At 68.0% G+C, this 51804-nt stretch carries 65 protein-coding genes and 1 tRNA gene (1 of these 66 only partly in view); 39 read left to right on the top strand and 27 right to left on the bottom strand.

All coding sequences use genetic code 11. The annotated features are described in order from the left end of the window. Positions 1-15: the beginning of a D-cysteate sulfo-lyase gene (locus N8I71_RS10030; RefSeq protein ID WP_262877840.1), read on the bottom strand. It extends 987 nt beyond the left edge of the window; 15 of the gene's 1002 nt are visible here — the first part of the coding sequence; the start codon lies at positions 13-15; its stop codon lies off the left edge, out of view. Between the two features lie 95 nt (positions 16-110). After that, positions 111-311, bottom strand: coding sequence for a hypothetical protein (locus tag N8I71_RS10025; RefSeq protein WP_262877839.1), 201 nt, complete (start codon positions 309-311; stop codon positions 111-113). A 364-nt stretch (positions 312-675) separates the two neighbouring features. Between N8I71_RS10025 and N8I71_RS10020 the strand changes: the two genes are divergently transcribed. Next, the gene (locus N8I71_RS10020) at positions 676-993 is read left to right on the top strand and encodes a hypothetical protein (protein ID WP_262877838.1); all 318 of its coding nucleotides are present in this window, start codon (positions 676-678) and stop codon (positions 991-993) included. Here the strand turns inward: N8I71_RS10020 and N8I71_RS10015 are convergent. Then, positions 990-1424, bottom strand: a complete 435-nt coding sequence (locus tag N8I71_RS10015) for a low molecular weight protein-tyrosine-phosphatase (protein ID WP_262877837.1) — start codon at positions 1422-1424, stop codon at positions 990-992. The two genes, N8I71_RS10020 and N8I71_RS10015, sit on opposite strands and share 4 nt — an antisense overlap. A 26-nt stretch (positions 1425-1450) precedes the next feature. Here N8I71_RS10015 and N8I71_RS10010 point away from each other — a divergent pair, with 26 nt between their 5' ends. Both N8I71_RS10010 and N8I71_RS10005 read left to right on the top strand, forming a co-directional pair. After that, positions 1451-2005 (top strand): hypothetical protein, encoded by a 555-nt coding sequence (locus N8I71_RS10010; RefSeq protein ID WP_262877836.1) that lies wholly within the window; start codon positions 1451-1453, stop codon positions 2003-2005. Beyond that, the gene (locus tag N8I71_RS10005; protein ID WP_262877835.1) at positions 2002-2697 is read left to right on the top strand and encodes an NAD-dependent deacylase; all 696 of its coding nucleotides are present in this window, start codon (positions 2002-2004) and stop codon (positions 2695-2697) included. The genes N8I71_RS10010 and N8I71_RS10005 overlap by 4 nt, the downstream gene beginning before the upstream one ends. 118 nt (positions 2698-2815) lie before the next feature. Here the strand turns inward: N8I71_RS10005 and N8I71_RS10000 are convergent, their stop codons facing one another. From N8I71_RS10000 to rpmB, 3 genes are all read right to left on the bottom strand, one after another. Next, complete coding sequence (locus N8I71_RS10000; RefSeq protein WP_262877834.1) at positions 2816-3298, bottom strand: copper chaperone PCu(A)C; 483 nt, start codon at positions 3296-3298, stop codon at positions 2816-2818. 45 nt (positions 3299-3343) lie between these two features. Beyond that, on the bottom strand, positions 3344-3709 hold the full coding sequence (locus tag N8I71_RS09995) for a hypothetical protein (RefSeq protein WP_262877833.1): 366 nt from the start codon (positions 3707-3709) through the stop codon (positions 3344-3346). A gap of 130 nt (positions 3710-3839) precedes the next feature. Then, a complete protein-coding gene (rpmB, locus tag N8I71_RS09990; protein WP_262877832.1) occupies positions 3840-4130 on the bottom strand; it encodes a 50S ribosomal protein L28 in 291 nt (96 codons plus the stop codon). A gap of 206 nt (positions 4131-4336) precedes the next feature. On the opposite strand from rpmB, the gene N8I71_RS09985 reads away from it, so the two are divergent. The 4 genes from N8I71_RS09985 to ribD all read left to right on the top strand — a co-directional run bounded on the left by N8I71_RS09985 (position 4337) and on the right by ribD (position 7151). Continuing rightward, positions 4337-4996 carry a DUF2161 family putative PD-(D/E)XK-type phosphodiesterase gene (locus N8I71_RS09985; RefSeq protein ID WP_262877831.1) on the top strand — a complete coding sequence of 220 codons (660 nt, stop codon included), beginning with the start codon at positions 4337-4339 and terminating at the stop codon, positions 4994-4996. Further along, positions 4986-5408 (top strand): secondary thiamine-phosphate synthase enzyme YjbQ, encoded by a 423-nt coding sequence (locus N8I71_RS09980; RefSeq protein ID WP_262877830.1) that lies wholly within the window; start codon positions 4986-4988, stop codon positions 5406-5408. Before N8I71_RS09985 ends, N8I71_RS09980 begins: the two co-directional genes overlap by 11 nt. 159 nt (positions 5409-5567) lie before the next feature. Then, on the top strand, positions 5568-6035 hold the full coding sequence (gene nrdR / locus N8I71_RS09975) for a transcriptional regulator NrdR (RefSeq protein WP_262877829.1): 468 nt from the start codon (positions 5568-5570) through the stop codon (positions 6033-6035). Between the two features lie 3 nt (positions 6036-6038). Further along, entirely contained in the window at positions 6039-7151 is a 1113-nt protein-coding gene (gene ribD, locus N8I71_RS09970; protein ID WP_262877828.1) for a bifunctional diaminohydroxyphosphoribosylaminopyrimidine deaminase/5-amino-6-(5-phosphoribosylamino)uracil reductase RibD, read from the top strand. Positions 7152-7231: 80 nt separating this feature from the next. Here the strand turns inward: ribD and N8I71_RS09965 are convergent, their stop codons facing one another. The 3 genes from N8I71_RS09965 to N8I71_RS09955 form a co-directional block, all read right to left on the bottom strand. Next, on the bottom strand, positions 7232-9349 hold the full coding sequence (locus N8I71_RS09965; protein WP_262877827.1) for a capsular polysaccharide biosynthesis protein: 2118 nt from the start codon (positions 9347-9349) through the stop codon (positions 7232-7234). Between the two features lie 24 nt (positions 9350-9373). After that, the gene (locus tag N8I71_RS09960) at positions 9374-10519 is read right to left on the bottom strand and encodes a polysaccharide biosynthesis/export family protein (protein ID WP_262877826.1); all 1146 of its coding nucleotides are present in this window, start codon (positions 10517-10519) and stop codon (positions 9374-9376) included. Between the two features lie 89 nt (positions 10520-10608). After that, positions 10609-11901, bottom strand: a complete 1293-nt coding sequence (locus tag N8I71_RS09955) for a capsule biosynthesis protein (RefSeq protein ID WP_262877825.1) — start codon at positions 11899-11901, stop codon at positions 10609-10611. Positions 11902-12075: 174 nt separating this feature from the next. Between N8I71_RS09955 and N8I71_RS09950 the strand changes: the two genes are divergently transcribed. From N8I71_RS09950 to nusB, 5 genes are all read left to right on the top strand, one after another. Continuing rightward, positions 12076-12669 (top strand): riboflavin synthase, encoded by a 594-nt coding sequence (locus N8I71_RS09950; RefSeq protein WP_262877824.1) that lies wholly within the window; start codon positions 12076-12078, stop codon positions 12667-12669. 106 nt (positions 12670-12775) lie between these two features. Further along, entirely contained in the window at positions 12776-13345 is a 570-nt protein-coding gene (locus N8I71_RS09945) for a hypothetical protein (protein WP_262877823.1), read from the top strand. A gap of 68 nt (positions 13346-13413) precedes the next feature. Further along, positions 13414-14544 carry a 3,4-dihydroxy-2-butanone-4-phosphate synthase gene (gene ribB, locus N8I71_RS09940; RefSeq protein ID WP_262877822.1) on the top strand — a complete coding sequence of 377 codons (1131 nt, stop codon included), beginning with the start codon at positions 13414-13416 and terminating at the stop codon, positions 14542-14544. Beyond that, the gene (locus N8I71_RS09935; protein WP_262877821.1) at positions 14544-15104 is read left to right on the top strand and encodes a 6,7-dimethyl-8-ribityllumazine synthase; all 561 of its coding nucleotides are present in this window, start codon (positions 14544-14546) and stop codon (positions 15102-15104) included. Before ribB ends, N8I71_RS09935 begins: the two co-directional genes overlap by 1 nt. After that, positions 15101-15601 (top strand): transcription antitermination factor NusB, encoded by a 501-nt coding sequence (gene nusB / locus N8I71_RS09930; RefSeq protein ID WP_262877820.1) that lies wholly within the window; start codon positions 15101-15103, stop codon positions 15599-15601. The genes N8I71_RS09935 and nusB overlap by 4 nt, the downstream gene beginning before the upstream one ends. Here the strand turns inward: nusB and N8I71_RS09925 are convergent. Next, positions 15565-16050, bottom strand: a complete 486-nt coding sequence (locus N8I71_RS09925) for an SRPBCC family protein (RefSeq protein ID WP_262877819.1) — start codon at positions 16048-16050, stop codon at positions 15565-15567. The two genes, nusB and N8I71_RS09925, sit on opposite strands and share 37 nt — an antisense overlap. Before the next feature lie 192 nt (positions 16051-16242). On the opposite strand from N8I71_RS09925, the gene N8I71_RS09920 reads away from it, so the two are divergent. From N8I71_RS09920 to N8I71_RS09910, 3 genes are all read left to right on the top strand, one after another. Then, a complete protein-coding gene (locus N8I71_RS09920; RefSeq protein ID WP_262877818.1) occupies positions 16243-17163 on the top strand; it encodes a calcium/sodium antiporter in 921 nt (306 codons plus the stop codon). 103 nt (positions 17164-17266) lie between these two features. Further along, positions 17267-17587, top strand: coding sequence for a hypothetical protein (locus N8I71_RS09915; protein WP_262877817.1), 321 nt, complete (start codon positions 17267-17269; stop codon positions 17585-17587). Positions 17588-17926: 339 nt separating this feature from the next. Further along, positions 17927-18376, top strand: coding sequence for an MmcB family DNA repair protein (locus N8I71_RS09910; RefSeq protein WP_262877816.1), 450 nt, complete (start codon positions 17927-17929; stop codon positions 18374-18376). On the opposite strand, the gene N8I71_RS09905 is transcribed toward N8I71_RS09910, so the two are convergent. Further along, positions 18343-19530 carry a cation:proton antiporter gene (locus N8I71_RS09905; RefSeq protein ID WP_262877815.1) on the bottom strand — a complete coding sequence of 396 codons (1188 nt, stop codon included), beginning with the start codon at positions 19528-19530 and terminating at the stop codon, positions 18343-18345. The two genes, N8I71_RS09910 and N8I71_RS09905, sit on opposite strands and share 34 nt — an antisense overlap. 82 nt (positions 19531-19612) lie before the next feature. Beyond that, entirely contained in the window at positions 19613-19807 is a 195-nt protein-coding gene (locus N8I71_RS09900; RefSeq protein ID WP_262877814.1) for a DUF6324 family protein, read from the bottom strand. A 39-nt stretch (positions 19808-19846) separates the two neighbouring features. Here N8I71_RS09900 and N8I71_RS09895 point away from each other — a divergent pair, with 39 nt between their 5' ends. Beyond that, a complete protein-coding gene (locus tag N8I71_RS09895) occupies positions 19847-20344 on the top strand; it encodes a GNAT family N-acetyltransferase (RefSeq protein WP_262877813.1) in 498 nt (165 codons plus the stop codon). Positions 20345-20479: 135 nt separating this feature from the next. Next, positions 20480-20556, top strand: a tRNA-His gene (locus N8I71_RS09890). A 4-nt stretch (positions 20557-20560) separates the two neighbouring features. On the opposite strand, the gene N8I71_RS09885 is transcribed toward N8I71_RS09890, so the two are convergent. After that, positions 20561-20881, bottom strand: a complete 321-nt coding sequence (locus N8I71_RS09885) for a DUF6476 family protein (RefSeq protein WP_262877812.1) — start codon at positions 20879-20881, stop codon at positions 20561-20563. Between N8I71_RS09885 and N8I71_RS09880 the strand changes: the two genes are divergently transcribed. The 8 genes from N8I71_RS09880 (at position 20880) to bfr (ending at position 25968) form a co-directional block, all read left to right on the top strand. Beyond that, positions 20880-21908 (top strand): RluA family pseudouridine synthase, encoded by a 1029-nt coding sequence (locus N8I71_RS09880; RefSeq protein ID WP_262877811.1) that lies wholly within the window; start codon positions 20880-20882, stop codon positions 21906-21908. The genes N8I71_RS09885 and N8I71_RS09880 overlap by 2 nt on opposite strands. Positions 21909-22079: 171 nt before the next feature. Continuing rightward, the gene (gene rpoH, locus N8I71_RS09875; RefSeq protein ID WP_262877810.1) at positions 22080-22976 is read left to right on the top strand and encodes an RNA polymerase sigma factor RpoH; all 897 of its coding nucleotides are present in this window, start codon (positions 22080-22082) and stop codon (positions 22974-22976) included. Positions 22977-23093: 117 nt separating this feature from the next. Further along, the gene (locus N8I71_RS09870) at positions 23094-24071 is read left to right on the top strand and encodes a Gfo/Idh/MocA family protein (RefSeq protein WP_262877809.1); all 978 of its coding nucleotides are present in this window, start codon (positions 23094-23096) and stop codon (positions 24069-24071) included. Positions 24072-24106: 35 nt separating this feature from the next. Then, a complete protein-coding gene (locus tag N8I71_RS09865) occupies positions 24107-24415 on the top strand; it encodes a DUF4389 domain-containing protein (protein WP_262877808.1) in 309 nt (102 codons plus the stop codon). A 57-nt stretch (positions 24416-24472) separates the two neighbouring features. Continuing rightward, positions 24473-24718, top strand: coding sequence for a CDGSH iron-sulfur domain-containing protein (locus N8I71_RS09860; RefSeq protein ID WP_262877807.1), 246 nt, complete (start codon positions 24473-24475; stop codon positions 24716-24718). An 80-nt stretch (positions 24719-24798) separates the two neighbouring features. Further along, entirely contained in the window at positions 24799-25068 is a 270-nt protein-coding gene (locus N8I71_RS09855) for a DksA/TraR family C4-type zinc finger protein (RefSeq protein ID WP_262877806.1), read from the top strand. A gap of 173 nt (positions 25069-25241) precedes the next feature. After that, positions 25242-25493, top strand: coding sequence for a (2Fe-2S)-binding protein (locus tag N8I71_RS09850; RefSeq protein WP_262877968.1), 252 nt, complete (start codon positions 25242-25244; stop codon positions 25491-25493). Continuing rightward, complete coding sequence (bfr, locus tag N8I71_RS09845) at positions 25483-25968, top strand: bacterioferritin (protein WP_262877805.1); 486 nt, start codon at positions 25483-25485, stop codon at positions 25966-25968. The genes N8I71_RS09850 and bfr overlap by 11 nt, the downstream gene beginning before the upstream one ends. A 127-nt stretch (positions 25969-26095) precedes the next feature. Here bfr and N8I71_RS09840 read toward each other — a convergent pair whose 3' ends face one another. After that, positions 26096-26911, bottom strand: coding sequence for a hypothetical protein (locus tag N8I71_RS09840; protein WP_262877804.1), 816 nt, complete (start codon positions 26909-26911; stop codon positions 26096-26098). Positions 26912-27144: 233 nt separating this feature from the next. Beyond that, a complete protein-coding gene (locus N8I71_RS09835; RefSeq protein WP_262877803.1) occupies positions 27145-28977 on the bottom strand; it encodes a M3 family oligoendopeptidase in 1833 nt (610 codons plus the stop codon). A 349-nt stretch (positions 28978-29326) separates the two neighbouring features. Here N8I71_RS09835 and N8I71_RS09830 point away from each other — a divergent pair, with 349 nt between their 5' ends. After that, on the top strand, positions 29327-29860 hold the full coding sequence (locus N8I71_RS09830) for a TetR/AcrR family transcriptional regulator (protein WP_262877802.1): 534 nt from the start codon (positions 29327-29329) through the stop codon (positions 29858-29860). A gap of 84 nt (positions 29861-29944) precedes the next feature. Here the strand turns inward: N8I71_RS09830 and N8I71_RS09825 are convergent, their stop codons facing one another. The 5 genes from N8I71_RS09825 to N8I71_RS09805 form a co-directional block, all read right to left on the bottom strand. Continuing rightward, positions 29945-30277, bottom strand: a complete 333-nt coding sequence (locus N8I71_RS09825) for a hypothetical protein (protein ID WP_262877801.1) — start codon at positions 30275-30277, stop codon at positions 29945-29947. A gap of 66 nt (positions 30278-30343) precedes the next feature. Further along, positions 30344-31375, bottom strand: a complete 1032-nt coding sequence (locus tag N8I71_RS09820) for an endonuclease/exonuclease/phosphatase family protein (RefSeq protein ID WP_262877967.1) — start codon at positions 31373-31375, stop codon at positions 30344-30346. 5 nt (positions 31376-31380) lie between these two features. Continuing rightward, positions 31381-32079 carry a J domain-containing protein gene (locus N8I71_RS09815; RefSeq protein ID WP_262877800.1) on the bottom strand — a complete coding sequence of 233 codons (699 nt, stop codon included), beginning with the start codon at positions 32077-32079 and terminating at the stop codon, positions 31381-31383. A gap of 73 nt (positions 32080-32152) precedes the next feature. Continuing rightward, a complete protein-coding gene (locus tag N8I71_RS09810) occupies positions 32153-32632 on the bottom strand; it encodes a GNAT family N-acetyltransferase (RefSeq protein WP_262877799.1) in 480 nt (159 codons plus the stop codon). Beyond that, positions 32629-33243: a VOC family protein gene (locus tag N8I71_RS09805; RefSeq protein WP_262877798.1), complete on the bottom strand. Its 615-nt coding sequence runs from the start codon at positions 33241-33243 to the stop codon at positions 32629-32631. Before N8I71_RS09805 ends, N8I71_RS09810 begins: the two co-directional genes overlap by 4 nt. 116 nt (positions 33244-33359) lie before the next feature. On the opposite strand from N8I71_RS09805, the gene N8I71_RS09800 reads away from it, so the two are divergent. From N8I71_RS09800 to N8I71_RS09780, 5 genes are all read left to right on the top strand, one after another. Beyond that, on the top strand, positions 33360-33929 hold the full coding sequence (locus tag N8I71_RS09800) for a 5-formyltetrahydrofolate cyclo-ligase (RefSeq protein ID WP_262877797.1): 570 nt from the start codon (positions 33360-33362) through the stop codon (positions 33927-33929). 45 nt (positions 33930-33974) lie between these two features. Continuing rightward, positions 33975-34787 carry a TIGR00282 family metallophosphoesterase gene (locus N8I71_RS09795; RefSeq protein WP_262877796.1) on the top strand — a complete coding sequence of 271 codons (813 nt, stop codon included), beginning with the start codon at positions 33975-33977 and terminating at the stop codon, positions 34785-34787. Continuing rightward, positions 34784-35689 (top strand): DMT family transporter, encoded by a 906-nt coding sequence (locus N8I71_RS09790; protein ID WP_262877795.1) that lies wholly within the window; start codon positions 34784-34786, stop codon positions 35687-35689. The genes N8I71_RS09795 and N8I71_RS09790 overlap by 4 nt, the downstream gene beginning before the upstream one ends. Before the next feature lie 92 nt (positions 35690-35781). Beyond that, on the top strand, positions 35782-37563 hold the full coding sequence (locus N8I71_RS09785; RefSeq protein WP_262877794.1) for an SLC13 family permease: 1782 nt from the start codon (positions 35782-35784) through the stop codon (positions 37561-37563). A gap of 31 nt (positions 37564-37594) precedes the next feature. Then, a complete protein-coding gene (locus N8I71_RS09780) occupies positions 37595-38020 on the top strand; it encodes a hypothetical protein (protein WP_262877793.1) in 426 nt (141 codons plus the stop codon). A gap of 12 nt (positions 38021-38032) precedes the next feature. Here N8I71_RS09780 and N8I71_RS09775 read toward each other — a convergent pair whose 3' ends face one another. Both N8I71_RS09775 and N8I71_RS09770 read right to left on the bottom strand, forming a co-directional pair. Further along, positions 38033-39805, bottom strand: a complete 1773-nt coding sequence (locus tag N8I71_RS09775; RefSeq protein WP_262877792.1) for an SLC13 family permease — start codon at positions 39803-39805, stop codon at positions 38033-38035. Between the two features lie 109 nt (positions 39806-39914). Continuing rightward, positions 39915-40403, bottom strand: coding sequence for a hypothetical protein (locus tag N8I71_RS09770; protein ID WP_262877791.1), 489 nt, complete (start codon positions 40401-40403; stop codon positions 39915-39917). A gap of 149 nt (positions 40404-40552) precedes the next feature. Between N8I71_RS09770 and N8I71_RS09765 the strand changes: the two genes are divergently transcribed. Continuing rightward, positions 40553-41299, top strand: a complete 747-nt coding sequence (locus N8I71_RS09765; protein ID WP_262877790.1) for a YebC/PmpR family DNA-binding transcriptional regulator — start codon at positions 40553-40555, stop codon at positions 41297-41299. A gap of 10 nt (positions 41300-41309) precedes the next feature. Here N8I71_RS09765 and N8I71_RS09760 read toward each other — a convergent pair whose 3' ends face one another. After that, complete coding sequence (locus N8I71_RS09760) at positions 41310-42191, bottom strand: ArgP/LysG family DNA-binding transcriptional regulator (protein ID WP_262877789.1); 882 nt, start codon at positions 42189-42191, stop codon at positions 41310-41312. Positions 42192-42281: 90 nt separating this feature from the next. Between N8I71_RS09760 and N8I71_RS09755 the strand changes: the two genes are divergently transcribed. The 4 genes from N8I71_RS09755 (at position 42282) to N8I71_RS09740 (ending at position 45072) form a co-directional block, all read left to right on the top strand. Further along, the gene (locus N8I71_RS09755; RefSeq protein WP_262877788.1) at positions 42282-42887 is read left to right on the top strand and encodes a LysE/ArgO family amino acid transporter; all 606 of its coding nucleotides are present in this window, start codon (positions 42282-42284) and stop codon (positions 42885-42887) included. Positions 42888-42929: 42 nt separating this feature from the next. After that, entirely contained in the window at positions 42930-43916 is a 987-nt protein-coding gene (locus N8I71_RS09750) for a DMT family transporter (protein WP_262877787.1), read from the top strand. A 122-nt stretch (positions 43917-44038) separates the two neighbouring features. Next, the gene (locus tag N8I71_RS09745; protein WP_262877786.1) at positions 44039-44731 is read left to right on the top strand and encodes an HAD family hydrolase; all 693 of its coding nucleotides are present in this window, start codon (positions 44039-44041) and stop codon (positions 44729-44731) included. 101 nt (positions 44732-44832) lie between these two features. Continuing rightward, the gene (locus N8I71_RS09740) at positions 44833-45072 is read left to right on the top strand and encodes a YdcH family protein (protein ID WP_262877785.1); all 240 of its coding nucleotides are present in this window, start codon (positions 44833-44835) and stop codon (positions 45070-45072) included. 148 nt (positions 45073-45220) lie between these two features. Here the strand turns inward: N8I71_RS09740 and N8I71_RS09735 are convergent, their stop codons facing one another. From N8I71_RS09735 to N8I71_RS09720, 4 genes are all read right to left on the bottom strand, one after another. After that, positions 45221-45685 (bottom strand): CoxG family protein, encoded by a 465-nt coding sequence (locus tag N8I71_RS09735; RefSeq protein ID WP_262877784.1) that lies wholly within the window; start codon positions 45683-45685, stop codon positions 45221-45223. Between the two features lie 77 nt (positions 45686-45762). Continuing rightward, complete coding sequence (locus N8I71_RS09730) at positions 45763-47157, bottom strand: helix-turn-helix domain-containing protein (RefSeq protein WP_262877783.1); 1395 nt, start codon at positions 47155-47157, stop codon at positions 45763-45765. A gap of 101 nt (positions 47158-47258) precedes the next feature. Beyond that, positions 47259-48473 carry a multidrug effflux MFS transporter gene (locus tag N8I71_RS09725; RefSeq protein WP_262877782.1) on the bottom strand — a complete coding sequence of 405 codons (1215 nt, stop codon included), beginning with the start codon at positions 48471-48473 and terminating at the stop codon, positions 47259-47261. A gap of 93 nt (positions 48474-48566) precedes the next feature. Further along, a complete protein-coding gene (locus N8I71_RS09720) occupies positions 48567-48920 on the bottom strand; it encodes a DMT family protein (protein ID WP_262877781.1) in 354 nt (117 codons plus the stop codon). A 260-nt stretch (positions 48921-49180) separates the two neighbouring features. On the opposite strand from N8I71_RS09720, the gene N8I71_RS09715 reads away from it, so the two are divergent. The 3 genes from N8I71_RS09715 (at position 49181) to N8I71_RS09705 (ending at position 51646) form a co-directional block, all read left to right on the top strand. Then, positions 49181-50713: an acyl-CoA carboxylase subunit beta gene (locus N8I71_RS09715; protein WP_262877780.1), complete on the top strand. Its 1533-nt coding sequence runs from the start codon at positions 49181-49183 to the stop codon at positions 50711-50713. Positions 50714-50777: 64 nt separating this feature from the next. Then, the gene (locus N8I71_RS09710) at positions 50778-51188 is read left to right on the top strand and encodes a RidA family protein (RefSeq protein WP_262877779.1); all 411 of its coding nucleotides are present in this window, start codon (positions 50778-50780) and stop codon (positions 51186-51188) included. 2 nt (positions 51189-51190) lie between these two features. After that, positions 51191-51646 carry a DUF6497 family protein gene (locus tag N8I71_RS09705; protein ID WP_262877778.1) on the top strand — a complete coding sequence of 152 codons (456 nt, stop codon included), beginning with the start codon at positions 51191-51193 and terminating at the stop codon, positions 51644-51646. The last annotated feature ends 158 nt before the right edge of the window (positions 51647-51804 follow it).

Below are 51804 nucleotides of genomic sequence, written 5' to 3'. Positions count from 1 at the left end.
ACGGGCGAGGTTCATGGCACGGGGCTCCCTGTCTGTCCCGGCATCTTCGGGGCAGGGAGCGTGCGTGTCCAGCGGTCAGCCGGGTCGACGGACAGGCTTGTCCGAGTGGCTCAGAAATTGCCCCGGAAAACGGTGCGTGTCTCCGCCTGCTCGGCCAGGGCCCGCACAAGCGAAAGACCGTCTTCGGTCACTTCGCCGTCCTCGGTCAGCCAGTTGCGATGCCGCGCGGTGACTTCCGGCGGCTGCAGATGGGCGCGCCCGACATGGGCGGCAAAGGCTAGGATGGCGCTGCGGGCGTCCGGTCCGGTCACGGTCGGTCTCCTTCCGGGTCAGGGGGGCACGACCCCTTTGCCAAGTGGACATAGCGCGCCGTTGCGGCGTTCAAGGTCTCGGCGCGGGGCCCGATCGGGTCCGTCGCTCGGCCTGGGCGGGGAAAAGACTGCCCCGGGCTGTGCGTTCCCTCCGCCTAGTGCTGGGGATGGTTCCGGCGGCTGCCGGGATTTCGGGGACGACTTGATCTTGGCAATCGTCCGGGCCGCCGGTTGCTCGCGCAGGGTCAGCCTGTCGGCCCCGTCTATCGGAAACCTTGATTGAAACCGTTGCGTCAGGCATTCTGTGGCCGTGACGCGGGCATGAGACTCGCGCACCCGAGCAGTTTTCGTCGAGGCACATCCCATGCTCAAGATCCGTTTCCTGGCTACCGGCCTGATCGCAGCCCTTGCGGTCGGCGTGTTTGCGCCTGCCGCTTTCGCCAACCCGATCGAACGCGCCTGCCTGCAGTCCGACCGCCCCGGCGCCACCCGCCAGCTTTGCCGCTGCATCGGCGAGGCGGCCAACATGACGCTGTCGCCCACGGACATGCGCGAAGGTGCGCGGTTCTTCCGCGATCCCGGCCGGGCGCAGGAGATCCAGCTTTCCGACACGCGCCGCAACGACGCGTTCTGGAGCCGCTGGCAGCAGTTCGGCCGCACCGCCGAAGAGCTCTGCAGCTAACCCAGCCGCTTCGCCCAGACCGCAGCGGCGCGTTCGATGAGGTCGAGCGCGCCGTCGAAGTCGCGCGTGTAGTAGGGGTCGGGCACGTCACCGCCTCCGAGTGGCTCGAGGAACAGGGCCAGCTGCGCGGTGCTGCCCGGATCGAGGTCGCGCAGGTCCGCGAGATTCTGGCAGTCCATGGCGAGGATCAGGTCGAACTGTCCGAAATCGGAGGGACTCACCTGTCGGGCGCGCTGTGCCGAAAGGTCGTATCCCCGCGCCGCCGCCGCCCGGATCGCCGGTCCGTAGGGCGGCTCGCCCACATGCCAGCCGCCGGTGCCCGCGCTGTCGATCTCCACGCCCGGAAGATGGGCGCCGAGAACCGCCTCCGCCGTGGGCGAGCGGCAGATGTTCCCTAGACAGACGCAGAGGATGCGGGTGGGATGGGCCATCAGCCGATCTCCCGGAGACTGAAACGATGCGCGCCCTGCTTATCCTCCTCCTCGCCGGCCTTCCAGCCCTGGCCCCGGCGCAGTCGCTGCCCGAGGGCGAGCATCTTCTTGCGCCGGTTCCGCAGGGCTTCGTCCTGGGGCACGAGGGCGAGGATGCGACGGGCCTGTTGCAGGAATTCGTCCCGGCGGGCGAGAGGGTCGAGGACTGGTCGCAGATGATGACCGTCCGCGTCCTGCGCCAGATCGGCGGCACGCACCCGGTCGCCTGGCACAACAACCTCGTGGAGCTGCTCCTTCAGGTCTGTCCCACCGCCACCGCGCAGGAGGTTGCGGGCGGGGAGGAACAGGGAACTCCGTTCCACCTCATCCTCGTCGGCTGCCCGGCGAGCCCCGCCACCGGCGGCGAGGAATGGTTCCTGTCGAAGGCGATGGGCGGGCGCGACGCGCTTTACAACGTTCAGGGCGCCTGGCGCGGTCCCGCGACCGAGGCGCTGGTCACGGCCTGGGCGGGCCACCTTCGGACCGTCCTCGTCTGTGACACGCGCCGGGCGGACGCACCTTGCCCCGGCACCGGGCCATGAGCCGGATCGTCGTCCTGACAGGCGCGGGCGTGTCGGCCGAAAGCGGCCTCGGCACCTTCCGCGACAAGGGCGGGCTCTGGACCCGCTACGACCTGTCGGAGGTCGCGACGCCCGAGGGGTTCGCCCGCAATCCCCGCCTCGTCCACGACTTCTACAACGCCCGTCGCGCCAATGCACTCGACGCCAGTCCGAACGCGGCGCATGTCGCGCTGGCTCGATTGGCCGACCGGTATACGGGCGGCGTGACGCTGGTGACCCAGAACATCGACGACCTGCACGAACGCGGCGGGGCGCGGGACGTGATCCACATGCATGGAGAGATCACCCGCGCCCTGTGTGCCGTCTGCGAGACGCGCTGGGATGCGCCGCGGGTCATGGACCCGGCCGACACCTGCCCGGCCTGCGGCGCGCGGGCGACGCGGCCCGACATCGTCTGGTTCGGCGAGATGCCCTATCACATGGAGCGGATCGTGGCGGCGATCGAGGCCGCGGAGCTTTTCGTGGCGATCGGCACGTCGGGGGAGGTCTACCCGGCGGCGGGCTTCGTCGACATCGCCGCCGCCTCGGGGGCCGAGACGCTGGAGATCAACCTCGAGCCGACGCCGGTTCCGGGCCGCTTCGACCGGGTCATCGCGGGCCCCGCAACGCAGGCGGTGCCGGACTGGGTAGAGACGCTTCTGCGCGAGGTCTGATCGAAGGCGGCGCGCCTGAGATGGAACAGGTGGCGCGCCGCCGACGCACCCCGGTCGGGCCGGGGCGGTACCGGAGGGGCGGCTCAGGGACGAAGGCCGCCCTCCGGGTCGCCGAGGGTCAGCCGTCGGTCTGGCCGTGCCGCATCTGCATGCCGCCGCCCATCTCCTCGGGCATCCGCTCGTTGTCGACGGGGATGGTCACGGTCATGTCGCCCGCTCCCTCGAAGCTCAGCGTCACCTCGATCTCGTCGCCCTGTTCAAGCGCGCGGGTCAACCCGAGGAACATGACATGCATGCCGCCCCGCTGAAGCGAGATCGTCTCGCCCGCGGGAACGGCGAAGCCTTCCTCGACCTCGACCATCCGCATGACCTCGCCGTCCATGATGTGGGTGTGAAGTTCCACCCGTTCGGCGACATCCGAAGCCGCGGCGACGAGGCGGTCGTCCGTCTCGCCGGCATTCGTGATCTGCATGAAGGCGGCACCCGACCGGGCCATCGCCCCGGCGGCGCGGGCATAGGGGTCCTCGACGCGCATCTCGGCGGCCGCGGCAAGGGGAACAAGGGCGCAAACGCCCGCAAGCAGTACGTTTTTCAGGGACATGTCTCTCTCCGTGTGTCCGTGATCTCTGGGAATGGTGGCGTGGGGTCAGGCCGCGACAGGCGGGCTGCGTCCCATGCCACCCAGGCGCCAGAGTTCGGCGGCGGAGGCGATGTGCGGGGTGTGATGAAGGCGCGTCTCGCATAGCGCGACGGCCTGCGGCGCCGGGGTCTCGGGCGCCAGCGCCAGGCCGCCGAGCGTGCAGTCGAGGCAGGGCACATCGCGCGCCTCGACCGGGTCGCCTCCCGAATCGAACAGGGGCAATCCGTCGGCGGCCAGCACGATGTTGAAGGTGCCGGTGCCGCAGATGATGCCGTCGGCGGCCATGGACCCGCGTGCCGAGGCCGCGCCGATGCCCGTGACGGTCATCAACGCTGCGAGGACGACGAGAAGAAGGGCGCGCAGTCGTATCATCGTTTCGACAGATAAGACTTCGCTCCGGCACATACGCTGCGGCAAATGGGCCGCGCAGCGTCTTCCGCCACAACGCGGAACGCCCCGCGGGCGGAGCCGGCGGGGCGTCTAATTCGCATCGTGCGAGGGATCAGGCCTGTGCGGCCTGCGCCTTCTCGATGTCGCGCTTGATCTTCAGTGCCTTCGGCGACAGCTCGGCGTCCTTGGCACGCGCGAGGTAGGCGTCGAGGCCACCGCGATGATCGACCGAGCGCAGCGCGGCGTTGGAGATCCGCAGCTTGAAGCGGCGGTCCAGCACGTCGGACCCCAGCGTCACCTCGGTCAGGTTCGGCAGGAAACGGCGCCTGGTCTTGTTGTTGGCGTGGCTGACATTGTTGCCCACCATCGGCCCCTTGCCGGTCAGTTCGCAGACACGCGACATGATCTTGTCCTCGTCTTTGCGGCACCGACGCGCCCATGCGTCCGCTGCCGGAAACCAAAAGGGCGCGGAGGAAGGCTCCACGCCCGGAAATCTGCGCGGGGGATACGGTCCGGCCGGGGTGGTGTCAAGGCGGGAATCGTCCCGCGCGTTTGCCCGCGCGGCCGTTTGCAGGCAGAGTGCGGGCAAAAGAACCGGCAAGGCACGGCATGGGCAGTCAGATCAGCGAGACGGCGCTTTACCCGCCCGTCAAGACCTTCCTCGAATCCCTCGGCTACGAGGTGAAGGCCGAGATCGGCCCCGCCGATGTCATGGCCGTGCGCGACGGCGCGCCCCCCCTGATCGTGGAGCTCAAGACCACCTTCTCGCTGGCGCTGTTCCATCAGGGTGTCGCGCGGTTATCGGTTGCGGACCATGTCTACCTCGCCGTGCCGCGCGGTCGGGGGCGGCGGTTCCAGCGTGCATTGTCCGAGAACGTGAAACTCGCGCGCAGGCTTGGCCTCGGGCTTCTGACGATCCGGCTTGAGACGGGCCTCGTGGAGGTGCACTGCGATCCGGGGCCCTATGCGCCGCGCAAATCGGCGCGGGCGTCGGCCATGCTGCTGGGTGAGTTCGCGCGGCGTCGGGGCGACCCGAACCTCGGCGGGCTTCGCGGCCAGCGTGTCACGGCCTACCGGCAGGATGCCATGGCCTGCGCTGCGCATCTCGCGGCCTCGGGCGCGTCGAAGGGGGCCGCGGTGCGGGCCGCGACCGGCGTCGACCGCGCCACGGCGATCATGCGGGACAACCACTACGGCTGGTTCCGCAGGGTGGAGACGGGAATCTACGACCTGACCGAAACCGGTGTGGAGGCGCTCGATGCAGGCTGAATTCGAAATCCCCACGCGCGGTCCTGGTCTCTACGAGTTCACGCGGCAGGTGGCGGGCTGGGTCGCGGGGCAGGGTGACGGCCTCCTGACGCTCCTCGTGCAGCACACCTCGGCCAGCCTCCTGATCCAGGAGAACGCGGACCCCGACGTCCAGCGCGACCTCCTGGGCTTCTTCGGCCGCCTCGTGCCTCCGGGCGACGACCCGACCATGCGCTGGCTCACCCACACGCTTGAAGGGCCGGACGACATGCCGGCGCACATCAAGGCGGCCCTTTTGCCCGTGTCGCTGCAGGTTCCCGTCTCGAAGGGCCGGCCGAGGCTCGGGACATGGCAGGGCATATATCTTGTCGAGCATCGGACCGCCCCGCACCTGCGCCGTGTCGCGGCCCATTTCGCGCCGGACGCAGCCTGAGGTGAGTCCCTTTCGCCACCCTTCATCTGGTGGCCGCTTTTGCCCACTACCCAAGCGTTACCCCCATGCCTATAGTCACGGTGGATAACAGGGCGTTAGACCCAAGTATTGAGGCAGTGGCCGCTTCATCCGCGGCAAGGAACATGAAGGGGGACGGCGATGCGCTGCCCGTTTTGCGGAAACGTTGACACCCAGGTGAAGGATTCGCGGCCCGCCGAGGACCACGTCGCGATCCGCAGGCGGCGCTTCTGCCCGGCCTGTGGCGGGCGCTTCACCACGTATGAAAGGGTGCAGCTGCGCGATCTCGTGGTCATCAAGACGAACGGCAAGCGCGAGGATTTCGACCGCGACAAGCTTGAGCGTTCCGTGCGCATCGCGCTGCAGAAGCGCCCGGTGGAACCCGAACGCATCGACCAGATGATCTCGGGCATCGTCCGCCGGCTCGAAAGCATGGGCGAGACGGACATTCCATCGAAGACCATCGGCGAGATCGTGATGGAGCGTCTGGCCGCGATCGACACCGTTGCCTATGTCCGGTTTGCCAGCGTTTACAAGAACTTCCAGGCGACCGACGACTTCGAGGACTTCCTTGCAGAGCTGAGGCCACCGGTCCAGCCCGGCGGCTGAGCCATGCCATCGGAGGCCGACCTGCGCTGGATGCGGCTCGCGCTCTCGCTCGGGCGTCGGGGCCAGGGCAGGGTGTGGCCCAACCCGGCGGTCGGCTGCGTGATCGTCAGGGACGGCCGCGTCGTCGGGCGTGGCTGGACGCAGGATGGCGGGCGCCCCCATGCCGAGCGGGTTGCGCTCGACGAGGCGGGCGCGGCCGCGACGGGCGCCACGGCCTACGTCACGCTGGAGCCGTGCAATCACACCGGAGTGACACCGCCCTGCAGCGAGGCGCTCGTGGCCGCATCGCTGGCGCGCGTGGTCGTTGCGGTTTCCGATCCCGACCCTCGCACGGCCGGTGCCGGTATCGCGCGACTCCGCGCGGCAGGGATAGCGGTGGAAACCGGGGTGCTGGAGGCCGAGGCGGCAAGGGACCACACAGGGTTCTTTTCCCGGATCCGCGCCGGCCGCCCGCACCTGCATCTCAAGCTCGCCACAACGCTCGACGGGCGGATCGCCACCGCGACCGGAGAGAGCCGCTGGATCACGGGGGCCGCTGCGCGCCACTGGGTCCACGCACAACGCGCCTGTCATGACGCGGTTCTGGTCGGGGCAGGGACCGCACGGGCCGACGACCCGATGCTCACGGTCCGAGGTTTCGGCGCAACCGTTCAGCCCGTGCGCATCGTCCTGTCCCGTAGGCTGGATCTTCCGCTCGACGGCAAGCTCGCCGCGACGGCGCGAGAGGTGCCGCTCTGGCTTCTGCATGGGCGCGAGGCAACGCCCGGTGCGCGCGATGCATGGGAGGCGCAGGGCGCCCGGCTGCTCGAGGTCGGCTCGGTCGCGGGCGGCCATGTGGACCTGACCGCCGCCCTCGGCGCACTGGGGGAGGCCGGCCTGACCAGGGTCTTTTGCGAAGGCGGCGGGACCCTCGCCGCGGCGCTTCTTGCCGGCGATCTCGTCGATGAGATCTCGCTTGTCACCGCGGGCAAGGCGATAGGCGCCGAAGGGACGCCGGCGGTCGGCGCCATGGGCATCGCGGCCTTGTCCGAGGCTCCGCCGTTCCGCCTGGAGAGCACGAGAATCCTCGGAGGCGACGTCCTGAGCCGTTGGACAAGGCCAGGTGTCGGCCACTGACGCGCCGACTGGGATATCGTAAAATTATATTAATTCTGTGGATAAGTCTGTAGATAGACGGAATTCAGATGGGAAATTCGCTATCCTCGCCACAGCCAGCTGTGCCCGGAAAGCCAACCTTGAAGCTTTGCCAGCATCTTTAGCCTTGGGGCCTGCGACAAGCCTTCGCCGGTCTTGAGCCGGTCGACTGCGACCTCCACTGGGCAGGGCAATCCCGTCACCGGATCGAGATAGCGCGGGTAGGCAATCAGCGCGGCGTGGACCAGCGCCGCAATGGTCGCCCTTGCCGTGCGACGCGCGGGCACCGGCCCCAGGTCCGTCGTCAAACCCCATCCCGCGTAGAACGGGGCCCCGAGCGTGGTCACCGGCACACCCCGGATCAGCGCCTCGAACCCGAGGCCCGAGGTGATCGTCACCACGCGGTCGGCCCGTGCCATCAGCGCGACGGGATCTGCGCCGCTGGCCACGTGGTCCGCCATCTCGACAAGCGCCTCGATTGGGACCGCGCCATCGCGCAGCCCGGCCTCCACGTCCGGGTGCGGCTTGTAGACGAGGAAGCCCTGGGGGTGCAGACGCCGTGCGGTGCGCAGCAGCTCGGCATTCGTCGCGACCTCGCCGCCCCCGGACGTGATCGATGCATCGTCCTCCACCTGCCCGGGCACGAGGATCATCGGCCGCCCGCCCGGAATGTCCGGCACCTCGCGCGCGCCACTCAGGTTGTACTTCGTGATGCCGCCGCGCCGGAGTGCCGTGATCAGCCGTTCCGCGCGCCGCAGCCGAGCCGGGTCTAGCGACGCGGCCTCCGCGATCAGGCGCTCCAGCCGGCTTTCGCGGGCGGGATCGTAGTAGATTCCGATATCGTCCTGAACCAGCGAGATCGGCGGTACGAGCGTGGCGCCCAGACCCCGTGAGCGCAGGAAACCGTCCTCGATGCGCGCAAGGCTCCGTCCCGCGCGATCGCATGACCGGACGAGTTCGGGACTTTCGCGTCGGGCCCAGACCTGGACGGGCCGCCCGTCCTCGGCCGCCTTCGCGACGTCTTCGAAATATCCGATCTTCCCGCCCGAGCCGCCGAAGAAGGCACCATGCCTGGCACGCTTCCAGGCGCGGATACCCACGGCGGCATAGCCGAACCGGTCCTCGCGCCAGGCGCGGGCCTGCGCCTCCAGCGCGCCGAGCGCGTCTTCCAAAGGACAGAGACGGTCACGGAACGGGTCGTACCAGACGGGATAGAGGATCAGCGCGGCGGCGGCCAGTTGCGCCCGGGTAAGCCTGCGTCCGCGCCGTTCGGGAACCGGGCGGCGGTCGTCCGTAAGGCCCCAGCCGGCGTAGAACGGCACCCCGAAGGTCACTGGCCGGTGGCCGGAGAGGAGTGCCTCGAAGCCAAGCTGGCTCGACACCGTGTAGACCGCGCGCGCATGTTCGAAGAGCCGCCATGGCGAGATCGGACGATCCTCGATCACTACACGTTCGGGCAGGTTGGCCGGGTCGAAGTGACCGGGCCGGTGGCCTGCCTGCGTCTCCGGGTGTGTCTTGATGACGATGGTGGCGTCCGGGTGATCCTGTCGCGCCCAGGTCAGCATCTCGGCGAAACTGTCGGCATTCGCCGTTCCGAGCCGGATCGAGGCATCCTCGCGCGTCTGGTCGATGACCAGGACGAAGCCGGGATCGGGCGGCTCGAGGCCCGGATCGACGGCGCAGTATTTGCTCAGGTGGCCCTCGGCCATGCGGGCCACGGCATCGCGCGCTCGGTCAAGAAGGACAGTGTTGTCAAGGGGATGACGGGCAAGAATGGTCTCGATGTCCGAGGGTCGCGTGGCGTCGAAATGCATGCCCCTGCGGTCGATCACGAGGCCGATGGGCGCATCGCCGCTGCGTCCGGGATGGAGCGAGCGGAGAAACGCGTCCTCGACGCGTACGAGGTTCGCCCCGGTCGCCTCGGCAACCGCCTCGCCGCGCGGGGCATAGGGCGAATGGCCCCAGACGATCACGTCGTCCTCGGCGCCGGGTTTGCCGAGGCGCAGGTCATGACCCGCCAACGAAAGGATACGGCGGACGCGCGTGTCGGTCAGGAACCCCGCATTGAAATGGTAGGCTGCCCGCCGGGATGGTGAGGGGCCGCCCGTCTCCTCGTCCCACGCATCCGGACGGGCGGGCTGCCCCGGGTCATCGCCGCCCGCGAATGGCGCGCCCGGCATCTCGCGCCGCCGCGCCATCGCGGATCACTGCCCGAGACTGTCGAGCTGGTTGGCAAGACCCGCGGTGCTGGTCAGTGTGCCGGTCAGCGCGCTGATCGCGTTGTTCCACTGGGTGATCGGGGCGGAGGTCACGTAGACCGTGTCGCCGTCGCGGATGGCGAAATCGCGCGCCTCGAACATCCCCGTGGGCGCCGTCAGATCCAGCACATAGACGAAACGCTGCGATCCCGTCAGGTCGTGCCGGCCCAGGACGGCATTCGCCATGTCTTCGGGCTCGTTGCGCAGCACGAAGACCCCGGCGGGGTTGGCCTGCCGGGCGTTCAGGCCGCCGACCGACGCGATCGCCTCCAGCGCCGAGATGCTGCGGCTTTGGAATTCGACGATGGTCTGCTGGCCCGTCGCGCCGAGCGCGATGAAGGAGCGGCTGTCTTCCTCCACGAAGATGCGATCCCCGCCCCGAAGCGCGATGTCGGCGGCGTTCGAGCGGAAGATGTCCTCGTACCAGATCGTGCCGGAATGGCCGCCGCGCACGACGGTGACCTGCGCGATCTCGGGCTCGACCGCGACACCGCCCGCCGCGGCAAGCATGCCCGACAGGGTGCGGGTGGGACGCTGGATCGGGTAGATGCCCTGTCCGCCCACGGCACCGGAGACCGAGACGGTGCTGCCGTCTCCCGCCTCGCGCCGGACGACGACCTGCGGATCGGGGGTCTGCTGATCGAGGTTGCGGGTGATGATTTCGCGGAGCTGTTCCACCGTGTTGCCCGCGGCGCGGACGCGGCCGGCGTATGGAATGAAGATGAAGCCCGAGCCGTCGACCTGCACGGCGTCGAGTGCGGCCGCGTTGCCGCCCTGGCCCGCCAGCAGGCCGTCGGTGACGTTCTCGTAGATCGTCAGCGTCAGCGTGTCGCCCGGCTGGATGATCTCGGTGTCCGAGGCGCCCGCATGCACGAGCGACGACGGGAAGCCAAGCGCGGGCACGGCGGAGGTGATCGCCGTCACGCGGCTGTTGACCTCGACCACGAAAGCGTCGCCCTGGTTCTGCACCGAGCCTGCGAATATCTCGTTGCGGGTGGGGCCGGACCGCGGAAGGAGCGCGCAGGACGACGCCGCGGACACGACGACGACGAGCGCGGCCAGACGGCCCGCACGGGAGACCAGCGATGTCACGGAGTTGGCTCCTTAGTTGCCTGAAACTGCCTCGGATTCTTGTTTTGCGAGAAAGCTAGCGAAAAAGGCCCGTTCGGGAAAGCCCCCGGTTATTTCACGGCCAGAAGGTGTTGCCTTGGTGCCGGACGCCCCGAGTCGAGCGCGTCGTAGGCGTCCTCGGGGCTGAGCATCAGGTCGATGACAAGGCGCAGCAGCTGGCGGCGTCCGCGCGCGGAGTAGAAGCTGCCGGTAACCTGCGAAGTTTCCAGCAGATATTGGCGGAAATCGCGGTAGGCGCGACTGTCGGGGCGCAGCGGGTCACGGAAGAAGGCGGCGATGGGCTGATCCGAGACGAACTCGGGCTTGAGGTAGACCGCCTTGCCGAAACACTTCAGCGGAAGCCCGCGCCACAGCGCCTGCTGCGCGGCGGTTGAGTTCACGGTGACGGCCGATCGCGCCTCGTCGAGCAGGCCGGCGAGTTTGCCGCCACGCACGAAATGCACGCGGTGCCCGACGCCATGCGCCTCGGCGATGCGGCGGATGTCCTTGCGCACCGGGACGCGGCCATCTTCCAGCGGGTGGGCCTTGAAGACCAGGTGGTGATGGGTGGGCGCGCCCTCGGTGAAGCCCGCGATGACCGTCGCGACGAAATCGGCCTGGCTGGCGAAGGGACCGTGGTCGCGAAAGCTTGCATCATGTTCGAGCTGCAGGAGCGCGAGGTGATAGGGGAAGCCCCCGGTCTTGATCGCCCGTGTCGCCAGAATACGGTCGAGCCAGTGCAGCGGCATGAGCGCGAGGCGCCTGAGGTAGAGGCGAAATTCCTGCCGCACCGTCAGGGCGCGATGTGGCCGCACCGCGGCGTAGCGGCGGTTCGCCACCAGCACGAACCAGTGATAGAGCGCGCCATAGAACACGTGGTGCCGCATCTCGCCCCAGCGCGCGGGCGCATCCGGCAGGTCCGTGTCGCGACCTTCGAGTGCGCGACGCATGTCCTGCACGCTCCGGCCCATGATCCGGGAATGACCGTTCGCGCCGCCGCGCTCGTAGGTCACCCAGTAGGGGCGAAGATACCCTTCCTCGAAGACGTGCACGATGATGCCACGCGCCTTCGCGGCCGCGATCGCGTCGGCATGAATGGGACGGGTGTCGCCGTAGAGCACGAGGTCGGTGACGGCCGTTTCGTCCAGGATCGCGGCGATGTCCTGCGCCCAGCTATCTAGCGGAGCGTGCCGGGCGATGTAGCTGGCGCGCTCAGGCCAGAACACCTCGTCGCCCCTGTTGAAGCCGATGCGAAGCGTCCGCGCCCCGGCGGCCCTGAGCTGCCGTGAAAGTTGCCAGAAGAAGGGGCCATGAGGTCCCTGGAGGAACAGGAACGTGCGCCCGTCATGTCCTTGCGCGGTCATAGCACTCATCCATACACGCCGCCGAGTTAACGCGGCATGAGCCCGAAAACAAAGCGGCGCGTCGGCCCATGGGCCCGATTGGGCGGAAACCGTGGCCCGCGCGCTCTTGCCGTCGGCGGGCGCGGGGCGCTAGGTGAATGCCGGAAAACCCCGGCCAAACCCGATGGAGGCGTCATGTTCACCGGAATCATCACCGATGTCGGACAGATCCGGTCACTCGACCGGCGCGGCGACCTGCATGCCAGGATTGGCACCGGCTACGACACGGCCGGGATCGAGATCGGCGCGTCCATCGCCTGCGACGGCGTATGCCTCACGGTGACGGCGACCGGCGGCGACTGGTTCGACGTCGACATCTCGGCCGAAACCTTGTCGAAGTCGACGCTCGGCGGCTGGGCCGAGGGAGACGCGGTGAACCTCGAGCGCGCGCTGAAGGTCGGTGACGAACTTGGCGGGCACATCGTGTCGGGCCATGTCGATGGCGTGGCCGAGATCGTCTCGACGCGCGACGAGGGGGAATCGACCCGTTTCGTCTTCCGCGCGCCCGAAGCGCTGGCCCGCTTCATCGCGCCCAAGGGCTCTGTCGCGCTCGACGGTACGTCCCTTACAGTGAACGAGGTGAACGGGGTCGAGTTCGGCGTGAACATCATTCCGCATACCAAGACCGTCACGACCTGGGGGCAGGCGAAAGCCGGCGACCGCGTCAACCTCGAGATCGACACGCTCGCCCGCTACGTCGCCCGGCTGCAGGACTGGCAGGAGGGATGAGCGCCAAGCCTTTCGTTGCCTGCAGGATCGATGCGCCGGACATCTCTCCGCGCGAGACATGGGCGGCGGAGGAGGCTAGGCTCGTGGCGCGACTGGAGGTGACGGTATGAGCGGGATAGGGCACAACGGCGGGCCGACGATGGAGGCGGGCTACGGCTTTCGCAAGGTCGCCTGGAAAAAGGCGCGGCAGTCCCTGTTGCCGTCGCTCCCGCTCGAGATCGTGCGCATCCATGTCGCCCGCGCCAAGCGCCTCGGCCTGCCCTACAGGACCTATGCCACGATCCGCGCGACCTCGGGCCATGACATCGTGGCTTTCCTCTTTTCCGGCAACGCGCTGGAGCTTTCGCCGGCGCGTCCCGCACTGCCTCCGCAACTGGCCCGGAGGCTGGAGGGGCTTGGCGACGCCGCCGGGCGGCTGGCGGCGGTGTACGCCCCGTTGTCGCCGGCCATTGTCCTGCGCGAAAGCCCGGCGATCGACGCCGCCGAGCGTGCGCCCGACCTTTTCACGTCCTGGAGCGAGGCGCGCAGCCGCCTGCGTGGTTTCGTGCGCGGACAGGGTTTGCCGCCCGACGGCGTCGTGCTCGTGTCCGCGACCGCGCTCGAGCGCGAATGGTGCGGCGCGGCCGGGCTTGCCGGCATGGTGAGCGCCGAAGCCTTCTTCGCGCGCGCAGAGTAGGCGGCGCCGCCTTTTCACCGCAGCGGTGATGGTCTATCTGCGCCCAAGGGACGCGCGAAAGGATGGCCATGACGGAGCAGTTCGAAAACCCGGGACCGGTTGAGCGGGACTGGTCCGATGCCATTTCCTCGGTCGAGGAGATCATCGAGGACGCGCGCAACGGGCGCATGTTCATCCTCGTCGATCACGAGGACCGCGAGAACGAGGGAGACCTCGTGATCCCCGCGCAATGGGCGACGCCGGACGCCATCAACTTCATGGCGACGCATGGGCGCGGCCTGATCTGTCTGTCGCTCACGTCCGAGCGGATCGAACAGCTGGGCCTGAAGCTCATGTCGACGAACAATTCCTCGCGGCACGAGACGGCCTTCACCACCTCGATCGAGGCGCGCGAGGGTGTGACCACAGGCATCTCCGCCGCAGACCGCGCGCGCACTGTGCAGGTCGCCATCGACGCCTCCAAGGGGGCGGCCGACATCGCGACGCCCGGCCATGTCTTCCCGTTGCGCGCGCGCACCGGCGGCGTGCTCGTCCGCGCGGGCCATACCGAGGCGGCCGTCGACATTTCGCGGTTGGCTGGCCTGAACCCTTCCGGCGTGATCTGCGAGATCATGAACGAGGACGGGTCGATGGCGCGGCTGCCTGACCTCGTCGCCTTCGCACAGCGCCACAGCCTCAAGATCGGCACGATCTCGGACCTGATCGCCTACCGTCGCCGCCACGACAACCTCGTGAAGGTCCGCCAGGAACAGGAGATCGAGAGCGAGTTCGGAGGCACCTGGACGCTCCGCATCTACACCGACGAGACGCAGGGCGCGGAGCATATCGTCCTGGTGAAGGGCGACATCACGGGGCCCGAGCCGGTGCTGGTCCGCATGCATGCAATGGACCCGCTGCTCGATGTCGTCGGCGCCGGGCCGAAGGGCCGTGCGGGCGAATTCGGCGACGCCATGCGGCTCATCGCGTCCGAGGGCCGGGGCGTCGTCGTCCTTCTGCGCGATCTCACCATGAAGCTTGCCCCCGGTGACGAGGTGTCGCCCCAGACGCTCCGGCAGTATGGGCTGGGCGCGCAAATCCTCTCGTCGCTGGGGATTTCCGACATGATCCTTCTCACCAACTCGCCGAAGCCCAAGGTGGTGGGGCTCGAGGCCTACGGGCTGTCGATCATTGGCACGCGCAAGATATCGGAGCTTGGATAATGGCTGGACATTCCGACAACGACCTTGGGCTGCCCTCCTTTGACAAGCCGGTCAAGGTCGCCATCGTGATCGCCCCCTACTACACCTCGATCGCCGAGGCGCAGCTTGCGGCCGCCCGGGGCGTTCTGGAGAAGGCCGGCGTCGTCCACGAGACCATCGAGGTTCCCGGCTCGCTCGAGATCCCGGCCGCCATCGGCATCGCGCACCGGCTGTCGAACTTCGACGGTTACGTGGCGCTCGGCTGCGTGATCCGGGGCGCGACCTCGCATTACGATGTCGTGGTGAACGAGAGCGCGCGGGCGCTGACGCTTCTGGGTCTTCAGGGGGTCTGCGTGGGCAACGGGATCATCACCGTGGAGAACCGCGAGCAGGCGGAAGAGCGCGCCGATGGGGCGCGGCTCAATACCGCCGGCGGCGCGGCGGAGGCGGCGCTGCATCTCATCGCGTTGACGCGGCGGTTCGGTCAGCCTAAGGGCGGCGTCGGTTTCAAGCCCCGCCCCGCCGGCGATGACGCAATCATCGAGATCGCGGGCGATCAGGAAGGCCCGTCACAGGCATGAGCGACCCCGCCGATCCCGCGCCGCCGCCCAAGGGGCCGAGCCGCGAGGAAAAACGACAGATGAGATCCGCCGCGCGGCTTTATGCCGTGCAGGCGCTGTTCCAGATGGAGGCTTCGGGCCAGACCGTCGACGCCGTCCGCCGGGAGTTCGAGACCCATCGCTTCGGCGCGGTCTATGACGGCGAGGAGATGGCCGAGGGCGATCCGACGCTTTTCGCCAAGACGCTGGAGGACGCGGTCAACTGGCAGGCGAAGATCGACCAGATGACCGACCGGGCGCTCGTGGCCGCGTGGCCGATCAACCGGATCGATCCGACCTTGCGCGCGCTGTTCCGCGCCGCCGGGGCCGAACTCGTCGAGGGCGCGGCGCCGCCGAAGGTGGTCATCACCGAATACGTCGACGTCGCCCGCGCCTTCTTTCCAGAAGGCCGCGAGCCGAAGTTCGTCAACGCCGTTCTGGATCACATGGCGCGCGACGCTAGGCCCGAGGCGTTCTGAGCCGCAAGCCTGCGGATGCATTCGGCCTCCAATGCACCAAGCCCCTGATCGAGAGCCTCGCCGATGGTGCGGGCCATCATGCGTGGCATCAGGCTGGCGAGAGGCCCGGCAAAGTCCTCCTCCGTGGTGACACGCGTGCCGTGCGCTTCCTCGGTCAGGTGCCAGACATGGCGCGCGCGGATCCCGGGTGCGCGCCCGGTCCATCCGATCTCGGCGGTCGGGCGAAAAATCTCGATGCGCGAGCGGATCGGCAGGCCGCCACCGTTCCAGCGGAACCCGGTTCCCGGCGCAACCGGACCATCAAGGCGCATGTTCCGCACGCCCGCATTCCAGTCGGACCAGTGGGACAGGTCGGTCAGGATCGACCAGACCAGATCGCGAGGGGCGGGCATGACGCGGCTGCGCCGCGCGTAGGCGGGCGCCGAAGTATCGACAAGAAAGGATGGCATCGCGGGCGTTCTCCAGGCCTGCGCGACATCCGCGCGCAGCGCGCAGGGTGAGATCGGAACCGCCCCTTCCGCGTTCAAGGCTTTTGCACGCTCGCCGCGTTCTTTTTTCCATACCCTTGCAAGGCGCCCGATGGCGGCGCACCTGATCGTCTGAACCCGTCGTATCGCGGGGCAACAGGGGTGGTTCGCGCGATGGACGCGATTTTGATGGTGGCCGGTCTGGCGCTCTTGCTCGGCGGCGGCGAGGGGCTGGTGCGTGGCGGTGTGGCCTTCGCGACGCGGATGCGCCTGCCCATGGCGGTCGTCGGCGCCCTCGTCCTGGGTTTTGGCACGTCGATGCCCGAGCTTCTTACCTCGCTTTCGGCAGCGTGGGCCGGTGCGCCCGGCATCGCGATCGGCAACGTGCTCGGCTCCAACATCGCCAACATTCTCCTGATTCTCGGCGTCGCCGGCGTCATCGCCGCCATTCCCGGCGAAACCGCCTCGACCGAGGACAGGCTGTGGCTGCTGATCGCCACGGCGCTGGGCCTCGGCCTTGTCATGGTGACCGAGGTTTTAGGCCGGACCGAGGGGGCAATCCTGTTGGCCGCGCTGGCGATCTACATCTGGCGCTCGCTCTCGCGGGACAGCGATATGGGGCCGGTGCAGACGATCGAGGGCATGGCGGGCTGGCGCATCGCCGGGTTCATCGTCGTCGGTCTCGGCGCGTTGCTTGCTGGCGCCTACCTGCTCGTCACGGGTGCCACGGGCATCGCGCGGGCGCTTGGCATCAGCGAGACGGTGATCGGCCTGACCGTGGTCGCGGTGGGCACCTCGCTGCCCGAGCTTGCGACCAGCATCGTTGCGGCGCGGCGCGGTGAGGCGGGGTTGGCGCTGGGAAACATCCTCGGATCCAACGTGTTCAACATCTTCGCCATCCTCGGGCTGACCGCGTTCCTGATCCCGATCCCGGTGCCGCCGGGACTGTCGGCCGTGGACCTCGCGCTTTTCGCGGGCTCGGCTGCGATCCTGCTCGTCTTTCTGTTCATCGGCCGGATCGGGCGGGGTGCGGGCCTCGGCCTGCTGGGACTTTACGCAGGATACATCGCCTGGCTCGCGCTCGCCTCTGCCTGATTTGCGGGCAAAGCACCGCTTCCGCCGGGACAGGACGCCGCGTCCCCTTGCGGTTTGGCGGATCGGTGTTACCTTCCTCATGTCATTGACGGAGACAACCGACATGCCCGACCACATCCGCTTCATCCTCCGCCACGCAGCCTTCGGCGCGGTCATCGCGGCGGCCTTCGTGGCGATGCTTCTCGTCTTCAACGTGGGCAATCTCTGGCATCTCGTCACCCACACGGCCGAAGGGCCGATCGCGGTCGTGATGCTTTTCGTCTTCTGCACGATCACCTTCGGATCGGCCCAGATCGGCTACAAGATCATGACGATGGGCGAAGACGACGACAAGCCGAGCGGCGGCAAGCGCGACGCGATCCGCGTGTTCGACGCAATTCCGATACCGGTCCGCACCGACGACCGCAGGCCCGAGCGCCGCTGAACGCGCGGCTTCGGACAGGACACGACAGGGCCGACGCCGGGGCGTCGGCCTTTTTTGTTTCGCGAGGAGCGTCGGGGAAGGGTGGCGGGACCGCACCGACCGTGGAGGCGTTAATTCCCGAGGACCTGTATGAACAGGTGGGCGCCAGGTAGCCGGACCACGGTCCGGTCAGAGCCAGCTCCCTCGGAAATGTTTAAGGCCACCGGAATTTTGCCACAGGCACGAGAAGGGCAGAACCCGCCAAGCCCAGATCTAGGGCGATGGCGGTCTCCGAACAAGGGGGGGCGTGCGCCGCGGCGGCGGTTGCAAATGTTCCGTTAATGTTCCAATCTCTCTGCCATGATTGAGACCGGACTTCCGACGCTCATGCCCGGCCAGCTTCTGGCGCGCGGTGTCTGCCGTCACCTTGCGACCCACGGCTTCGCCACGCTGGAAGAATTCACGCCCGAGCGCGGCAAGCGCCTCGACGTCATGGCGATGAGCCCGAAGGGCGAGTTCTGGATCGTGGAGTGCAAGTCGAGCCGGGCGGATTTCACCTCGGACGGCAAATGGGGCGGATACCTCGACTGGGGCGATCGCTATTTCTGGGCCGTCGACGCCGATTTCCCGGTCGAGCTTCTGCCCGATGACACTGGCCTCATCATTGCCGATGCCTACGACGCCGAGATCCTGCGCATGGGGCCCGAAACGAAGCTCGCCGGCGCCCGCCGCAAGGCCGTGACGCAGCGGTTCGCCCGCATCGCCGCGCAGAGGCTTCAGGTGATGCGCGACCCGGGCGCCTCGCTCTGAGCCTTGACGCGGGACAGCGCCAGCATCGTCGCGGGTGGGCCGATCAGTTCGAACAGCACAGTGGTGCCGACCGTCAGCGTCACGATCGTGTCCCGCCACTCGGGGAAGGCCTCCCCCGCGACCAGGGCCATCCCCACCGCGACCCCCGCCTGCGGCAGGAGCGCAGGGCCCATCCAACGCCGCTCCGCGCGAGGCAGCCGGGCCATCCGCGCGCCGACCCAGCCGCCGATCAGCCGCGCGAGCGTCCGCAGGAAGACATAGGCAAGGCCGGTGAGCCCAAGCTCGGGCAGCCGTTCGATTTCCAGCGCCGCCCCGGCCATCAGGAAGAAAAGCAGCATGAAGGGCCACTCCACGTGCTCGATCTCGTGAAAGGCGCGCTCGTGGTGACGGGCGAAGTTTGCGACGACGGCGCCTGCCGTAATCCCCGCCAGCAGCGTCGACACGCCGAGCCATGCCGCCAGCCCCGCCGTCAGGAAGACGAGCCCGAGTGCCTCGGACTGGAGCGGTTCGCCCGGCGAGAGGCGGCCCGTCAGGTAGGCGCCGGGCAGGCCCGTGGCGAGCCCGACCGCCAGCGCCCCGCCGATCTCGAGGGCGGCGCGGAGCAGCGGGGCCGCTCCTTCGCCCCCATCGGCCCCGACAATCACCAGCGCGAGGCTGAAGACGATCAGCCCCCAGGCGTCGTCCACGGCCACGATTCCCCGGATCCGGTCGGCGAAGGGTCCGGAGGCGCGCGCCTGCGCGAGGATGTCCGTCGTGGCCGCAGGTGCCGTCGCGGTGCCGATGGATGCCAGGATCAACGCGAGCCCGGGCGCCAGGCCGAGCGCTACCAGCCCCAAAGTCATGACCAGGAGCGTCGCGCCGACGATCGCGACGGTCACCAAAAGGATCTCGCGCCCGTGCGCCGCCAGTTTCTCGACGGTCAAGGCGTTGCCCAGCAGGAACGCCACCAGCGCAAGCGCCGCCGTCGAGATCAGCTCGAACCATCCGTCGGCACCTTCGGGCACGAGGCCGAGACCCGTGGGGCCCGCAACGATCCCGATCAGCAGAAGAAGGGTGACGCGCGGCAGGCGCGTGCGACGGCCCAGCGTGTCGGCCGCGAGCCCGGCAAGGAACAGCGAGCCGAGGGTCACGAAGAGGAGCGCGGGGTCATCCATCCCGGCGAGCCTGCGCGCGGTCCCGTCCGGGCGCCTTGATGCTCGTCAACTCCGCGTCGAGGGAGGCCGCGTCTCGGCGCTCTCAGCGCTTTTTCGAGAGCTTTCGCGCGGCGGCTGCCGCGGCGCGCAGTTCCTCGGCGATTTCCTCGGCCTCCTCGGGATCGAAATCGAGCGGCAGGTCGATGCCGTCCCCCTCGACATAGATCCTGACCATGCCCAGGCTCGTCGGCCCGATCTGCAGATTGGCCGCCACTTCGCTTTCGCTGTTGATGCCCATGGGCGATGCCTCCAAACCTGTGGGCGGAGGTAGCCGCTGATGGAGATTTCCGCAAGCGACGTGGTGCTCGACGATCTGCGGATCGGCGATGCCGGTTGGCTGACCATGCGCCACGGCGAGCTTTACGCGGCCGAGGAAGGCTTCGACGCGAGTTTCGAGCCGCTCGTCGCGCGCATCCTCGCCGATTTTCTCGACGGTCACGACCCGACGCGGGAGCGCGGCTGGATCGCGCGCGCGGGCGACAGGCGATTGGGATCGATCTTCTGCGTCGCGGGGCCCCGACCCCGCCTCGCTAAGCTGCGGCTGTTCCTGCTCGAACCCGAGGCACGGGGCCTAGGCCTCGGGCAGCGCCTGCTCGATACCTGCCTCGATTTCGCGCGGTCCGCCGGATACGCGCGCATGACGCTCTGGACCCACGAGAGCCATCGCGCGGCCTGTGCGCTTTATGCGAAGAACGGGTTTGCCTGCGTGCGTTCCGAGCCTGTGCACTCCTTCGGTGTCGACCTTGTCGAACAGGTCTGGGAACGCGATCTCTAGATCGCGCGGAAAACGCGCGTTTTCCGGGCCGTTTTCCTTGGGGGAAACGCCCCCCGCCGCGGCCGCCCGGACAGGGGACATCGCCGTCCGACCCTCTTGCAATCGGCGTTCTCCGGCGCTATCCCGCCCGCCAGTGCCGCCTTAGCTCAGTTGGTTAGAGCGCTGGATTGTGGATCCAGAGGTCCCCCGTTCAAGCCGGGGAGGCGGTACCACCTCTCACCGCGGCAGTTCGATCTCCTGAACGAGGTTCCGGCCTTCGCTGTCAAAGACCCGGATCACGCGGTCGTCGCCGACGATCACGGTCAAGCCCTCGACGACGCTGAAACCCACCACGCCGACGCCCTGGGGCAGCGGGAACATCCCCGGATCGACCAGCACCGTTTCGCCGTCGCCGGCGTTCAGCCGGATGACAAGCAGCGCGGTGATCGTTATGACCCCGGCGATCATCGCCACGGTCAGCACCGTCACCAGCGTCTTAAGGAAACGCAGGTCGCGGGGCAGTTCCGTGCCCGCCTCATCCCTCGGAGCCTCGTTCATGCCGCGCACCCGCCTCGTTTCCTTCCGGATCGGTCCCGACCCGGCGCCGCGCCTTGATAAGGCACTGGGCCGCGACGTGCCAGAGGAGGAGAGCCTCAGCCGCTCGCGCCTCGCCCGCCTGATCGAGGCGGGTGCGGTGAAGGTCAACGGCGTGGTCGTGACGGATGCCCGCGCGAAGCTGTCCGAGGACGACGCGGTCGAGATCACGGTGGAAGAGGCCGTCGAGGTCGCGACGCAGCCCGAGGATATCCCGCTCGACATCCTGTTCGAGGACGCCGACCTCGTGGTGGTCAACAAGCCCGCAGGCATGGTTGTCCATCCCGCGCCGGGTTCGCCCGAGGGAACGCTCGTCAACGCGCTCCTGCACCACTTCGGCGACGACCTCTCGGGTATCGGCGGCGAGAAGCGGCCCGGCATCGTGCACCGAATCGACAAGGACACCAGCGGATTGCTGGTCGTGGCGAAGTCCGACCGCGCGCATCATGGGCTGGCGGCGCAGTTCGCCGACCACTCGATCGAGCGGGAATACCAGGCGCTCTGCCACGGTGTTCCGAATCTGGCGGACCCCCGGCTGCGCGGTGTGCGCGGGGTTCACGTGACATCGGACGGAACCATACGGATCACCACGCAGCTCGCCCGGCACAAGACAGACCGGCAGCGTCAGGCCGTTCTGTTCCAGGGCGGACGTCACGCGGTCACGCATCTGCGCGTCGAGGAGAACTTCGCGGGATCGGCCGCGCGGGTGTCCTGCCGGCTTGAGACCGGGCGCACCCACCAGATCCGCGTTCACATGGCCCATATCGGCCATGGTCTGATCGGCGATCCGGTCTATGGCGGCCGCCGGCGCGTCTCGGAAAAGGCGCTGGGGCCTGCGGCCGCGATGGTCGCTGCCTTTACCCGGCAGGCGCTGCACGCCGCGACGCTGGGCTTCGTTCACCCGGCCACGGGCGAGGCCCTGCGATTCGCCGCGCCGCTGCCCGAAGACATGGCCGAACTCCTCGAAGCGCTGCGCGCGGCGGCTGCGTAACATGTGCACACTTGCACGTTACCAATCGGAAATATGGATTGATGTTCGCCCAGTGAGGATGCATAAAACTGAACCGAACGGTCCAGTTGTGGTCTTGACGAAAAGTTAATCAAGTTTACATATGGGCTAACGGCGCCGATCAGGGCGCGTATCGAAAAGGGGGGTGAAGACATGAGCACCTACGCCAATCTTCCAGCACCGTCCCCGGAGCAGGGCCTGAACCGGTATCTCCAGGAGATCCGGAAGTTCCCGATGCTTGAGCCCGAGCAGGAATACATGCTCGCCAAGCGCTGGGTCGAGGACCAGGACACCGAGGCGGCGCACCAACTGGTGACGAGCCACCTGCGTCTCGCGGCCAAGATCGCCATGGGCTACCGTGGCTACGGCCTGCCGCAGGCCGAGGTCATCTCGGAGGCGAACGTGGGCCTCATGCAGGCCGTCAAGCGGTTCGATCCCGAGAAGGGCTTCCGCCTCGCGACCTATGCCATGTGGTGGATCCGCGCCGCGATCCAGGAGTACATCCTGCGCTCGTGGAGCCTCGTGAAACTCGGCACGACGTCTGCGCAGAAGAAGCTCTTCTTCAACCTGCGCAAGGCCAAGGCACGGATCGGCGCGCTCGAGGACGGGGACCTGCGTCCCGAGAACGTCGCGCGCATCGCCCACGATCTCGGCGTGACCGAGGACGAAGTGATCTCGATGAACCGGCGGCTGTCGGGCGGCGATGCCTCGCTCAACGCCACGGTCGGCTCCGAGGACGACAGCTCCACCCAATGGCAGGACTGGCTCGAGGACGAGGATGCCAACCAGGCCGAGGCCTATGCCGAGCGGGACGAGTACACCCAGCGTATCGCCCTGATGGAGCAGGCGATGGACGTTCTGAACGAACGCGAGCGCGACATCCTCACCCAACGCCGGCTGGAGGAAAGCCCGGTGACGCTGGAGGAGCTTTCGGGCGTCTACAACGTCAGCCGCGAGCGTATCCGCCAGATCGAGGTGCGCGCCTTCGAGAAGCTGCAGAAGCGCATGCGCGAGCTTGCGAAGGAACACGGGATGCTGGCCCGCGCCTGATTGCGCCTAGCCAGATCGATGAACCGGCCGCGCGGGCCCAAGACGCGCGGCCGGTTTTCGTTTGCCGGTCCTTCAGCGGGGCTTTCGGTGCGGGTCGCCGGGCGTTATTGCAGGGCCATGGACAGGAAAACAGTGAACTGGGGCGTCCTCGGCGCGTCGGGCTTCGCCCGCAAGACGATGGCCCCCGCCATCCACGAGGCCCAACGTTCGCGTCTCGCGGCACTCGCCACCCGTGATGCATCGAAAGCCGCGCCTTTCGCCGCCTTCGCCCCGGATCTCAGGGTCCACGAAAGCTACGAAGCACTTCTGGCCGATCCTGAGATCGACGCGGTCTACGTGCCGCTTCCGAACGCGCTCCACGTCGAATGGACCGAAAAGGCCGCGCGCGCGGGCAAGGCGGTGCTCTGCGAGAAGCCGATCGGCCTGACGGTGGCCGACATCGACCGCCTCATCGCGCTCCGCGACGAGACCGGCGTCTTCATCGCCGAAGCCTGGATGCCCGCCCACCATCCGCAATGGACCCGCGCGCGAGAGATCGTGGCGGGCGGCGGGATCGGGCGGCTGCATACAGTGACCGGCGTCTTCACCTACGGCCTCAGCGATCCGGCGAATGTCCGCAACAGCGCCGACCTTGCCGGCGGGGCGCTGCGCGATATCGGCGTCTACCCGATCGGGGCCTTCCGCCTCGCCACCGGGCTGGAGCCGGACGTGACCGGCGCCGAGGCGCTCTGGGAGGACGGGGTCGACGCCTCCACCTGGGTTCAGGCACAGGCGGGCGAGGTGCGCTTCTCCTTCCATGTCTCGATGCGGACGACGAAGCGGCAGGAAATGGTCTTCGAGGGCGACGAAGGCTGGCTCGTGGTGCGCGCGCCGTTCAATGCGGGGCAATACGGTCAGGCCGACCTGCACCTTCGCCGGGAGGGGGCGGATGACGTGATCCTGCGTTTCCCCGAGGCGCGCCAGTACGCCGCCCAGGTCGAGGCCGTCGCCGCGACCCTGCTCGACGGGGCGTCCTATCCGATGCCCCTGGAACAGTCGCGCGGGACGCAGGCGGTCATCGACGCGGTGTTCGACAGGCTCGGCGCGCCGGGCTAGAGTGCGGCCGCAGCGACAGGCGGGGGAGGTGGCAGATGCCCCGGAACGACGACGAGAACCTCGAAGGCCGGGTCAACGGAGAACAGCCGTCGACCCCGGATCGTGAAAACCTCGGCATGCGGTTGATCCACGTGCTGCTGATCGCATTCATGCTGTCGATCGCGCAGACCGTGCTGACCGTTCTGACCGTGGTGCAGTTCGTCATCATGTTGGTGAACAATGGCGACCGGAACGCGCGGCTTGCTGATTTCGGCACCGATCTGGGGATATGGATGGCCAAGGCCGCCCGCTACCAGTCGGCCGCGTCCGACGTCAAACCCTGGCCCTGGACCGACCTCGATTGACTGGGGCGGACGCCGCCCCATCTTGGCCCGAAACCCATCGAGCCAAGGAGCAGCCAGATGTCCGACGAGACCCCGATCATTGCCCAGAAAGGCCCCTTTCCCGTCGAGGTGACGGAGGGGAAGACCTATTTCTGGTGCGCCTGCGGGCGCTCGCAGAACCAGCCGTTCTGCGACGGATCCCACAAGGGGACCGCGTTCCAGCCCCAGAAATGGACCGCCGAGAAGGACGGACGCGCCTTCTTCTGCGGCTGCAAGGCGAGCCAGAATCAGCCTCTCTGCGACGGGTCGCACAACCGGCTCTGAGCGCGGGGGCTTGATCCGACGCCGCCGGCCAAGCAGCATCATGGCGCCGGGACAGGCCCGGCGTCGCGATGGAGGCACGAATGGCCGGTGGCTGGGCGAAGGACGGCGCGGTCGAAGAGCAGATCGAAGCCTCGATCCAGGACGAACTTGCCCGTCTGCGGGCGCGCCCTGGCCCGAAAGGCGAGAGCCTCGCCAACTGCGCCGACTGCGAGGAGCCCATTCCCGAGGCACGGCGACTGGCAATCCCCGGGGTCAAGCTGTGCGTCGATTGCGCCTCCGAGCGTGATGCGCGGCCCGTGAACCGGGGCGGGTTCAATCGTCGCGGGTCGAAGGACAGCCAGCTCAAGTAGGCGCGGCCGGATGATGGCGGTTGCCGCGGCATGGTGTCCGACAAAAATACTCTGAATTGACTTGGCTGAGCGTTTTTGTCAGACTTTCGGGCAATACGCCGGAGCCCGAGAGAATTGCCTTCCACGCCATCCCCCCGCCGCCCTGCCGCGACCGTCTTGCCGGATGTGATCCGATGATCGTCTGCCACTGCACGAACATCAGCGACCACGAGATCCGATCGGCGATCGACTGGATGCGCGCCGCCGATCCGGACACGATCATCACGCCCGGAAAGGTCTACCGTGCGCTCGGCAAGAAGGCGGATTGCGGCGGCTGCCTCCCGCTTTTCATGGCGACGATGGCCGCGAGTTCAAGCCTTGAAGTCCCATCCGAATTGTGTGGACTTCGCAGACGCACGACAAAAGGACGTAGACATGAAGGGTGATGAAAAGGTCATCGAGTACCTCAACGCGGCATTGCGCAGCGAGTTGACGGCGGTCAGCCAGTACTGGCTGCACTACCGCCTGCAGGAAGACTGGGGCTACGGCCGGATCGCGGCCAAGTCGCGCGAGGAAAGCGTCGAGGAGATGCATCACGCCGACAGGCTGATCGAACGGATCATCTTTCTCGGCGGCCATCCCAACCTGCAGAAGCTTGATCCGCTGCGCATCGGCGAGACCCTCAAGGAGACCCTGGAATCCGACCTTGCCGCCGAGCATGACGCGCGCAATCTCTACATCGAGGCGCGCGACCACTGCGAAAGCGTGAAGGATTACGTCTCGAAGGCGTTGTTCGAGGAACTGATCGCCGACGAGGAAGGGCATATCGACTTCCTGGAGACGCAACTGGAACTTCACGGCAGGCTCGGCGACGCCACTTACGGGCTGCTGCAGGCCAAACCCGCGAACGAGGCGGAGTAGGTCCGCGCACCTGCCCGTGACCGGGATGCCGCCTGCCGTCGTGGAGGGGCGGCCTCCCGCGTGCGGGTTGGTTCAGAATGTCGCGATGTCCGGGCAGGCGTGTGCGCCGCCGCGTCGGTCGGGGTCGCTACCAGCCTACGCGTTCTCGCGAGAAGATCTCGACCCCCGGCAGTTCGGCGATGCCGCCCGCCATGAGAAAGATCGCAGTCAGGAAGACGAACACGGCGCCGCCGATGATGATCTTGTCGGTGACTTCGCCGAAGACGCCGCCTTGCCGTTCGGTATACCGGATGCGCACGGGCCGACGGTTTTCAGTATCCGAAATCGCCTCCCGAGTGTCCGCGACGGGCGCGGCCGGGACGGCCTTGCGTAGCGCCAGGGGGCGCGCTTCGGCCTTGGCCGCAGGCTCGGCCCGCGCCATCGCGACGGCCTCCTCGAGGCCCAGGGGAGCAGAGGCGGCAAGACCGGATGCGTCCTGCGACGGCGCGCTTGGCTCCGCCTGTGTCTCGGCCCTGGCGTCCGCGATAGCCGCCTGCGCGGCGTTCTCGTCCACGTCGTTGTCGGCAAGCATCCGTTCGGCGTCTTCGACGATGACGGCGTAATCCTCGGGCAGTGCCTTGGCCGACTTGACGATGTACTGTGCCGCGCCGATCCGGAACTGGCGCGCTTCCTCGTCGTCCTCGCAAAGGCCGAGCATGCGCGACATCACGTAGAGCGTGAATTCCTCGGGCGAGAAGCTGGGGCGCACCTCGCTCATCCGGTCGAAGGCATCGTCGAGCACGTCGATCATGGGCTCGCAGGGGCCGGAGATCAGGGCGTCGCTGACGTGTTCCGTCATCGCGCGGAGTGCTTCGCCGAAGTAGACGATCCGGAACAGGGCATCGTCGCGCGTCGCCCAGGGGAGACCCACGCTTGCCCTTTTCGTGATGTTGGATCCGTCCATCGATCCGCCCCGGGTGCCGTCGCACGAAGTCCTAAACCGCGCCGGCACGGCGCGGTCGGATGATTCGCAATAACCTCCAGTAGACGCGATGAGGGCCTTTTCATCAACAGGAGCATCTGAAATCAGGGATTTGGCCGCAGCAGCGCGCGCCTTCGCAAGATTTCAGACCCCTCCGGCCGCACACCCTATGTGGCGTGCAGCCGGCTTGGGCGGGCCTCCGGCCGGGCCTGCCGTCAGTCCTCCATCGCTTCAAGCTGATCGATGAAACCCTCGATCATGCCGAGGCCCTTGTCCCAGAACGCGGGGTCTGTCGCGTCGAGACCGAAGGGTGCCAGAAGCGCCTTGTGGTGCTTCGATCCGCCGGCCTTCAGCATGTCGAAATACTTCTCTTGGAAGCCCGGCGCGCCCTCCTCGTAGACGGCATAGAGCGCGTTCACCAGCCCGTCGCCGAAGGCGTAGGCGTAGACGTAGAAGGGCGAGTGGACGAAGTGGGGGATATAGGCCCAGAAGGTCTCGTAGCCCTCCATGAACTCGAAGACCGGCCCAAGGCTTTCGCCCTGCACGGACATCCAAAGCGCGTTGATGTCGTCGGGCGTCAGCTCGCCCGCGCGGCGCGCCTCGTGCAGCTTGCACTCGAAGTCGTAGAAGGCGATCTGGCGCACGACCGTGTTGATCATGTCCTCGACCTTGCCGGCCAGCAGGACCTTGCGCGCGGCGTCGTCCTTGGCCCCTTCAAGCATCTTGCGGAAGGTCAGCATCTCGCCGAAGACGCTCGCCGTCTCGGCAAGCGTCAGGGGCGTGGAGGAGAGGAGTTCCCCCTGTCCCGCCGCCAGCCGCTGATGCACGCCATGGCCGAGCTCGTGGGCGAGCGTCATCACGTCCCGCGGCTTGCCGAGGTAGTTCAGCATCACGTAGGGGTGCACGTCCGAGACGGTGGGGTGCGCGAAGGCGCCGGGCGCCTTGCCCTCCTTGACGCCCGCGTCGATCCAGCCGTCGGTGAAGAAGGGCTCGGCCAGCTCGGCCATCTTCGGGTCGAAGCCCGCATAGGCCTCCGTCACGATGCGGCGTGCCTCGTCCCAGCCGACGATCCGGGTTTCCTCCATCGGCAGCGGCGCGTTCCGGTCCCAGACCTGCAGCTTGTCGAGGCCAAGCCATTTCGCCTTGAGCGCATAGTACCGGTGGCTGAGGCGCGGATAGGCCGCGACAACCGCGTTCCGCAGTGCCTCGACCACTTCGGGCTCCACGTGGTTGGCGAGGTGGCGCGACATCTGCGGCGTCGGCAGCTTGCGCCAGCGGTCGGTGATCTCCTTTTCCTTGGCGAGCGTGTTGTGCACCCGCGCAAAGAGGGGCAGCCGCGCGCCGAAGGTCTCGGCCAGCGCCCGCGCGCCGGCCTCGCGCTTCGCGCGGTCCTGGTCGGTGAGGAGGTTCAGCGTCGATTCGATGCCAAGGCTTTCGCCGTCCACGTCGAAGGCCAGCCCCGCGATCGTCTCGTCGAAAAGCTTGTTCCAGGCGCTCGCGCCCACGACCGAAGTGTCGTGGAGGAATTTCTCCAGCTCATCCGACAGCTGGTAGGGCTTCATCGCGCGCATCCGGTCGAGCACGGGCTTGTATCGCGCGAGGTCGGCATTCTCGGCCATCAGCGCGTCGTAGCGGTCGTCGGGGATGCGGTTGAACTCCAGCCCGAAGAAGACGAGCGGCGTGGTGAAGGTGGTGATCCGATCCTGCATGTCGGACATGAACTTCGCCCGCTCGGGGTTCGTCGTCTGCTGGTAGTAGCGCAGGCCCGCATAGGACATGACGCGGCCGGCCTTCATGTCGATGATCTCGTAGCGGGTGATGCAGGCAAGGAGGTCGGCGGCGGACAACTCGGCGAGCTTGCCTTCGTAATCGGCGGCGAAGGCGGCGCACTCGGTTTCCAGCCAGTCGAGGTCACGCGTTAACTCGGGCGCGTCCGGCGCCCTGTAGAGGTCGCTCAGATCCCAGTCCGGCAGATCGCCCAGCGGTTTGCCTCCCGCATCCTTGGCGGCGTCGCGGGTGGGGAGCGGGGCGGGGAAGGGCAGGCGCATGGGAACCTCGTCTTGGAAATGTGTCCCGACAGATATGCGCCCCGCCGCGTCGGGTCTCAACCCTTGGTCCCGATTGGCGGGGACGGACCGGCGCATTGCCAGAGGTGAACCGTCATGCCGATGCCGCCGGTTGGCGGGCACCCGGATCGCAACAGGGCCGGAATGACCCGCGCGGGGGCAACCGCGGGACGCTGGAAAGCTGACACAGGCATTGACGTACCGGGCCTCCGTGCTGGTGTATGCGCCAATGGTCGGAACAACGTGAGCGTGGGGCGGCCGAGGAACCGTACACCTGTGTCTTTTCGGGAAAAAAACACAGGTGTATGTTTGGAGATACAGGGGGCCGCACATGAGTCGTCTCGACAAGTCCGACTGGCTTGATTTCGCGTTGGCGCAGCTGGCGGAGAACGGCCATGGCGCGCTGAAGGCGCAGACGCTCGCCGCCGGGCTGGGCGTTACGAGGGGAAGCTTCTATTGGCATTTCGAGGATCTTGCCGCCTTCAAGCGGGACCTCGTCGCCCACTGGATGGACAGAACAACCGAGGAACTGGTGCGCGCGGTTGTCCGCGATGGCGACGCCGAGGCGCAATTGCGCGGGCTCATGCGGCGCGCGTTGCGGTCCGGGGCTGCGCTGGAACGCGCGATGCGCGCCTGGGCGACCGTGGACGCGGAGGTCGCGCAGACCGTGGCCGCGGTGGACTGGCGGCGCATCCGCTTCGCCGAGCAATTGCTGGCCGCGCTGGGCGTCTCCGAGGCCGAGATCGGGCCGCGGTCGAGGATGCTCTACTGGGCGGCGATCGGGCGGCTGATGATGATGCGGTCGGAAGGTCAGGAACTGAGCGATGCCGAAATCGAAGACCTGGCCGCGCTTCTCAGCCGCTGACTGCTGCCGGGTCTCAACGGTTTGGCGGCGTGATCAAACCATACACAAGTGCCCGGACACTTTCCGTACACATGCGTTCGGTTCTTAGAGCTCCACCTCGCCGTCCTCGCCCACTTCGGGCTCCTCCGGTTCCGTCCATGGCCGGTCAGGCGAGCGGCGGATGATTATGTCGCCGTTCGGCAACCGCTCGGGCCGCTCGTAGGCGGTGATGTCGTCCATCAGCGCGCCGAGCGATTCGAGGAAGGGCAGCATTTCCTCTTCGAAGAAAGGCCGCGCCTCCTCCAGCATGGGCCGCATGTCCTCGAGGATACCCTCGAGGATCATCCGCGACCCCTCGCGCAGAAGGTCGAAGCCGCGCTCGGTTTCGCTGTCCTCCTGCGCTGCGGCGGGAAGCGCGAGCAAAATGGTCAGTGACATGGGGCCAAGGATGCGTCTCATGGTCGAAATATAGGCAAGATCGCGCCCTGCGTTAAGGGGCCGCGCTCAGCCGTGGCCGAAATCAAGGGTTACCGGAAAATGGTCCGACGCGTGCAGGAGTGCCCGCTGCAACGCCGCGTCGCGCCAGCAGGTGGGATCGTCGAAAGGGTGCCATATCCGCCATCGCCGGGCTTTCCGCCGAAGCGTCGGCGACACCATGATGTAGTCTAGGAGGGCGGACAGCCACCGGTCCTCGCCCGCTATGTAGAACCGTGCGGTGGTCGGCTGGGCCGAGATCCGGCTCTGCAGCGCCTGCATCGCGTGGGGATCGTAGAGCCGCATGTCCGGTTCGGCCCCGGCCCCGACGACGACCTCGACGCCGGAGCGACCGAAGAGCCGCTCGTATTCGTCGAGGCCCGGGCCATCGTTCAGGTCGCCCGCCACGATGAGCTGGTCGCCGGCCATCAGGTGCTCCTCGATGCGCCGCCGCAGCCAGATGCACTGTGCCAGTTGCTTGCGCCGGTTCGCGATGGCGAAGCTCATCGCCTCGTCGGCATTGCGCGCACCATGGGGCGCTTTCGATTTCACATGACAGCCGATCAGGCGGATATCGCCGAGCGGGGTTTCCAGCGCCGCCTCCAGCGGCGGTTTGGAGAAGGTGACAACGTCTTCCTGCGCGTCGATGTCGAGATCGATCCGGAACGTGGTGTCGAAGCGCGGCACGTCGCTGCGTCCATGCTTGCCCGCGACCGGCCCCAGCGGATCGTGCCGCGCCGAGATCACGTCCGGATCATAGAGCAGCATGAGTTCCTGCTGGGTATGGTTCGGGAAACCGGACAGGGCTGCACGGGCGCGGATGCCTGCCTCGCTCGCGAAGGTTTCGAGCGCTGCGATACCGTCATGCCGTCGCGAGATGTCTGGCGCCTCCACCACGAGGATGGCGTCGGCATCCAGCGCCCGGAAGACGGTGAAGAGCGCGTCGATCTGTTCCTCCCGCGTGACACCCTCGCGGGAGGACCGTTCCCCGTCCCTCAGAAGCCGACCTTCGGGGTCGAACAGGGCGTGAAACCATTCGACATTGTAGGTTGCGATGCGCATGGCGGTCATGCCGCGCCGCGTTCGGCGCGGATGCTGTCCCATGCGGCGTTGATCGCGGCCAGCCGCGCCTCGGCCAGCCTTGCGGCCTCGACCGGCACGCCGCGGGCGATCATCCGATCGGGGTGGGTGGCGCGCACCTCGGCCCGCCAGGCCGCGCGCACGGTGGCAAGATCGACGCCGGGATCGACCCCCAGCACCGCGTAGGGGTCGGCATCGGGCACGTGTCGCGCCCGCATCCGCCGGAACAGGGCTTCGTCCATTCCGAAGATCTCGGCCACCCGGGCGAGGAACGCGTCTTCCCCGGGGTGGTAGGTGCCGTCCGCCGCCGCGATGTGGAACAATCCCTCCATCAGGTCGCACAGCACGCTGTCCTGTCCGCAGGGCTGCTCCGCCGTGCGGAACATCGACGCGACACGGCTGGCGTAGTCCTCGAACCCGGCCACGTCCTCGCGCGCGAGGTTGAAGACCCGCGCCGCCGCGCGCTCGTCCGAAGCGGGGATCTGGAAGACGTCCCGGAAGGCGGCGACCTCGTCGCGCGTCACGCGGCCGTCGGCCTTGGCCATCTTCGCACCCAGGGCGATCACCGCGATGGTGAAGGCCACGCTGCGTTCCGGCGGGGTCCGGAGCCGCTCGAAAACGGCCGACAGCCCCTCGCCCTGCGCGATCGCGGCCAGCGCCTCGGATATGCGGGTCCAGATCGACATGAACCCTTTCTAACGCAGAGCGGCCGCGCGCGGCAGGGGAAAGCACGCGACAAAGGGCCCCCCTCGGGCGGGGTCAGAGCATCTTCTGCATGAGAACGAGGTCGTGCCAGCGTCCGAACTTCCAGCCGACTTCCCGCAGGCGCGCCGCCTCGCGGTAGCCGAGCGCCGCGTGGAAGGCGATGCCGCCCGCGTTCTCGCCCGAGACGCCCGCGAAGAGGGAATGTACGCCGCGCCCGCGCAGGTCGCGTTCCACTGCCTGCATCAGCGCGCGGCCGATCCCCCGCCCCTCGGCGCCCCGGGCCACGTGGATGGAATGCTCGAACGTATGGGCATAGCCCGGCCCGCCGCGGAACTGGAACGCCGTGACGAAGCCGACGACGCCCCCATCCGACCCCATGTCGGCCACGTGGCATGGGGCGCCTTCCGCGATGCCAGCCGCAAGCGCACCGGGGTCCTTCTCCGCGGTGGTGAAGGTGATGACGGTCTCGCTGATGATCCGGTTCCAGATCCCGGCGATGGCAGGGGCGTCGCCCGGCACGGCGGGGCGGATCACAACAGGACCTCCCCCCGCGGTGTCGACAGGACGGCCTCCATGCGCGGAGTGTCGGACCCGATCACCTGCAGCCTTGCATCGTCGATCAGCGGGGCGAGCGCGGCGCGCAGCGCGTCCGCCTCCGGGGAATGGAGGCGCAGCGCGGTCAACCGTACACCCCTGTCGGGAAGGCGGGGGGCGGGGTGCGCCGGTCCGTTCCACTGGATCATCGCCGGGAAAAGTCCGCCGAAGGGCAGCTTTCCGTCCTCCGGCACCGCCATGCGCCAGCTGAGGTCGCCCCGTTCCAGGTCCCAGGGCACGCCCGCCCCTTCGGGCGCCGCCGCGAGCGCGGCGTCGAGGTTGTCCGTCCGGCAGATCCAGGTGGTCGCCCGCGTCGCACCCGTGAAATTGTCGAGGTCGAACCAGCGCGGCTGGTCCGGTCCCGGAGCGCCGGGCTCGATCGCGATCAGTTCGAAATACTCCTCGGGTCCGAGCGACAGGAGGCGGTTCCATGTCCCCATCGCCGCATGCTGCCCGCCGGGTGCGAGGGGAACGCCGAGCGCCGCCTCGACCTCCGCCGCGCCGTCTTCGAGCGCCTCCGTCGATACCGCGATGTGGTCGAGTGTCAGCATGCGCACCTCCATTGCCCGGACCATCACGGCTTAGCGCGGGCATTCGCGGCGGAAAAGACCGGGCATGTGTCGCGCGCGGCCATGCGGTTCCAGACGGCGCGCGATTGTCTGGCGGCATGACCGACGCCCCCGATCCCAAGGCGGCCCTGCGGCGCCAGGCCTTCGATGCGCGCAAGGCGGCTTTCGCGCTCGCCGCCCATGCCGTGCCACCGGCGACCGAGCACCTCCTGGCCGAGATCGGGCCCGCGGCGGACCGCATCGTTTCGGGCTACATGCCGATCAGGACCGAGCTCGACCCGCGACCGGCCATGGCCGCACTTCACCGCGCGGGCGCGCGGCTGGCCGTCCCGGTGATCGCGGGACGGGGCCTGCCGCTCGACTTCCGCGAATGGCGGCCGGATGCGGCGCTGGTGGAGGGACCATTCGGCGCGCTGATCCCCGAGCAGGGCGACTGGCTTGTCCCCGACACGCTGATCGTGCCGCTCGTGGCCTTCGACGCTCGGCTCAACCGGCTTGGCTATGGCGGTGGCTTCTACGACCGCACGCTCGCCTTGTTGCGCGGCCGGGGACCCGTGCGGGCCATCGGCTTCGCCTTCGCGGCCCAGGAGTTGCCCGGGATTCCGTCCGAGCCCACCGATGAGCCGCTCGACGCGCTCGTCACCGAGACGGGCGTTCTCAGGCGGTGATGTCCCCGCTGGACCTGTCGCGCCACAGGCCCTAAGGGCTTGGTCATGAAGATCCTCTTTCTCGGAGACGTGATGGGGCGCGCCGGGCGCGCGGCCGTGACCGAGACGCTGCCCCGTCTGCGGGACGAGTGGCGGCTCGATTTCGTCGTGGTGAACGGCGAGAACGCGACCTCGGGGGCAGGGCTGTCCGCGGCCCATGCGAAGGCGCTGCTGGAGGCCGGGGCCGACGTGATCACGCTCGGCGACCATGCCTTCGACCAGCGCGACATGTTGCAGTTCATCGCGTCCGAACCGCGCGTGCTGCGTCCGCTCAACTTCGCCAAGGCGGCTCCGGGGCAGGGCGCGCGCCTGTTCGAGGCGCGGGGCGGGCGCAAGGTTCTGGTGGCGCAGGCACTTGGCCAGGTCTTCATGAAGCGCCCCTTCGACGATCCGTTCTCGGCACTCGATGCGGCGTTGAAGTCCTACCCGCGCGGCGGTCTCGCGCAGGCCGTGATCGTCGACATCCACGCCGAGGCGACGTCCGAGAAGATGGCGACGGGCCATTTCTGCGACGGCCGCGCCAGCCTCGTCGTCGGCACGCACACCCATGTGCCGACGGCCGACGCGATGATCCTGCCGCGCGGCACGGCCTATCAGAGCGACGCCGGCATGTGCGGCGACTACAACTCCGTCATCGGGATGCAGAAGGAGGAACCGCTGCGACGCTTCCTCACGGGCATGCCGAAAGAGCGGTTCACCCCCGCGGACGAGGCCGCGACCCTATCGGGCGTCTATGTCGAGACCGACGACCGCAGCGGCGCGGCGACCCGCATCGCGCCCGTGCGGCTGGGCGGGCGGCTTCAGGACGCCGGGCCTTGAGCCGCGACCGCCTCGTTCTCTTGGTGCTCCTCCTGGCCATCGGTGCCGCCTGGGGCATCACCCAGCCCTTCGCCAAGATCGCTGTCTCGGAGGGCTATCGCCATTTCGGGATCATCTTCTGGCAATTCCTGCTGGGCGCCGCGCTGCTGGCCGCGATCAACCGGGTCCGGGGGCGCGGCCTGCCGCTCGGCCGCGTTCAGGTCGCGCTTTATGCGACCATCGCGCTGATCGGAACGCTGTTGCCCAACTCCGCCAGCTACACCGCGGCGATCCACCTGCCGTCGGGCATCCTGTCAATCGTGCTTTCGCTGGTGCCCATGCTGTCGTTCCCCATCGCGCTTGCCCTGGGCATGGACCGGTTCTCGGCTCTGCGCTTCGCGGGCCTGCTGCTTGGCTTCGCCGCGATCCTCATGATCGCGCTGCCGGAGACGAGCCTGCCCGACCCGGCGATGGTCTGGTGGCTGCCGCTCGCCCTGGTCGCGCCGGCGTTCTACGCGGTCGAAGGCAACTTCGTCGCGCGCTTCGGCACCGCCGGCCTCGACCCCGTGCAGCTTCTTCTCGGGGCCTCGGTCATCGGCGCCGCCATGGCGCTGCCGCTTGCGCTGATGACGGGGCAGTGGATCTCGCCGCTGCCTCCCTGGGGGGCGCCAGACTTCGCGATCCTCGGTTCCTCAGCGGCACATGCCCTGGCCTATTCGGGCTATGTCTGGATGGTCGGCCGCGCGGGCGCCGTCTTTGCCGCGCAGGTCAGCTATCTCGTGACCGCCTTCGGCATCCTCTGGGCCTGGATCATCTTCGGCGAGACCTATTCTGGCTGGGTCTGGGCCGCCATCGCGCTCATGTTCGCGGGACTCTTCCTCGTGCAGCCGCGCGGCCAGGCACGCAGCGCCGCCGCCGCCTGAAGACCAAGACGCCGCTTGCGGGGCGGCAGGCCATCGGGGATGATGCCCAGTGGAGCCGGGCCGGGGGCCTCCGGCCACGGCAAGGGGCAAGGATGCTCGATCTCGGACTGTCTCAGACCGGCGAGGGCCTGGTCGCGCTGGCGATCCTCGGGGCGATGTTCGCCCTTTTCCTGACCGAGCGCTGGCCGACGGAGGTGGTCGCCATCGGTACCGTCGGCGTCCTTCTCGTGCTGGGTCTTCTGCCGTATGACGCCGCGCTCGGTGTCCTGTCTAATCCCGCGCCCTGGACCATCGCGGCGATGTTCATCGTGATGGGCGCGCTGGTGCGCACCGGCGCGCTCGACGGACTGACCCGGCGGGCCGAGGCGCTGGCCTCCCACAGCCCGCGCCGCGCGCTCGTCACGCTTCTGGCGTTCAGCGCGCTGGCCTCGGCCTTCATGAACAACACCCCCATCGTCGTCATCATGATCCCGGTCTTCGTGCAGGTGGCGCGGATCGCGGGGCAGTCGGCCTCGAAATACCTTATTCCGCTCAGCTATGCCGCGATCATGGGCGGCACGCTGACCCTGATCGGCACGTCCACGAACCTCCTGGTGGACGGAATCGCGCGCACGGAGGGTTTCGAGCCCTTCTCGATCTTCGAGATCACTCCAATCGGCCTGGTCGTGGTCGCCTGGGGAATGATCTACCTGACCTTCATCGGCCGCCATCTCCTGCCCGAGCGCGTCTCGATGGCGGCGCTTCTCGGGGGCGGGCGCGCGCGGGCCAAGTTCTTCACCGAGGTTGCCGTGCCCGAGGGCTCCACCCTGATCGGCCGAAACGTCAACGAGGTGGAGATGTTCCGGCGCGAGGGCGTGCGCCTGATCGACGTGTTGCGCGGCGACGCCTCGCTTCGCCGGGACATGTCGGCGGTCGAATTGCTGGCCGGCGACCGCGTCGTGCTTCGCACCGATATGGCCGAGGTTCTCGGCCTGCAGCAGTCCAAGGAGTTGAAGACGGTCGACAAGCTGAGCGAGGTGCGCACGACGACGGTCGAGGTCCTCATCACGCCCGGTTGCCGAATGGTCGGTCGGCGCCTCGGCGATCTCCGCCTGCGCCGCCGCTACGGTGTCTATCCGCTGGCCGTGCACCGGCGGAACCAGAACATCGGCCGACAACTCGACGACCTCGTGGTCCGGGTGGGCGACACGCTCCTGCTCGAAGGTGCGCCGGCCGATGTCGAGAGGCTGGCCGCCGACATGGACATGGTCGACGTCTCCGCGCCGTCCGAACGCGCCTACCGCAGGGGCAAGTCGCCCATCGCCATCGCCGCCATGGCGGGAATCGTGGTCCTGGCCGCGCTGAACGTCGCCCCGATTCTCGCCCTCGCCATCGTCGCGGTGGCGATCGTGCTGCTGACAGGATGCATCGACGCGGAGGAGGCGTTTTCCTTCGTCGAGGGGCGGTTGCTCGCGCTGATCTTCGCCATGCTCGCGGTCGGCGCGGCGCTGGACCATACAGGCGCGGTCGAACTGGTCGTGGGCAGCGTCGCCCCCGCGCTCGAGCCGATGCCGGCCGTCGCCCTTGTCTGGGCGGTCTACTTCCTGACCACGCTTCTGACCGAGCTGGTGTCCAACAACGCCATTGCCGTCATCATGGCGCCCATCGCCATCGCGCTGGCCGAGGCGACCGGTGTGGATGCCCGCCCCCTGCTTGTCGCGGTCATGATCGCGGCTTCCGCCTGCTTCGCCACGCCCATCGGTTACCAGACCAACATGCTGGTCTACGGGCCGGGCGGATACCGGTTCACCGACTTCCTTCGCGTCGGGATTCCGTTGAATCTTTCGCTGGGGGTTGTGGTCTGCCTCGCTATTCCGCTTATCTGGCCATTGTAGGGGCAGATGCGCCCCCGAAGGAGCACGTGCCATGCCGATCGGCAGCCTCTTGCGCGACAAGGTTCCGGACATCGTCGTGATGTCCGCCGTCGTCGCCCTTCTGACCGGCTGCGCCGTATCGCCGCCGCGCCCGGTGGAGGTGTCGCTCGACCGCACCTCGCTCGAGGTCCGGCTCTCCAACGGCGAGACCTGCGTCGGCCCGGTTTCCGCGACCCGGTCGGGATCGGGCGGCGGCGCGGCCGTTTCGGGCGCTGGCCAGCTTGGCGGCTGTTCGGTCGCGCTCGGCTATCGCGTGACGGCCGATACCGGCCTCAACCCGGTGCGCCTCGTGCTGGAGGAGGTCTTCGCGGCCATAGGCCTGCCCGATGCCATCGCGCCCGCCGCCGATGTGGAAATCACGGCACCCGATGGGCGCCGCTGGCTTTTCGCCTCGCCCTCCGACGCCGGACGCGCCTGAACGCCTCCGATCTCAGAACGGCCAGAATACCAGCAGCGCGGGGACCGACACCGCGATGATGAGGATTTCCAGCGGAAGCCCCATCCGCCAGTAATCCCCGAACCGGTAGCCGCCGGGGCCAAGGACCAGCGTGTTGTTCTTGTGCCCGATCGGCGTGAGGAAGGCCGCCGAGGCCGCGACCGCCACGGCCATGAGGAACGGGTCGGGGTTCACATCCAGACGCTCCGCCATGGTGATCGCCACGGGCGCCGCGACGATGGCGGTCGCAGTGTTGTTGAGGATGTCCGACAGCGTCATCGTCACCACCATCAGGACCGTCAGGATGGCCCATGCGGGCCAGTCGCCCGTCAGCGCCACGAGCGCCTCGGCGATTAGCCCGGTGCCTCCGGAAGTCTCGAGCGCGGCGCCGAGCGGGATCATCGACCCCAGAAGCACCACGACCGGCCACTCGATCCTGTCGTAAAGCTCCGAAAGCGGCACGACACGCATGGCGACGAAGCCCACCGCGACGATCCCCAGCGCCACGGGCAGGTAGATCAGCCCCAGCGCCGCCGCCGTCACCGCTGCGGCAAAGAGGGCGATGGCCCCCCAGGTCTTGCCCTCCTGCGTCACCGAAAGTCCCCGGTCGGCAAGGGTCATGCCGCCGAGCCAGGCCACCACGTCGTCGGACCGGTCCGAGGGCGCGAGGAGAAGAAGGATGTCGCCCGGCCGGATCACCGTCTTGCGCAGCGCCTTCGTGATCCGTTCGCCCTGCCGCGCGATCCCCAGAAGCGTGGTGTTCTGGCGCCACGAGAGGCCGACCGCCTCGACCGTCCGTCCGTCGATCCGGGCGCCTTCGGGGACGACCATCTCCACGAGGCTGACACCATCGCCGACCGCCTCGGCCCCGCTTCCGTTGTCGGGGGTTTCCAATCCCTGCGCCGCACGGAACTCGTCGAGCGCGGCGGGATCGGCCTCGATCACCAGCACGTCGCCAGCCGCCAGCTTCAGGGTCCGGCCCGTGCCGTAACGCCGTCGCCCGTCGCGGACGATGCCGATCAGGGCGACATCCGCCTTGGCGGCCTCGTCCTCCAGCTCGCGCAGACGCTTTCCGGCAAGCTTGCCGTCCTCGGGCAGGCGCAGCTCGGCGATGTAGGGCTTGAGTTCCGCCACCCGGTCGCCGCCCACGCCGCTGTCGCGCACCGGGATCAGCCGCCAGCCGACGAGGGCCACGAAGACCAGGCCCGCGACCGCCGCGACCCCGCCCACGGGCGCGAAGTCGAACATGGCGAACGGTTCACCCAACGCATCCTCGCGGAAGGTGGCGATGATGATGTTGGGCGGCGTCCCGATCAGCGTGACCATGCCGCCGAGTATCGTGGCGAAGCTGAGCGGCATGAGGCTGAGCCCCGGGCTGCGGCCGGCCTTGCGCGCGGTGGCGATATCGACGGGCATCAGCAGCGCGAGCGCCGCGACGTTGTTCATGAAGGCCGATAGGACGCCGCCCACGCCGCCCATGATGGCGATATGGGCCCCGAGGCTGCGCGACGCGTCGATCAGCGTGCGCGTGATGAGCAGGACCGCGCCCGAGCGCACGAGGCCCGCCGATATGATGAGAACGAGTGCCACGACGATGACGGCCGGATGGCCGAAGCCGGCGAAGGCCTGGTCGGCGGGCACGACCCCGAGGACGATGCCGAGAAGCAGCGCGCCGAAGGCCACCATGTCGTATCGGACCCTGCCCCAGAGAAGGAGCGCGAAGACGCCACCGAAGAGCGAAAAGAGGAGGATCTGGTCCTGGGTCATGGGGGGAGCCTAGCGACAAGGCGGAACGGGGGGGAGGGGGCGTGCCGGAAAAGGCGCACATTCCGACCCGCGGGAGCCCGTTTCCCGGCATCCGGGGCGAAGGTGGGGGCTAGAGGTGCGGTCCCACGGGACGCGCGCCGGCATCTTGCAGCTTGTCGATCAACGCCGCGGTCGATGGCAGAAAACGTCCGCGCGGCTTGCTTTCCTTCCACCAGGCGCGAGCACCGGGTGAAGACAGCAGATCGAGCATCGTGTTGTGCACGGCGTAGTTGAGGTGCTCGAACTGTTTCGGCACGGTGCCCAAGTGCTTGTCGAAATTGCCAATGATGTGGATGCCCTGTTCCAGGTAGAGGCCGAAGGCCAGTTTTTCGCCCGGGCTCAGCGCGTCGAAATCCTCCTGTCCGCGGGCCACGAGATCGGCCATCGCGAGGTCGTTGGTCACCGCCTTGAACTGGGTGAGCGAGACCTGGAGCTCGCGCCAGTTTTTCAGGCGTGTCTCGCGGTTCTGGTCACGCAACTGCAGCGCAAGGAACAGAAGCGAGGCGATGACACCGGCGGCGGCCAGAAGATCGGCGATATCGGCGAGGAAGGTCAGCATGAGCCAAGTCCCGTGAGTGCGGCGGGGCGACCCTAGCCGCCCTCATCCAGCCTGCGAAGCCCTCGCGCGTCGCGGCCGGTCGATATTGCCGCTGCGCACGCCCTGCGCTAGAGAGGCCGGCGTTCAGGACAACGACAGACGAGGCAGCCATGGCCGGCCATTCCAAATGGGCGAATATCCAGCACCGCAAGGGACGGCAGGACGCCGCGCGCTCCAAGCTGTTCTCCAAGCTCGCCAAGGAGATCACCGTCGCCGCCAAGATGGGCGACCCCGATCCCGACAAGAACCCGCGCCTGCGCCTGGCGGTGAAGGAAGCCAAGTCGAACTCCGTCCCCAAGGACGTGATCGAGCGCGCGATCAAGAAGGCGATCGGCGGCGAAGGCGAGAACTACGAAGAGATCCGCTACGAGGGTTATGGCCCGAACGGCGTCGCGGTGATCGTCGAGGCGATGACCGACAACCGCAACCGGACCGCCTCGACCGTGCGCTCGACCTTCGGCAAGCATGGTGGCAACCTCGGCGAGACGGGCTCGGTCGCCTTCATGTTCGATCGCAAGGGGCAGGTGGTCTACTCGGCCGATGCCGGTGATGCCGAGACCGTGCTGATGGCCGCCATCGAGGCCGGGGCCGAGGATGTCGAAAGCTCCGAGGAAGCCCATGTCGTGTGGTGCGCCGATACCGATCTGAACGAGGTCTCTACCGCGCTCGAGGCGGCGCTGGGCGAGAGCGAGACCACCAAGCTGGTCTGGCGGCCCACCACGACGACGGAACTGGGCCTCGAGGATGCGCAGAAGCTGATGAAGCTGATCGATGCGCTTGAGGACGATGACGACGTCCAGACCGTGACCTCGAACTTCGAGATCTCCGACGAGGTGATGGAACAGCTCGCCGGGTGAACGAGGGGGCTCAGGCCCCCTTGTCGCGTACGGCCCGCACCAAGGCGCGGGTCAGCGGGGCGAGCACACGGGCATAGCGGCGCGGAACCTGCCAGACGAGCGGGGTTTCGAGGCGCAGGTGCGGGACCAGTTCCACGAGATGCCCCGACGCCAGGTGCGGGGAGAGGTGGCCGACAGGGTTCAGGCACCATCCCAGCCCCGCGATGGCCGCGTCCGTGATGCCTTGTGTCGAGGCCACGTAGTGGGCGCGCAGCGGCACCCGTGCCCCGGCCGCCCGTTCCGCCCACATCGACGGCAGCGCGTCTTTCCGGTTGAACACCAGCGCCGGCGCGGCGGCGAGCGTCGCGGCCGACACCCTGCCGTTGAACCAACGCGCGAAGAAGGCCGGCGCGCAGACCGCCGGATATTCCAGGCTCCCCAGCGCCACCGCAGTGCAGCCCTGAACCGGCGTCGAGGACAGCGTGATCGCCGCGGCCACCTCGCCCGATCGCAGGAGGTCGGCGGCATGGGCCTGATCGTCGATCACCAGATCGAAGAGGAAGCCCGCCTCCGCCGCCACCGCCAGCGCGTGCGGCACGAAGGTCGCGAGACTGTCGGCGGTGACGGCGATCCTGACGGGCGTCTCCGCCCCGGGCAGGAGCCCCGCGAGATCCGTGGCCAACTCCATCTCCAGAAGGCCGACCGCCTCGGCATGGGCGAACAGGCGCTGTCCCGCATCGGTCGGCGTCGCGGGGCGCGTGCGCCGGATCAGGGTCGCGCCCATGCGGTGTTCGAGGGCCTTCACGCGCTGGGAGACGGCCGATTGGGTGATGCCGAGGGACGCGGCCGCGGCCTCGAACGAGCCGCAACGGAGCACGGCGGCGAAGGCGGCGAGAGCGGCGGCATCAATCATTAGAAGATCTTATCTTGCATGTATGAAATGCACTAGACGAATGCTGGCAGGATCGGCTAGCCGGAGCACCGCGCCACCGGAGCCCGCCCGATGACCACCGCCTTTCTCGCGGGTTTCGCCCTGTCCTTCTCCCTCATCCTCGCCATCGGCGCGCAGAACGCCTTCGTCCTGCGGCAGGGCCTGAAGGGGGAGTACGTGACGGCCGTGGTGCTGGTCTGCTGCTTTTCCGAAGGTATCCTCATCGCGACGGGCGTCGCGGGGTTCGGTGTGCTCGCGCAGGCGGTGCCCTGGGCGCTGGAGGCCATGCGCTGGGGTGGGGTGGCCTTCCTGACGGCCTACGGCCTGCGTGCACTCCGATCCGCGGCGACCGAAGCCGGGGCGCTCACCGCGGCGGGCGGCGCGGGGCAGGGCCTCGGGGCGGTGCTGGGCACCGCGCTGGTGATGACCTGGGCCAACCCGCACGTCTATCTCGACACCGTGGGACTGATCGGCGCGGTGGCGGCGCAGTACCGGCCGGCGCATTGGGCCTTCGGGGCCGGCGCCTTGACGGCCTCCTGCCTGTTCTTCGCGGCGCTCGGCCACGGCGCGCGGGTCTTCGCTCCTGTTTTCGCACGGCCCGCGGCGTGGCGGATCCTAGACGCAGTGGTCGGCGCGACGATGATGGTCCTCGCCGTCAAGCTCGCCTTCGGAGACTGAGGCGGCTTGCAGTCTTCCGGCACTTGGGCTGATGTGCGGGCGATGTCCGAAAGCGAAGACAGAACAGAAAAGACGCCGGTCGCGCCCGGGTCACGGCCCGTTCTCGGCGTCATGTGGATGATCGTCACGGGCATCTGTTTCGTGGCGGTCACGGCCAGCGTCAAGATGGTGGGCGATGACGTGCCGGCGGCGCAGGCAGCCTTCCTGCGCTATGTTCTGGGCCTCGTCTTCCTCATCCCGATGATCCCGGCGATCCGCGCCGCGACCTTCAGCCCGAGGGTGTTGAAACTGGCCGGGATCCGCGGCGCGGCCCATGCGCTGGGCGTGATCGCCTGGTTCTACGCCATGACGCGGATCCCGATCGCCGAGGTGACGGCGATGAACTACCTCAACCCCGTCTACGTGACGGTCCTGGCCGTGATCGTGCTGGGCGAGCGCATTTCGACCCACCGTGCCATGGCCGTCGTCGTGGCCCTCCTTGGGGCACTCGTGATCCTGCGTCCGGGCTTCCGCGAGCTCGATCCGGGGCATTTCGCCATGCTCTTCACGGCAGCGTCCTTCGCGGTCGGCTATATCCTGGCCAAGATCCTCGCCGACGAGGTGCCGGCCGCCGCGGTGGTCTTCCTTCTGTCGGTCACGGTGACGCTGGCGCTGGCGCCGTTCGCCCTTTACGTCTGGGTGCCCGTCGGTCCCGGCGACCTGGGATGGCTCTTCCTGACCGCGGTCTTCGCCACCGCAGGCCATTTCACGATGACGCTCGCCTTCCGGGCAGCCCCCCTGACCGTGACGCAACCGGTCACCTTCCTGCAGCTCGTCTGGGCCACAACCCTCGGCGCGGTGGTCTTTTCCGAGGCGGTCGATATCTGGGTCGTTGTCGGGGGAACGATGATCATCGCGTCGGTCAGCTACATCGCCTGGCGGGAGGCGGTCCTGCGCAGGCAGGTGGCGGCGGCGGCTTCCACGCCGGGCTATGGCGCCGCCGCGGGGCGTGGCGACCGGCAGGACGTCCGCGATTCGCCCGGAAATTGAGCAGCCGGTGCGGCAATCGCCCAGCGTAACGCCAACGGGTCATGCTGCAGCGCGGAATGCGGCGGGCGGTCACTTGTCTCACACAATCATCTGCGTTGCCTTGCCGAAAGCGGAGGGAACGCATGACACTGGAAGCCGTCATCTTCGGGGGGATGGGAAGCCTCGCCGAATGTGCCGAAATCGACCGGGCGGCCTGGAACGCCGCCTTCCGGATGCACGATGTGCCGTGGAACTGGTCGTGGGACACCTATAGCGAACTGATGCGGCCGGGCGGGGACCGGCAGCTGGCGGCGCGTTACGCGGCGCACCTGGGGCAGGTCGTGGAGGCGCGGGCGCTCGACGCGGCGCATCAGAACCTTTTCGCGGCCATGCTGGTCGAGGAGGTGCCGCTGCGCCCGGGCGTGGCGCGGGTGCTGGCCTGGGCCGCGAGGGGCGGCGTCAAGCTCGCCATCGTGAGCCGCGCGGAGTTGCAGCCGGTGACGGCGCTCCTCAGGGCAACGGCGCGCGCGCGGGCGGGGATCTCCTTCGACGTGGCGGTGCTCCGCTCGGACGTGACGCGGATGGCGCCGGACCCGCAGGCCATGACGCTTGCCGTCGAGAAACTCGGCGTGGGGACGGGCCGCTCGGTGGTGGTGGCCGATACGCCGGTCGCGGCACAGGCGGCCCACGGAGCCGGCCTGCCGGTCCTGGCCTTTCCGGGGCGGCTGGCCGAGGCGGAGCCCGAGGAATTCGGCGGTTTGCCGATGGTGCATGCACTGTCGCCCGAGGCCCTGACCCAGGCCTGGCGCGGTGCGGAATCGACGGCTGCGGAATAAGGCGGACCGGCGCCGGCGATTGATCTGGCTCAAGGCCGCGGGCGCTCGGACGGGACTAGGGTTTCCAACCGAGAGAACTGTCCGGCAGAGGAGACCCGCGCATGTCCAACACCCCCCACGAACTGGCCGACGACTTCCCCCACGAGGTGGAGAAGATCCACGAGTTGAAAGTGTCCAATCCGCATTTCGCCCGCCTGATGGATGCCTATCACGAGGTGAACCGTGCCGTGCACCGGGCGGAGACGGGTGTGGAGCCGGTCGATCAGTCGGCCGAGACGCAGATGCGCAAGGAACGGATGCGGCTGAAGGACGAGATCGCGGGGATGCTGGCCAAGGCCTGATTGCCGGGCGTGCGCGCCCTCGCGCCCCCTTGCGGGAGCGGTCGGCCGCGCACCGGGGGGCCAGCCCCCCGACCGCGCCGCGGCCTCTGGCCGCGACGCGCCCCCCGGAGTTTCGGGCCAGAGTGAAGAAAGCCGGGAAGCGCGCCCTTCAGGTCGCGTTGCCCTCGGTCTTGCCTTCCACATGGTTCTGGAAGCGTTCGAAGAACTGGTCGGCCATCTTCTTGGCGAAGCTGTCGATCAGGCGCGAGCCGAGTTGTGCGATCTTGCCGCCGACCTTGGCCTCCACGTCGTAGTGGAGGTCGGTGCCACCGCCCTCGGCATCGCTGAGGCTGACTTCGGCACCGCCCTTGGCGAAGCCCGCGACGCCGCCCTTGCCTTCGCCCGAGATCCTGTAGCTGGTTTCCGGAACCACGTCCGACAGGATGACGCTTCCCTGGAACGTGGCCTTCACCGGGCCGACCTTCTGCTTGACGATGGCGTGGAAGCCCTCTTCGGGGGATCCCGTCAACTCTTCGCAGCCGGGAATGCAGGCCTTCAGGACCTCCGGATCGTTCAGCGCCGCCCAGACCGTCGCGCGGTCGGCGTCGAGCGTTCGGGTTGCGTGCATTTCCATGTCCGTCTCCTCCATGTCGCCGCTGCGACAGGCCTAGTCCCGCGCGTCCCGCGGCGTCAATCGGCAAAGAAGCGCAGTCAGGGCTCGATCTCGTAGGGCAGGGTGCCGCGCCGGTCGGGGTCGATGCGAAGCTGCCGTTCAAGCGGCGGCACGGCGCGCTGGTGGCAGTGCGCGCGTTCGCAGATCCGGCAGGATATGCCGATCGGCTGGAATGCGGCGTCGCGGTCGAGGTCGAGCCCGTCGGCATAGACGAGCGCCGGCGCGTGCGCCACCTCGCATCCCAGCGAGATCGCGTAGCGCCGGGTCGGCGTGCCCCAGGCGCTGCCGGGTTTCGACACGTCGCGGGCGAGAATGACGTAGCGCACGCCGTCGGGCGTCTCGGCAAGCTGGCGCAGGAAGCGGGTGGGCGTCTCGAAGGCCTGGTGAACGTTCCACAAGGGGCAGGCGCCGCCGTAGCGGGCGAACTGGAGACGTGTCGCGGAATGCCGCTTCGTCACGGTGCCAGCCTGGTCGACGCGGGCGAAGAAGAAGGGCACCCCCTTGGCGCCCGGCCTTTGCAGGGTCGACAGCCGGTGCGCCACCTGTTCGATCGAGGCCCCGAACTCGTTCGACAGATGCTCCAGATCGTGGCGTGTCTCGCGTGCGGCGCCCGCGAAGCGCGTGTAGGGCAAAAGGACCGCGCCGGCGAAATAGTTCGCCATCCCGATCCGGGCGATCTCGCGCGCGGTTTCGGTCTGGAACCGGGCCAGGTCGAGCGTGGCCTCGAGAAGCGGCGCCTGCGTGAGCAGCGCATATTGGTGCAACAGCTGGAAGCGCTGGGTTTCGGGCGCGGCGCGGGGCGAGAGTGTGAGCGTCCGGCTGGCGCGGTCGTAGTGTCGGACGCCTTCACCCGGCGACTTGCGGATCGTGACGCCGAGCGCGCCGAGCTCCGCCTCGGTATGGGCCGCGAGATCGCCCTTTGCCTGACCGGCGAAGCGTTCGGCGGCGCGGTCCACGGCGTCGATGTAGTTGTCGCAGTAGTGGAAGAAATCGCGCACCTCTTCCCAGGGGCTTTGCAGGGCGCGGCTGTCCTGCCCCAACGCCTCGTCGAGGGAAGCGAGGCGTTCATGGGTCTGGCGATAGGCGCGGTGCAGATCGAGGAAGGCGCGGGCCAGCGATGGCGCGTTCGAGGCGGCGAGGCGCAGGTCGGAGACGGGGGGCAGGGCCTCGGCGAAGACGGGGTCGGCCAGCGCCTCGCGCATGTCGGAGACGAGCCGCTCGGTATCGCCCGAGCCCAGCTCGGTCACGTCGAGGCCGAACTCCCGGGCGAGGCCCAGCACCACGGCGGTCGAGACCGGGCGGTTGTTGTTCTCCATCTGGTTCAGGTAGGGCAGGGAGACGCCGAGTTTGGCGGCGAAGTCCTTCTGCGTGAGGCCCAGGCGCGTGCGCACCTCGCGCAGCTTCGCGCCGGCATAGAGTTTCTGGGTCGACATCGCCCCTCCGTGCTTTGCAGAGGGAATAGCGGGGTTTGCAAACCCTGCAAAGGGGGCGCTTTCACCTTGCGTCTTGTGCGATCGACGGGGCGAGGTGGCCGTCAGCCCACGACCTGCCGCTCGCGCCGGATCGTATAGAGGATGGCGAAGACGGACAGGACCGAGGTGGCGAGCATGATCAGGATGAGCGGATAGGCCCCGCTGTCCCCTGTCAGGAGCGTGCCGGCCACTGCCGAAAGGACGGCGCCGCCGCCGATCGTGATGGCGCCGCCGAGGCCGCTGGCCGTGCCGGCGAGATGCGGGCGCACCGACAGCATGCCGGAGGTCGCGTTAGGCAGGACCATGCCGTTGCCGACACCGACGAAGGTCATGGAACCGAAGAACACGAAGGCTGTCTTGAACCCCATGAGGAACAGCACGAGCGACAGCACCAGCCCGGCCGTCGACAGGATCGTTCCCCAAAGGATCATGCTGTTGATCCCGACACGGACCGAGAAGCGGCCCGTTATCCAGTTGCCGAAGAAATACCCCAGCGCCGCCGTCCCGAAGTAGAGGCCAAGCTGTGCCGCCGATAGTCCGAAGACCTCCGATCCGACATAGGGCGCCCCGCCGAGGTAGGCGAAGAAGGCCCCCGAGGCGAGGGAGGCCGCCATGCAGTATCCCCAGAAGCGACGGGAGCGGAACAGCTCGGGGTATTCCGCGAACTGTTCGGCGAAGGTGCCCGCGCCGCGTGCCGCGGTCTCTCCGAGGTCGCGCCAGGTGAGCGTCAGGACAAGCGCGCCGAGGGCCGCCAGCATCCAGAAGTTCGCCTGCCATCCGAGCGTCTCGTCCAGGACGCCGCCGATGGCCGGCCCGATCATGGGCACGACGGCCATGCCCATGGTGACATAGCCGATCTGGCTTGCCGCCTGGTCGGCGGGATACATGTCGCGCACGACGGCACGACCCAGCACGAGGCCCACGACGATGACGGCCTGCAGCATGCGGAAGGCGAGGAAGATCTCCACACTTGGCGCAAGGATGCAGCCGATGGTCGCCACCAGGAAGATGGCGACGCCCCATAGGAGCACCGGCCTCCGCCCGTAGCGGTCCGATATCGGGCCGACGACGATCTGCAGGACCGCGTTCACCGCGAGGTAGAGCGCGACGGACAGCTGCATGAGACGGTAGTCGGCCCCGAAATGCTCCGCCATCGCAGGCAGCGAGGGCAGGAACACATTCATCGAGAGCGCGCCGAGACCGGTCAGCACGATCAGTGTGAAGATGTGGGGCGGGGTGGCGCGGTCCAGAAACCGCACCGCGGGAATTCGCGTCATGGGACAGGGGCTACGCCGGTGCGCCGGGAAGGTCCAGTGCGGCCCTGCGTCCCGGTGCCGCACAACCGCATGTGCGCCGATGCGAGGGTCAGCTCAGGCCCAGCGGTGGAAGACAAAAAACGCCCCAGCCGCGATCAGCACGAAGCCGACGAGATGGTTCCATGCCAGCGGCTCGCGCAGGTAGAAGGCCGAGAAGCCGGCGAAGATGGTGAGCGTGATGACTTCCTGTATCGTCTTCAGTTCGACGGCGGAAAAGTAGCCGTGTCCGATCCGGTTGGCCGGCACCTGCAGCAGGTATTCGAAGAAGGCGATCCCCCAGGATATTATGATCACGGCGAAAATCGGGGCCGCCTTGTACTTGAGGTGGCCGTACCAGGCGAAGGTCATGAAGATATTGGACATCACCAGAAGGCCGATCGTGACCACTGGAACCGGCAGGGTGGGCATGGTGGGGGTGCTCGCGCAGGGTGAACCTGTCGCCAGACGTTAGCGCAACCTTGGCCCGGCCGCGAGCGGCTTCATGCGCGCGCGGCAATGAGTTTGCAATTTTGCAGTGATTGCGGCAAAGCAATTTGCAAATATGCCGTTTCGGACTCGCCCACTCGGGAGGCGCTCGCTAGTGTGCCGGGCAAGAGGCCCGGCGAAAGACCGGGCGAGACCGACTTGCCTCAGACCGCCGGAAGCGGCCGGCCACGGAAGGGACGCCCATGAAAGACATCCTCGAACAGCTCGAACACCGCCGCGGCGAGGCCCGGCTCGGGGGCGGCCAGAAACGCATCGACAGCCAGCACGCCAAGGGCAAGCTGACCGCGCGGGAGCGGATCGATCTCCTGCTCGACGAAGGCAGCTTCGAGGAATTCGACATGTTCGTAACGCATCGCTGCGTCGATTTCGGCATGGACAAGTCCAAGCCGCGTGGCGACGGCGTCGTGACCGGCTGGGGCACGATCAACGGTCGCCTCGTCTATGTCTTCTCCCAGGATTTCACCGTGCTCGGCGGCTCGGTTTCGGAGACGCATGCGGCCAAGATCTGCAAGATCATGGACATGGCGATGCAGAACGGCGCGCCCGTGATCGGGATCAACGATTCCGGCGGCGCGCGCATCCAGGAGGGCGTGTCCTCGCTCGCCGCCTATGGCGAGGTGTTCCAGCGCAATATCGAGGCCTCGGGCGTGGTGCCCCAGATCAGCCTGATCATGGGGCCCTGCGCGGGCGGCGCGGTCTACTCGCCTGCCATGACCGACTTCATCTTCATGGTGAAGGACAGCTCCTACATGTTCGTCACCGGCCCCGACGTCGTGAAGACGGTCACGAACGAACAGGTGACGGCGGAAGAGCTCGGCGGCGCCTCGACCCACACCCGAAAATCCTCGGTCGCGGACGGCGCCTTCGAGAACGATGTCGAAGCGCTCTCGGAAATCCGGCGGCTTATCGATTTCCTGCCGCTCTCGAACCGCGAGAAGCCGCCGGTGCGGCCCTTCTACGACAGCCCCGACCGGGTGGAGGAGAGCCTCGACACCCTGATCCCCGACAATCCCAATCAGCCCTACGACATGAAGGAACTGATCCTGAAGGTCGCGGACGAAGGGGATTTCTACGAGATCCAGGAGGATTTCGCGAAGAACATCATCACCGGCTTCATCCGGCTCGAAGGGCAGACCGTGGGCGTGGTGGCGAACCAGCCGATGGTCCTGGCGGGGGTGCTGGACATCGATTCGGCGCGCAAGGCCGCGCGTTTCGTGCGCTTCTGCGACTGCTTCGAGATCCCGCTGCTGACCTTCGTCGACGTGCCGGGCTTCCTCCCCGGAACAGGGCAGGAATACAACGGCGTCATCAAGCACGGCGCGAAGCTGCTGTTCGCCTATGGCGAGGCGACGGTGCCGAAGGTCACGGTCATCACCCGCAAGGCCTATGGCGGCGCCTACGTGGTGATGTCGTCCAAGCACCTGCGCGGCGATATCTCCTACGCCTGGCCGACCTCCGAGATCGCGGTCATGGGCGCCAAGGGCGCGGTGGAGATCCTGCACCGTGCGGATCTGGGTGACCCGGCCAGGACCGCGGCGCACACGAAGGAATACGAGGACCGCTTCGCCAATCCCTTCGTGGCGGCCGAACGCGGCTTCATCGACGAGGTGATCCAGCCGCGCTCGACGCGCAAGCGGGTCTGTCGCGCCTTCGCCGCGCTCCGGCGGAAGGAAAAGAAGATGCCTTGGAAAAAGCACGACAATATTCCGCTGTAGGGTGCGCGACCCGCACACCGACAGGCGAAAAGGTGGGCCGATGGCCCACCCTACGGAGCCCTGAATGACCGACCCGATCTTCCACATGATCGCCGATGGCCCGCGTCCCGTCGCGCCCTTCTCCCACGCGGTGGAGACGGGGGGATGGGTGTTCCTGACGGGGCAGATGCCGACCGATCCCGCGGCCCCCGACGCGCCCCTGCCCCAAGGGGTGGAGGCGCAGACGGTTCGGGTGATGGAGAACCTGAGGCTCATCTTGCAGGGCCTCGGCCTCGACCTCTCCCACGTTGTTCAGATGCGCGCCTACCTGACCGAGTTCGAGCGCGACTACGCGGCCTTCAACGCGACCTATGCCGGGTTCTTCCCCGAAGACAGGCGGCCTGCGCGCACGACGGTGGGCGTCACCGCGCTGGCCGTGGGTGCGCTGGTCGAGATCGACTGCGTCGCGCGGCGGCCCGGGGCGGGAAATGCCTGAGCATGGCCTTTCGCTCGCCACTTTCGCCGCTCGGCTGGATCGCGCTTCTGGCGTCTGTCGCCGCTGCGGTGCTCTCCATCGTCGCGATGACCTTGCCGCGGGTACCGAACGGGCCCTGCACGCTGGAGGAGGCGCACGCGCTGCCCTCGGGCCGCACCGGCCGCCTCTGCGAGGTGTTGACGGAAACCCAGCCCTTCACCGAGACCGACTGGCTGGTTCTGCGGATGGTGGTGCCGGACCTTCCCGAACCGGGCTCGCAGGCAGACCATGCAGACCACGACTGGGTTTGCAGGACCATCGGGGTGCCGGCGGCCGAGACCGGCGCGTCGCGCCCTTCCCGCATCGTCGTGCAACTGATGTCCGAGCCCTTTCCCCGTGGCGAACCCGCGCCGGGGATAACCCAATCCATCGAGGCTTACTCGATCCGCAGCGGTGCCTGCATCTGGGAGCTTTTGTGATGCAGATACAAAATCTTGTGATCCGTTCTTCAAGCGGGACTCCATCTGAGGCTTCTGAGTCACAGACGCGGGCCGCTTGTGGAAAAGCCTGTGGATTGAATCCCGCCTCAGCTATCATCGGAACTGGCTGCGGAACCGCAGCTGTACCTCGGGTCGTG

The sequence above is a fragment of the Roseicyclus sediminis genome (assembly GCF_025515305.1).
GTDB lineage: Bacteria > Pseudomonadota > Alphaproteobacteria > Rhodobacterales > Rhodobacteraceae > Roseibacterium > Roseibacterium sediminis.
This window is presented reverse-complemented; position numbering and strand designations above follow the sequence as displayed.

Bases quoted from the DNA above. Each gene is read 5' to 3' on its own strand.
- N8I71_RS09735 (WP_262877784.1), bottom strand. From the start codon at position 45,685: ATGGAAATGCACGCAACCCGAACGCTCGACGCCGACCGCGCGACGGTC.
- N8I71_RS09915 (WP_262877817.1), top strand. From the start codon at position 17,267: ATGCCCGACCACATCCGCTTCATCCTCCGCCACGCAGCCTTCGGCGCG.
- N8I71_RS09935 (WP_262877821.1), top strand. From the start codon at position 14,544: ATGGCTGGACATTCCGACAACGACCTTGGGCTGCCCTCCTTTGACAAG.
- N8I71_RS09910 (WP_262877816.1), top strand. From the start codon at position 17,927: ATGATTGAGACCGGACTTCCGACGCTCATGCCCGGCCAGCTTCTGGCG.
- N8I71_RS09955 (WP_262877825.1), bottom strand. From the start codon at position 11,901: ATGACCGCGCAAGGACATGACGGGCGCACGTTCCTGTTCCTCCAGGGA.
- N8I71_RS09820 (WP_262877967.1), bottom strand. From the start codon at position 31,375: ATGCGCATCGCAACCTACAATGTCGAATGGTTTCACGCCCTGTTCGAC.
- N8I71_RS09905 (WP_262877815.1), bottom strand. From the start codon at position 19,530: ATGGATGACCCCGCGCTCCTCTTCGTGACCCTCGGCTCGCTGTTCCTT.
- N8I71_RS09860 (WP_262877807.1), top strand. From the start codon at position 24,473: ATGTCCGACGAGACCCCGATCATTGCCCAGAAAGGCCCCTTTCCCGTC.
- N8I71_RS09740 (WP_262877785.1), top strand. From the start codon at position 44,833: ATGTCCAACACCCCCCACGAACTGGCCGACGACTTCCCCCACGAGGTG.
- N8I71_RS09725 (WP_262877782.1), bottom strand. From the start codon at position 48,473: ATGACGCGAATTCCCGCGGTGCGGTTTCTGGACCGCGCCACCCCGCCC.
- bfr (WP_262877805.1), top strand. From the start codon at position 25,483: ATGAAGGGTGATGAAAAGGTCATCGAGTACCTCAACGCGGCATTGCGC.
- N8I71_RS09825 (WP_262877801.1), bottom strand. From the start codon at position 30,277: ATGTCACTGACCATTTTGCTCGCGCTTCCCGCCGCAGCGCAGGAGGAC.
- N8I71_RS09925 (WP_262877819.1), bottom strand. From the start codon at position 16,050: ATGCCATCCTTTCTTGTCGATACTTCGGCGCCCGCCTACGCGCGGCGC.
- N8I71_RS09995 (WP_262877833.1), bottom strand. From the start codon at position 3,709: ATGATACGACTGCGCGCCCTTCTTCTCGTCGTCCTCGCAGCGTTGATG.
- ribD (WP_262877828.1), top strand. From the start codon at position 6,039: ATGCCATCGGAGGCCGACCTGCGCTGGATGCGGCTCGCGCTCTCGCTC.
- N8I71_RS09850 (WP_262877968.1), top strand. From the start codon at position 25,242: ATGATCGTCTGCCACTGCACGAACATCAGCGACCACGAGATCCGATCG.
- N8I71_RS09885 (WP_262877812.1), bottom strand. From the start codon at position 20,881: ATGAACGAGGCTCCGAGGGATGAGGCGGGCACGGAACTGCCCCGCGAC.
- N8I71_RS09710 (WP_262877779.1), top strand. From the start codon at position 50,778: ATGACCGACCCGATCTTCCACATGATCGCCGATGGCCCGCGTCCCGTC.
- N8I71_RS09785 (WP_262877794.1), top strand. From the start codon at position 35,782: ATGCTCGATCTCGGACTGTCTCAGACCGGCGAGGGCCTGGTCGCGCTG.
- N8I71_RS09945 (WP_262877823.1), top strand. From the start codon at position 12,776: ATGAGCGGGATAGGGCACAACGGCGGGCCGACGATGGAGGCGGGCTAC.
- N8I71_RS09705 (WP_262877778.1), top strand. From the start codon at position 51,191: ATGGCCTTTCGCTCGCCACTTTCGCCGCTCGGCTGGATCGCGCTTCTG.
- N8I71_RS09765 (WP_262877790.1), top strand. From the start codon at position 40,553: ATGGCCGGCCATTCCAAATGGGCGAATATCCAGCACCGCAAGGGACGG.
- N8I71_RS09770 (WP_262877791.1), bottom strand. From the start codon at position 40,403: ATGCTGACCTTCCTCGCCGATATCGCCGATCTTCTGGCCGCCGCCGGT.
- nrdR (WP_262877829.1), top strand. From the start codon at position 5,568: ATGCGCTGCCCGTTTTGCGGAAACGTTGACACCCAGGTGAAGGATTCG.
- ribB (WP_262877822.1), top strand. From the start codon at position 13,414: ATGACGGAGCAGTTCGAAAACCCGGGACCGGTTGAGCGGGACTGGTCC.
- N8I71_RS09870 (WP_262877809.1), top strand. From the start codon at position 23,094: ATGGACAGGAAAACAGTGAACTGGGGCGTCCTCGGCGCGTCGGGCTTC.
- N8I71_RS09900 (WP_262877814.1), bottom strand. From the start codon at position 19,807: ATGGGCATCAACAGCGAAAGCGAAGTGGCGGCCAATCTGCAGATCGGG.
- N8I71_RS09920 (WP_262877818.1), top strand. From the start codon at position 16,243: ATGGACGCGATTTTGATGGTGGCCGGTCTGGCGCTCTTGCTCGGCGGC.
- N8I71_RS10020 (WP_262877838.1), top strand. From the start codon at position 676: ATGCTCAAGATCCGTTTCCTGGCTACCGGCCTGATCGCAGCCCTTGCG.
- N8I71_RS10005 (WP_262877835.1), top strand. From the start codon at position 2,002: ATGAGCCGGATCGTCGTCCTGACAGGCGCGGGCGTGTCGGCCGAAAGC.
- N8I71_RS09985 (WP_262877831.1), top strand. From the start codon at position 4,337: ATGGGCAGTCAGATCAGCGAGACGGCGCTTTACCCGCCCGTCAAGACC.
- N8I71_RS10000 (WP_262877834.1), bottom strand. From the start codon at position 3,298: ATGTCCCTGAAAAACGTACTGCTTGCGGGCGTTTGCGCCCTTGTTCCC.
- N8I71_RS09750 (WP_262877787.1), top strand. From the start codon at position 42,930: ATGTCCGAAAGCGAAGACAGAACAGAAAAGACGCCGGTCGCGCCCGGG.
- N8I71_RS09895 (WP_262877813.1), top strand. From the start codon at position 19,847: ATGGAGATTTCCGCAAGCGACGTGGTGCTCGACGATCTGCGGATCGGC.
- N8I71_RS09795 (WP_262877796.1), top strand. From the start codon at position 33,975: ATGAAGATCCTCTTTCTCGGAGACGTGATGGGGCGCGCCGGGCGCGCG.
- N8I71_RS09815 (WP_262877800.1), bottom strand. From the start codon at position 32,079: ATGTCGATCTGGACCCGCATATCCGAGGCGCTGGCCGCGATCGCGCAG.
- N8I71_RS09775 (WP_262877792.1), bottom strand. From the start codon at position 39,805: ATGACCCAGGACCAGATCCTCCTCTTTTCGCTCTTCGGTGGCGTCTTC.
- N8I71_RS09780 (WP_262877793.1), top strand. From the start codon at position 37,595: ATGCCGATCGGCAGCCTCTTGCGCGACAAGGTTCCGGACATCGTCGTG.
- N8I71_RS10010 (WP_262877836.1), top strand. From the start codon at position 1,451: ATGCGCGCCCTGCTTATCCTCCTCCTCGCCGGCCTTCCAGCCCTGGCC.
- N8I71_RS09855 (WP_262877806.1), top strand. From the start codon at position 24,799: ATGGCCGGTGGCTGGGCGAAGGACGGCGCGGTCGAAGAGCAGATCGAA.
- N8I71_RS09715 (WP_262877780.1), top strand. From the start codon at position 49,181: ATGAAAGACATCCTCGAACAGCTCGAACACCGCCGCGGCGAGGCCCGG.
- N8I71_RS09760 (WP_262877789.1), bottom strand. From the start codon at position 42,191: ATGATTGATGCCGCCGCTCTCGCCGCCTTCGCCGCCGTGCTCCGTTGC.
- N8I71_RS09830 (WP_262877802.1), top strand. From the start codon at position 29,327: ATGAGTCGTCTCGACAAGTCCGACTGGCTTGATTTCGCGTTGGCGCAG.
- N8I71_RS09865 (WP_262877808.1), top strand. From the start codon at position 24,107: ATGCCCCGGAACGACGACGAGAACCTCGAAGGCCGGGTCAACGGAGAA.
- N8I71_RS09840 (WP_262877804.1), bottom strand. From the start codon at position 26,911: ATGGACGGATCCAACATCACGAAAAGGGCAAGCGTGGGTCTCCCCTGG.
- N8I71_RS09720 (WP_262877781.1), bottom strand. From the start codon at position 48,920: ATGCCCACCCTGCCGGTTCCAGTGGTCACGATCGGCCTTCTGGTGATG.
- N8I71_RS10015 (WP_262877837.1), bottom strand. From the start codon at position 1,424: ATGGCCCATCCCACCCGCATCCTCTGCGTCTGTCTAGGGAACATCTGC.
- N8I71_RS09800 (WP_262877797.1), top strand. From the start codon at position 33,360: ATGACCGACGCCCCCGATCCCAAGGCGGCCCTGCGGCGCCAGGCCTTC.
- rpoH (WP_262877810.1), top strand. From the start codon at position 22,080: ATGAGCACCTACGCCAATCTTCCAGCACCGTCCCCGGAGCAGGGCCTG.
- N8I71_RS09755 (WP_262877788.1), top strand. From the start codon at position 42,282: ATGACCACCGCCTTTCTCGCGGGTTTCGCCCTGTCCTTCTCCCTCATC.
- rpmB (WP_262877832.1), bottom strand. From the start codon at position 4,130: ATGTCGCGTGTCTGCGAACTGACCGGCAAGGGGCCGATGGTGGGCAAC.
- N8I71_RS09745 (WP_262877786.1), top strand. From the start codon at position 44,039: ATGACACTGGAAGCCGTCATCTTCGGGGGGATGGGAAGCCTCGCCGAA.
- N8I71_RS09835 (WP_262877803.1), bottom strand. From the start codon at position 28,977: ATGCGCCTGCCCTTCCCCGCCCCGCTCCCCACCCGCGACGCCGCCAAG.
- N8I71_RS09730 (WP_262877783.1), bottom strand. From the start codon at position 47,157: ATGTCGACCCAGAAACTCTATGCCGGCGCGAAGCTGCGCGAGGTGCGC.
- N8I71_RS09980 (WP_262877830.1), top strand. From the start codon at position 4,986: ATGCAGGCTGAATTCGAAATCCCCACGCGCGGTCCTGGTCTCTACGAG.
- N8I71_RS09880 (WP_262877811.1), top strand. From the start codon at position 20,880: ATGCCGCGCACCCGCCTCGTTTCCTTCCGGATCGGTCCCGACCCGGCG.
- N8I71_RS09965 (WP_262877827.1), bottom strand. From the start codon at position 9,349: ATGCCGGGCGCGCCATTCGCGGGCGGCGATGACCCGGGGCAGCCCGCC.
- nusB (WP_262877820.1), top strand. From the start codon at position 15,101: ATGAGCGACCCCGCCGATCCCGCGCCGCCGCCCAAGGGGCCGAGCCGC.
- N8I71_RS09805 (WP_262877798.1), bottom strand. From the start codon at position 33,243: ATGCTGACACTCGACCACATCGCGGTATCGACGGAGGCGCTCGAAGAC.
- N8I71_RS09950 (WP_262877824.1), top strand. From the start codon at position 12,076: ATGTTCACCGGAATCATCACCGATGTCGGACAGATCCGGTCACTCGAC.